Raw genomic sequence first — 57,671 nt, 5'->3', positions numbered from 1 at the left:
AGTGATAGGAAAACCTGTTTCAGCCACTAATTCACGCAAAACTTTAGAGGCTTTTGGCCCGGAATTGATAACCCCACCACCAGTATAGAAAATTGGCTTAGATGCAGTTTTCATTAGTTCTAAAGCTTGCTCGATACGCTTTTCTTTAGGCTCTGTACGCGGTTGATATGTACGGTGTTCTACAGCTTCAGGTCCACAATATTCTCCCGATGCAAACTGAACATCCTTAGGAATATCAATAACAACGGGGCCCGGACGCCCACTTGTCGCAACATAAAATGCCTCATGCATAATACGCGCAAGATCATTCACGTCTTTAACAAGATAATTATGCTTACAACATGCCCGCGTCACACCAACTGTGTCACACTCTTGGAATGCATCTGTTCCAATAAGGTGAGTTGGAACTTGTCCCGTAAGAACAACCATGGGGATAGAATCAAGCATTGCGTCTGCAATCGGTGTCACCATATTGGTTGCACCTGGTCCAGACGTTACAAGCGCAACACCACACTTGCCCGTTGAACGCGCATATCCTTCCGCAGCATGGCCTGCCCCTTGCTCATGACGCACTAAGACATGCTCGACAGCATTTTGATTATAAATTGCATCATAAATTGGAAGTACTGCACCACCAGGATAACCAAATATCGTATCAACGCCCTGCTCTTTCAGAGCGCGCAACACCATCTCTGCACCCGTCAAAGTTATCGGAGCATTTGATTTCGAGTTTTTATTTTTTGGAGCCATGGGGTCTCTCCGGAATCTATTTATAAAAGTATGATCGACTGGGGCAACGCGAAACTACGAAAAAGGGCTCCATGTTGGAGCCCCAATTTCAAAAACCCGACATCCCCTTCCGCGTTAAGCGAGGGATGCCGGGCTAATAACGAGTAGTACGATAGATGCGTTGAGCATGATCTTTCCCAAAAAACTGTGAGAATGGCTTTAGCCCCTCAAAACTCTTTCGTCAATCTCACTATGAATAGAACATATCACCTTTTTGCGAACTTCCAGACTATTTGAAGGAATACGCGCCCAAAACGGAAATTGATGGGCTATCCATGTAAACTGCCTTTTAGCGTAACGGCGAGTATCTCGTTTTCCTCGCTCAATAGAGTCTTCCAAACGAATTGCCCCATCAAAATAATCACAAAAACCGGGCATTCCATGCGCTCGCATGATTGGTAAATCCTTGGAAAGACCCCGTTCGTACAGAATTCGGGCTTCATCTGGCGCGCCAGTTTCCAGCATTTTATCGTAACGCGCATTAATACGCGCATATAATTCTGCGCGTATCGGCGTTAGCGCAAAACCGACCCATTCGTTTTGTTTTAAAAATGGCGGCTCAGGAGTTTGAAACGAGGTAATTGACCTACCTGTATGGTAATACACTTCAAGCGCGCGAGTTAGCCTTTGAATATCTAACGGCCGAATGCGCATTGCAGCCTCTGGATCAACCAAAGCAAGCACCTCATGCGCAGCTTCTCGATCTTCTTCAACTTGATCCAATGCTTTGCGTTTTACACTTTCAGGGACATCTGGCACCTTAGAAAGGCCGTGCACAAGCGCTGACAGATACAGTCCTGTCCCACCAGCGAGAATAGGCACTTTTCCGCGCGCCCGAATATCTTCAATGCGCTCACATGCGTCTTTAAGCCATAATCCCGTAGAATAACGCTGAGAACCATCAACATGACCAAACATGTGATGAGGTGCTTGTGCAATCTCTTCTATTGAAGGTCTTGCAGACAAAACCGATAGGTCCTTATACACCTGCATAGCATCAGCATTGATGATTTCACCATCCAACTCTTTTGCAAGTGCGATAGATAAATCTGTTTTTCCGCTTGCAGTTGGCCCGTGGATCAGTATTGCTGGCGCGGTTCGCACTATGAGCTTATCCTTTTTAAGCTTACCGCCCACTTCTAACTATAAGGGTACGGGTTTTATGAAACTTGTTATCGCCGCAAAAAAATCCGACAATTTGTCTTCTGCAATAGACCGTATTCTAGAAGGCGCACATGGTGCTATTGGTGACATTACCGACCTTGGCGGCGAAACATGGAATTGCAAAGAACGCAGCATAGAACAAGATGCATGGGAAGAGCTAGCCGAAGATGTCGCTATCCAACTAAAAGATAGCCGTGGTGAATTTGCTTTCGTTCCCGAAGAAAACCGCAAGAAAAAACTACTCATATCCGACATGGACTCCACAATTATCGGTCAGGAATGTATTGATGAACTTGCAGACTTTGCTGGCAAAAAAGACGAAGTTTCTGAAATAACAGAACGTGCGATGCGTGGTGAACTGGATTTTGAAGGCGCATTGAAAACACGCGTTGAAATGCTCAAAGGCCTATCAGTGTCAGTTCTCGAAGATTGTTTTAAAGAACGTATCACCTTAAATGAAGGCGCACGCACTGTTGTCAAAACAATGGAAGCATATGGCGCACGCTGTGTACTCGTCTCTGGCGGTTTCACATTTTTCACTTCCAAAGTTCAAGAACTAGCTGGCTTTCACCACAACCGCGCCAACACACTCATAATTGAAAACAATCTCATGACTGGTGAAGTCGGCATGCCAATCCTTGGTCGCGAAGCAAAACTAATTGCACTGAATGAGGAAGCAGCTATTGCGGGCGTTACTGCTGCTAATGCTTTAGCCATGGGAGATGGCGCAAACGATTTAGCGATGATTGAAGCAGCAGGCATGGGCCTCGCCTATTGCGCCAAGCCTGTTGTTTCTGCTCAGGCAGACGTGGCCATCAAAGGCAAAAGCCTAATCCCCGCTCTATTCTTTCAAGGTTATCACGAATCTGAATTCGTCACTGACTAATTTAAGCGCGCATTACGGTTCCAAACGAGTTAGCCGCTGGTTTGGAAGTATTTATCTATTTGGCTTCACTGCCCCAAACCTGCATTGCCCTCAAAACAGGCTCCAACTTCTTACCTTTTTCGGTGAGTACATATTCTGCCCTCGGGGGATGCTTCTCATAATATCGCCGCTCCAATACCCCATGGTCTTCAAATAATTTCAACCGATTTGAAAGTGTATTCGGCGCAATACCTTTGAGAGTGTCCTGAAGGTCTTGAAAACGTCGCGTTCCATGTAAGACAAACTCTCTAATAATCTCAGAAGACCAGCGTGACCCTAAAATAACAGCAGCACGAGAAACCGGGCATGAAGGAAGTTTGAATTTTGTCATACATCAAACATAACTTGGTTTACTTCCAGAACAAGAAGTGACCGCATAAAATCTAATGGCTGGATAAATTTCACCAATAAAAAACCTTAGATTTTATAAAAATTTTTGTCGCGAGGCTTCTTAGCTTTTTCACGCTTCATTTCTCTATGCGCATTGTAATGAAATTAGCTGTCCTGCCGAGTCCGGATAGATCTAAATGTGGTGTCTCCATCGCGATAAAATTGAAGCAAGACAGGTTCACCCCGCGCTGCCACAATTTCAGCTTCAGCAATCGCTTCATCTGGTGTGCGGACTGTCAAAAAATTGACCTCTACGATCACATCACCTTTTGATAACTTGCCAATGGCATCCGAACCAGGCTCAACGCGCACAACCACCACCCCCTCAACTGAGGCAGGAATACGATAGCGGCGACGATCTTCATCTGAAATGACAGATAATTCTACGCCCAATAAATTCGAAAATGATGGTGCACCGGAATAATCTACTGGCTCATCAGAACGGACATCAGATTCCATAAGATCCAACGTCACGACAATTTCTGTTTCTTTCTTTTTGCGAAGCACCGACATTGCAACTCCCTCACCAATAGGCGCACTTGCAACAATGCTAGATAAATCTCTTGTTTCTTTAATTTCTTGTCCGTGGAACGCGTAAATCAAATCTCCGATTTCAAGTCCAGCACGTGAGGCCGGACTATTCTCTGTCACATGCGTTACAATCGCGCCAACGGCTCGTTTGCGCCCGTAACTGCGCGCTAATTCAGGCGTAACGCCTTGAACACGCACCCCCAGCCAACCACGCTCTACAAAGCCCTTGTCTTTGAGTTGCTGCACGATTTGTGTTGTGAGATTTGACGGTACAGAAAAGCCAACCCCCACAGACCCTCCGCCACCGCTAGGAGAATAAATTGCCGTATTCACGCCAATGACTTCACCATTTAAATTAAACAATGGTCCACCAGAGTTTCCTTTATTAATGGCAGCATCCGTTTGTATAAAATCATCATATTGACCAGCATTGATATTACGATCACGCGCGGAGACGATACCCGCAGTCACGGTGCCACCCAGCCCAAACGGGTTCCCAATCGCAACAACCCAATCGCCCACCAATGCTGAATCAGAATCGCCAAAATCCACAGAGATGAGAGGCGCTTCTGGAACAACTTTTAGCAAAGCCAAGTCCGTAGCAGCATCTCGTCCAACGAGTTCAGCCGCAAGAATAGTCCCATCTGATAAAACAACATCAATCTCGTCAGCTGATTCAATCACGTGATTATTGGTAACAACATAACCTTCAACATCAATAATAAAGCCAGAGCCAAGTGAAGACACCCGTTTCAGACCATCACCATCGCGATTGAAAAACTCATTAAACTCTTCAAGCGGCGAATCCTCACCAAATGCCCCTATGCCAGAGCCAGCGCTCATCGTCTGACGAGTTGAGATATTCACAACTGACGGCATAAGGCGTGCTGCCAGCTTTGAAAAACTGTCAGGCGCATTTTGTGGAGCTTGAGCAGGTGTTTCAATGGCAGTTTGAGCAGCAGCAACACTGAAACAACCCAAAACAAGACCTACGCACAATGTCAGTGCGACACTCCAACTAGCTTGCAAGTGTGATTGTCTCATTTCTTGTTTCCTCAATTCCTGCATGAATCGACTTACGCTTTAGTTTATACAAACTCAATTCTCTGTAGCAAATTTATCCAACTAAAATGCAAAACAGGCTTCATCACAATAAAAAGCCGCGCCAACCATCTATGGCTGACACGGCAAAATAATGGCAAAGCCAAACTCTCAATTTATTCTGATCAATCAACCAGAAACCAAAAAGTTAGTTTCCACCGTCTTTGTTAGCGAAATAACCAAAGAAATCGCTATCAGGTGACAACACCATTGGAGTGCCAGCTTTTACACCGTTTTTATAGGCATCCATTGAACGGTAGAAAGAAAAGAATTCAGGATCCAAATTATATGCATTAGCGTAAATAGCGTTACGTTGTGCATCTCCATCACCTTTGATCTTTTCACTTTCTTCATTTGCTTTTGCAAGAAGAACAGTCGCATTTTTATCTGCTTCCGCACGGATTCTCAAAGCTTGCTCTTCACCTTCGGCGCGGATCTCTGCAGCTTGCTGCTGACGTTCTGTCTGCATTCTCACAAACACACGCTCAGAGTTGGCGCGTGGCAAATCTGCACGTGTGATACGCACATCAACAATTTCAATACCGTATTTTTCAGCACCATCATTTAAGATGTCACGGATAGACATCATCAATTCAGCACGCTGTCCGGAAATAATATCAGGTGTTTCAACTTCACCCAAAACTTTACGAAGCGCACCAATCATAATGCCGTTCAACTGAGCGCGCGCACCGCGTTCATTGTTTGCAGATCGGAAAAACTGCAATGGATCAACAATTTTCCAACGCGCAAACGCATCAACATTCAAACGTTCTTGATCAGCCGCAATGATTTCAAGAGCGGGCAAGTCAAAGCCGAGATTCTTTTTATCAAAAATGGCGACATTCTGAACGAATGGAACTTTAAAATGCAGACCTGCTTCTGAATTCTCTTTGTTAAGATTATCATATTCAGGAACGCCAGCTTCGCCCTCTTCAACTGATACAATTGGCGTTGGCGCATTGATAACACTTTGTGCTTCACCAAACTGGATCAAAATGGCCTGTTCATCCACACGCACAATGTAAAACGAATTAAACGCGACTATTGCTGCCAAACCGACAAGAATAAGCGCAAATGGTCCTAATATTTTAGCCATTCTTATTTCTCCCCACGACGAAGTTGATCAAGCGGAAGATACGGAACTGCGCCAGCATCATTGTCCAGAATGATTGTCTCTGAACGACCAAGCACTTCTTCCATAGTTTCAAGATACATACGTTCACGCGTTACACGCGGTGCTTTACGATATTCTTCAAATACAAGACGGAAACGTTCTGCCTCACCGGTAGCTGCTGCAATCACTTTTGAGCGATACGCATCTGCCTCTTGAAGAATTTTTTCTGCCTCACCACGCGCCCTTGGTACAACATTGTTGGCGTAAGCTGTCGCTTGGTTGATCGTAGATACTTTATCTTGAGCTGCGTTGTTCACATCAAGGAATGCATCATTCACAACGGCAGGCGGTTGAGATTTATCAAGCTGAACGACTGTAATCTCGATACCAGCACCATAACTATCTAAAGTGCTCTGAATAAGCTCACGCGTAGACGTTTGCACTTCATCACGACCTTTTGAAATAATACTTTGGAAATCCATTTTACCAACAACTTCACGCATGGAGCTTTCAGCAATAGATTTCAGTGTATTTTCCGGACCGTTCACATTGAACAAGAAATCTTGTGGGTTATTCACCTTCCAGTGAACCACAAAATCAATATCCACAATGTTTTCATCACCTGTCAGCATTTGGCCTTCAGAAGCACCCGTACCGATGTGAAGTTTCTGAATTTCGTTCACAAGTACGATTTCATGTGTTTCGATTGGGTCAGGGAAACGAACATGGAAACCCGGTCCACGTGTCGAGTGGAACTCACCAAAGCGCAGAACTACTGCCTGCTCTTGTTCATTCACCTGAAACACACCAGTGGCTAACCAACCGATAAGACCCACGACAGCAAACATAGCAAAGCCAGCGCCGCTGAAACCGCCGCCACCTTTTGAACCTTTGCCACCACGTCCACCGCCGCCCTTGCGACGATTTGCAAATTTCTCTTGCATCTTTTTTAGACTATCCTCTAGGTCTGGTCCTTGTTGGCCATTATCGCCCGGACGCCCCCAAGGACTTTTATCATCACCGCCAGATCCTTTAGGACCATCGCCCCACGGACCTTTGCCGCCCTTATTATCGTTCCAAGGCATTTACGCCACTCCTTTCGGATTTAAAAGTCTACACTATATCAACTATCTAATATCGTTTAACTTTGGAAAGCTTCAACCGTGACAAACACGAATTCTGACCTCAAACAGGCTGTTCTTGACGTTCTTGACGTAATTATTCACCCAGATACAGCAAAAAGCCTCGTTAAGTCCCAAAGAGTTCAAGGTCTTTCCATACAAAATGGGGGCCAAGTGGGCTTCATTATCGAAATTGATGGAGGCCCATCTCCTCAAGCTGATTCTCTCCAAAAAACTATTGAAGAGGCCGTAAGTCAGATTAATGGCGTTTCTAAGGTCACAGTCGTCATGACTTCACATTCAGAAATGCCGCAATCTCGTCCCTCGTCTCAGCCAGCTATGGCTCCCGGTGCCACTCATCGGATGCAAAAAGGTGACGGTACGGCGACTAAAGATGCCAAACGTCCCGCAAAAGCCAGTTCGACACCTGCAGAACGCACAAGCCTTCCCGGCGTGAATGCAATGATCGCCATTGCAAGTGCCAAAGGCGGCGTTGGCAAATCTTCAGTCACTGCAAATCTCGCTGTCGCCTGCGCGCAACTGGGCCTCAAAGTCGGCATTCTCGATACAGATGTTTATGGCCCTTCTATTCCCACAATGTTTGGATCCAGCGAAATAGAGCCGCAACAAAACAAAGAAGGTAAGCTCATTCCGATTGAAGCACATGGCATCAAAACCATGTCGATTGGCTATCTGGCAGACACGGATGCACCAATGATTTGGCGCGGTCCAGTTGTTGTTTCAGCAATCAACCAAATGATGAAAGATGTAGAATGGGGCAATCTGGATATTTTGTTTGTCGATACACCGCCCGGAACAGGTGATATCCAACTATCACTCGCCCAACGCGCACCGCTTACGGGTGCGGTCATTGTTTCTACACCGCAAGAAATCGCGCTCGCCGATGTTCGTCGAGGCGTCGCAATGTTCCACAAAACGCATACACCCGTTCTTGGTATCATTGAAAACATGGCTTGGTTTGATGATCCAGTCAGCAATAACCGTACTTATATCTTTGGTGAGGGCGGCGCAAAGAAAACAGCTGAAGCGCTAGACATTCCATTTTTGGGAGAACTTCCAATAGTGCCTAAAATACGCAAAGATGCAGATAATGGCACACCTGCTGTTCTAACAAATGGCCCAGTTCAAGACAGCTTTCGCCTAATAGCCGAACAGATAATCGCCTCATTAGATGCGCCTCAAGGCAAGGCTCCACCACGCATAATTTTCGAGTAAATTTTTAGCAAATTTTACCTACCGCAAGAAAACCAAGAAATTACATATAGAACAGCTACTTTCTTACAATTTGTTGCTCCTCCCCTATTTATTTTAACCTTTTTTTAGGGTTTCCTAGACGCATGGCCTCCTCATTGCAGGGAGCACCAGTCTAGCAGAAAGCTATGTGCGTTTTCTTATCGTCTTGACGGAGCTTTATCTATGTCCTTCTCATATCCTATCCGCGGTGTTTTCTGGCCGCAGGATGAATTTGGACGCGTCCTAAATATTGCGGTCAAGCGAGAAGAGCTTTCTCCGCTCTGGTCAAACCTAAGCGAAAGCGCCGTTGATTATGCGCATGAACGCTTTGAGCAAGATCTACACAGCGTTTACCTTACTGGTCCAGCAGCACGCAACCGCCCTGGTGGTGGTTCAATTTTTATCGTCCTCCACAAAAACGCAAAAAGTTCAAATGCGCCTAGTTGGTGTGTATCTGCTGCTGAAGCTTTACGACGTGATCACAATTGTAAATTTGGACTAAATATTCACGTTCTCAAATGGCATCAGGTTTTCTCGCCTATGGGACGTTATTCACAAGCAAAATTCCGTTTGAGTGTAAATTCAGTGTGTGTGGGCGGACGTCCCGTCACGCGCTTGATCACGCCCCAGTGCGTGAACGAAGCTGTCGCAAACCCTATGCTTGTCACGTTTGAAAACAGGCTCAAACAAGCAAAACAAAAAACACTCACCTCAGACAGTCGCCGCATTATTCGTTCAGTTTCAGCCAATGTCGGACACGCCATTGTATCTGCAGGCTATGCAAGCGTGATAGCAGCAGAACAAACCTACACTGAGGATCTGGATATTCGCCGCGATATCTTTTCACTGTATCACCCAGAGCGCGCAGAAGACATTCAACGCGCATATGATATGTCCGCGCTTCCTTCTTATGATCCAGTTCAAGTACGTTCATTCATCAATGAAGCAAGTGAATGGGTTTTGCCGCTCGTAGATGAATGGTTAAACACCAATAATCCCAAACGTGTGGAATTGCTTTCAGTCTAGTTTGGAGAACTCCTACTACTGATCAAAAGCGCAAAACTCGGTATGGACTCGACAAGCATTCCCGATGCCGCGCTTTTGATTGCAATCACGCACAGCATTTACCCGTGCAGCAACTGGATCTTGGGCACTGGCAACTGCCCAATAACGCCAATCAAAAGCAGACCCAGAATTGCCAACCTCCTCTTTCGCCATTGCGTAGACAAAACACCCATTAAACGGCTCCACCGACACACAAGCCCCAGATGTGGCGCTACAATTTTTTTGCGCTAACAGTAAAGCATCATTCCTTGTGTCTTGTCCTTTACTCAAGCCAATACTGCCATTTTCAGAACGAGAAAAACCGCCCCATAACTGACTAAAGCGCGGTAAATTCTCAATGTCGCAATTTGGATAGAGCGCATCACGCCCAGCAACATCATCATTAGACAAGCCGCGCTTCCATATCCCCGGTGCCTGCACATTTCTGCGCACCATAGCGGCACTTCCCGCAACTTTTATCGAGGGTTTCAACCCCTCTGTAGAGGCCATGCAATTTATGGGTATTTCATTATAGGGAATGTCATCACTATCAATATTTAGAGATGGTCGCTCTGTGGGGTGGCCTAACCCTAAAGCATGGCCAACTTCATGCAAAATAAGTGTTGGAAAATGCACACAGCTAGGATGCGTTTTCTCCAAATTCTCATCAACATAAAAACAACGCTCTTTATTGACCCGCACATCGGCGCTTTCAATTCGATCTTTTACATCTGTTGACCGCACCCCATTGGCAAGCGTGACATAATTGGTCGGTCGGTCATAAAAAATCGTATAGCCATTCATCAGTGCATTTCGAAAATTTGGAAATTCCAATGCACTAGAAGCATAAAAATCTATTTCAGCGCCCTGATCAGTTTCACCAAACACAGCAAGCGGGAAACTTGGTTTAATTTGACCTGTCACATCTGTGAATTTTAAAACCGGATGCCCTGAAGACCAGCGATCCAAAGCTTGTGCAATAACATTTTTAGCTTGGTCACAATTTGTATCATCAACAAAATTCAGCTCACATATGCTGACATCGACAGAATATTCCAAACCACCGCCCAACCCGCGCTGCTGCGTCTCTACAAGAGACCCATCGGTCATTGCCCAGCGAGAAGCACGTCTTAAATCCTCAATCGGATTACCTGTTGATTTACGTGGCCCCTCCACAACAAAAGCTGCAGCTGATTGCACGATTAGCAATCCCGCAAGTATGCTTGTAGCAAAAAAACGGACCATATTTTCTCTTTTACAAAACCGCTAATCACACTCAAACTAGCGCTATAAAACTGAAACGCAGATGAACACTTTCAACTCGCTTAATTGTTAAAGCTTCCGTTTATACAGGTTTGCGTACTAATTTGCGCATCACAAATGCATGATCATTATCTTCATCGGCAGCATGATTAGTTTCTTCAACACATGTCCAAACGTCATCATCTATCTCTGGAAAGAAAGTATCGCCTTCTGGCTCTGTATTGACTTCAGTCACATAGAGCACGTCGACATTATCAAATGCTGCAGTATAGATCGCTCCACCGCCGATAATCATAACCTCTTCAACATCGGTTTGATCTGCGATTGCACGCCCCGCCGCAATGGCAACACCAAGACTTGGGAATACGCGCGCACCTTGAGCATCAAAATCATGTCGACGAGACACCACAAGATTTGCCCGCCCTTTTAAAGGCTTAAAAGGTAAACTCTCCCACGTTTTGCGTCCCATAATAACCGGCTTACCGAGTGTGACGGATTTAAAAAACTTCAAATCCCCCTTCAAACGCCAGGGTAAATCACCATCCACACCGATGACGCCATTTTTTGCACGCGCCACAATCATAGCGAGTTTAGGCAGATGAAGTGATGTATTGGAATTTTTAGAAGACACTATTTTTCTCTTTTGTTGGGGAATTTCCATTCCCTAGCCGATCGCCAATATATTATTGCCAACCTGACTTAACAGCACGCAAAGAATACATAATAAAGGATAACCTACAGCCTCTTTAGTATTTTGCCCAAAGGCCGACAATATGGAATCCACACCAAATTCAGATTTCAGCCTTTTAAATGCATTTGTGGATGCAATTGCGTATCGCTCAAGTGAACATCTTCCCATTGTATTATGTGGATATGTGCTGACCGGTATTATTCTATGGCTGCTCAACGGGCGCGCTTGGGCTTTTCTCTATGTCGCGATAATTCCCTTTGTAAATTGGAGTTTTGGCTGGGCACCCAATATCGCACTCCCTTTTGCACCTGAATTTGGATTTAATCCTGTCACCATCGTCACTGGGCTAGTGCTTGTAGTGAGAGATTTCACCCAGCAGGAAATGAAGCACAAAGTTTTGCTTGCTATGCTCATAGGCGTGGGTTGGTCTTTTTATTATGCCAGCCCTGAGATTGCCTTGGCATCCGCCGCAGCATTCGCAATCGCGGAATTGGTTGATTGGGCTTTATTTACATTCACAAAATTCAGGCTCTCAACGCGCATCATGCTGTCCAGCGCAATAGCCGCCCCAATAGACACAACAGTTTTCTTATTGGGTGCAAAATTTCTAACATTCCCCAATTGGATAATGTCCATCATTGGAAAACTCTTTGGCGCTGCTGTCGTTTCAGGTATTGTCCGCTCTCGTGAAACACCACCTGCAAAGCCGACATCAAGCTTAACATAAAAAAAGGGTGGCCCATTTGGCACCACCCTTTTTCTAATCTCAAGAGACTAAGTCAGAAAAGCCTAGTGGCCGTCTGTGTGCTCTTCAACTTCAGCTTCTGCAGCATCTTCTAGCTCTGATGCTTTATCAGCTGCATCGCTTTTCATGCCGTCCAAAGCAGAAGCTGCTTTGTCTTTAGCTTCGCCAACCATTTCACCAGCTTTTTCAGCAGCACCTTCAACAGCGTCACCAGCATCGGAAGCTAGTTCTGAAGCGCCTTCAACTGTTGCATCAACAGCGTCGCCTGTTGCTGCTGCAGCGTCTGAAGCAGCTTCACCCACAGCATCTGCTGCATCACCAGCAGCGTCGACAGTTGCATCAACTGCTTCACCAGCAGCTTCAGCAGCACCATTTGCAGCTTCTTCAGCTTTTTGACAAGCAGACAAGCCAAGAACAGCAGCAGCTGATACGAGTAGCAATTTAGATTTCATGTTCATCGGTATAGACCCCCTTCGGTCAATCAAGTGTTTTAGGAACCCCCAAAAACAATTCGGCTCCTTCGCACGAATAATAGTTTCGGCCCTGTTTTTAAGAAAAAATCAACCCTTTATTACATTTTAACTTTTGTCAGCTTCACGCCAAACAAACTGCTATTGCACATATTTTTGTACAATCAGATGCGCGAATTACTATTCAACAAAAAGTATATTTATTTGTTTTATATAGCTTTTTTACAAAAACAAACACAAATAAAAATGATAGGAGTTTAAACTGCAATGGGAGCTTTTATCGTAGGGTGAGCTTCGTATCCATGGAGGGTGAAATCTTCGTAATCCCAGCCAAAAAGGTCAGTTTTATCAGGGTTTAGTGTCATTATAGGGAGCTGCTTCGTATCACGAGTCAGTTGTAATTTCGCCTGCTCAATGTGATTCATATACAGATGAGCATCACCAAAGGAATGCACAAATTCACCGGCCTCAAGACCCGTTGCCCGCGCCATCATCATCGTAAGCAAGGCATAGGAAGCAATATTGAAAGGCACTCCAAGAAAGACATCCGCTGATCTTTGGTACAACTGACAACTCAATTTTCCATCCGCAACAAAAAATTGGAACAGACAATGACAAGGCGGCAAAGCCATATCATTCACATCAGCGGGATTCCACGCAGATACAATTAAGCGACGTGAATTTGGGTTGGTTTTAATCTCGTTCAATACCCAAGAAATCTGATCAATCACACGCCCATCCGGTGCGGCCCACGAACGCCATTGCTTTCCATAAACCGGCCCAAGATCCCCATTTTCATCAGCCCATTCATCCCAGATAGAAACTTTGTTGTCCGTAAGGTATTTGATATTTGTATCACCCTTCAGGAACCAAAGAAGCTCAATAATAATGGATCGAAGATGTAATTTTTTCGTGGTTAAGATTGGAAATGTCTCGGACAGATCAAACCGCATCTGACGCCCGAAAACACCCTTGGTTCCCGTTCCAGTCCGGTCTCCCCGCTCAACACCATTGTCTAAAACATCTTGAAGCAAATCGAGGTATTGGCGCATTGAGGTACTTTCAGCTCACATCTTAACAGGCAAAATTCAGTAAGAATCAGTTATTTTAAATTCAGTCTATGCTCCATAGCAGAAACTATACAGCCACCCACATTTATTGGTGCACTTTAAGAACATCAACCATAAAACTCGATAAAATTAACCAAATACGTCGCCAAGTAATTGGGTAGCCGCTAGCCATGCCCGTTTTTCAGCAATGGGAGAGTATTGAAGGCCATTTTCCGGCGCATTTGCTTTGGGATTCATGAATGAATGCATCGTTTGGCCATATGCATGTATTTGCCAATCGCACCGAGCGCGCGTTAATTCCTCTCCGAGCGTCAAAACGCTCTCAGGATTTGCTTTAGGATCGTCATATCCGTGCAATGCAAGAACGCTCGCTTTAATTTCATTTTCTGGCAGGCCATTGGGTATAAACAAGCCATGAAAACTAATCGCCGCTTTAATATCCTCGCCCGCGCGGGCAAGATCTAGAGCACACAGACCACCAAAGCAAAAACCAAGAATACTCATTTTGTCGGCTTCAACTTCTTCAAACTCTCGCGCAGCTCCCAAAGTTGCCAATAAACGCCGCTTCAATTTTGCCCGGTCTTCCATAAACGGATTCATCAATGCTGCATTTTCATCTGCATTTTTCCCAGACCGCCCTTCGCCATACACATCAATTGCAAACCCGACATAACCAAGCTTAGCCAACTCAATCGCTTTATCTTCGCTAAACTGAGTACGCCCTCGCCAATCCGGAGCGACTAACACGCAAGGTCGTTTGCCTGCTTGATCATCCCATGCCAGCAAGCCTATGCAATTTGTATCTCCATCGCGATATTCTACTTGTTTGGATTGGATGCTCATGACTTATCTCGTTCCTGAATAATACAATCATAGAGTTTGGATTTTTGTTGGCCATTCTGATCAAAATTGTCTGGTGAGAACCAGACTTCAAACCCTTTTTTCGTCGCGGGCCATTCTGTGTCGATGAGAGAGAACCAAGCCGTATCTCTGTTCTTGCCAAATCGAACCATGTGATTACGAAATATGCCCTCAAACTTCATTCCAAAGCGCTCAGCCGCAGCCCAGGACGGCGCGTTCAAGCTATCGCATTTCCACTCAAATCTGCGATACCCCAGATCTTCAAATACATATTTTGCCATTAGATAGAAAGCTTCGGTCGATTTGGGGCTGCGTGCCATTAAAGGCGACCAGTGAACATAGCCCATTTCCACACTTCCATTTGCTGTATCAATGCGCAGGAATGCCTGTTTCCCTATCGCCTTGCCTGTTGCCGGATCTATAACAGCGTAAAATTCATCAACGGAATTATGTTCACAACGATCAATCCATTTTTGGAACCCATCAAATGTCTCGCCGCCTTCCACCTTTAAAAAGTGCGCGCGTTCTCTTTCATCTAGCGTCGCAAGGGTCTCAAACAAGCCTTTTGCATGTTTCTTAGAGCTAAGCTTGTCCAAACGCACAAAGCGTCCTTCGATTGCCGCAATATCCGGCCTCTTTCTTGGAGACCAATCCTCAATGACCATAATTTCCTCGGAGTCTAGCAACCCATTCCTAAACAGAAGCTCACCACACCACAGCTTTTCTTGCTAGGGGAAACAATGTGTCCATATCAATAAAAAACGTGACAACAGCAGAGCCAACAGCAGGCAAGAAACCGCTGACTCGCTATCGTCACGTTACATTTACAAATCTAAATCTGGTTGTCGGCGCTTTAATTCGCGCGGGATAAATCTACTTTTCCACTTCGCTTAGGCACAACACCACTTGCAAAGCTTCCTCCTTCCGCGTGGAGATAGTCATCAACCGCTTGATTGGCTTGGCCTTCATCAAGGCCAGAACGCTCAACGAGCCGGCGTGCAAGCGCATTCGTCTCGGTCTCATCCGTTCGTGTCTTAGAATATCTGTTCATGCGTGTTCCTCCATTTTTAGCAACAACACACCCGGCGCCCCGATTATTATTTATTGCACACCTGCATCCACCAAAGGAAAACAGCAATTCCTTCAACGATATAGGCTAGCAATTGGGGCGTCCCGCTATGCTGGTAAAAAGAACCTTACTATAGAATCAGTAATTTGGGAAATCATGTTAGCTATTCATTCAGAAAACAAATTTCCCCAATGAACAGATCGTACAAATTCCACTATTGTAACAATTCATCATTTAAGTGCTTTAAGATCTAGTTTCTGGATACTTCAAAACATCCCCAAATATGCTTATCACTTCTTATATTACTGATATTTCAGGTAAAAACCGTTTTTTTAGCGGCTTTTCGGATTTTTATCACCTTCAGCGCTTTTCCTGTTAAGCATTCGCGCCTATATTAGATCTGTTCTTCGGAACTATAACGATAAACCCTTGTGTAATAAACGGCTCGGACCCGGGGGCGGTACCCGGCGGCTCCACCATATTAACCAGCTCATTTGGCTGTTGGATTTGGGGCCGAAATAGGATCGACGGACGTGTAAAGACTTGTATTTCGTTCGAATGGGCCCCGTTAGAAGCCCAATCGCAAATAGTTGCAAATGACAACTTTGCTGAAGGTGAGCTTCTCGCAGCGTAAGCTGTGCGAACAAACCGCATAAACTCCTAGGGACTTTTAGCACTCTAGGCGGGGTTCGGAAGCACCTGGCAACAGAAGCTTCCACTTATCTTCATTGCCAGATAGAATCCAATTCAGAGGCTCTTGCGCTTCCTCTTTTTCGTTTAAAACGAACAAGCTTTATTTGCTCTTCCCTCTTCACACAAATCCCGCATGTTTATGTATATGTTGATCTATCTGAGAGACGGATTCATCGACAGCACCGTCCAAACCGCCAGTCCGCTTCCAAATACGCTCATGTATTGTATAAGCAAAAGTCTGCACAAATGGCTCGATCACACCTACGCTTAATGCAATTCGCCAATCTTGAGTCAGCGCAAAGGCAACAGCGATAGCAACAGTAAAATGCATCACCCCATAAGATATAGTCTTTAGAACAGCGCGATTCATAACCAACTCCCGTTAACTGCCATATGGCAAAAGAACCAATTCTAACCATTTAGTGAGAATGATTCTCATTACTAGGGGTGGGCGATTATTTTTTGTAAAGAGCTCGCACCCGCTGATTGCCAGATTTTCGGCAACCAGCGAGATCACAAATTTTATTCTTTAGGACTTGCTTCTAACAATAAGACCCAATCTTCCCCTTTCCCTGAGGTAGGTGGAACAAATGATTGAATACCGTGACTTTGCTCGTTGCGAAACTCATAAGACACGCCATAGCGCGGATCAAACCAAACTTGCTTATGCATAGCTGAGCTTAGATTGTTGAGACCTAAAGTCAGCGCCTCTCCACGCGGCGAATACGCAATAATACGCGCCCCATCTTCACTCCGGGCGGCACGTATTTTACCAGCCCCATGCACAGGACCATCTAGAATCAAAGACTGATCTGGAACAAGCGTTTCAAAGTGGTGCTCTTCCATAAAGCGGCGCATATATCCCATTTGACGCGCTCCCGGATGCTCAATGGCCTCTGACCATGGGATATTTGCCCCAATCGCAGGTTCGTGTTTGGGCGACCACATTTGCCAAACATTATTGTTTCCATATGTATGCCCTGCAGCCCCTGCCAATACAGACCACCAAGCCGCTTGCCTCGCATCATCATCATTGAACCTTATACGGGGATCATGGCCTTTATTGTAAAACCCGACAGGAATACCTTCATAGCGCGGCTCACCATCAAGAGTCGGTTTAACGACATCCAGCGACCGATCATATTCAGCGTATAAGCCGGTGTCATGATTTGGTGCCGCATGGGATGATTGGTTCATATAAAAATCAAGCCATTCAGCATCTTTAAACTGCACGGATGATTGCCCCGGTCCACGCGGATGAAAAGTGATAAGATGTTTGCCCTTATCTCCAGCCCCTAACCCCATTGCCATCGCTTCAATGTTTGCACGCTCAGCGTCAGACCGTGCATTGGAATCGCCGCCCAATATCCAGATAACATCATTTTCCTGATAGCGTGTACCTAGAAACTTTCCAAATGTCTTAGCATTCTCTGGCGTAAAGATAAGCCTGTCCCCATCGCGCCAATAATGCCCCCATGATGGAAGCATCCCGACGGTCATGCCCAATGAATTGGCTTTCTCCACGACATAATCAACGTGCTTAAAATAAGCTTCATTTGGTTGAGCTAGATCTAAATCGGTCAGCGGCATATCACCGTTTGCATTTGGTGTGTAAATGCCGTTCAGCTCGGATAGAACAACCGCTTGGATAACAGTGAATCCTTTTTCTGCACGATCGGTTAAATACTGATCCACTTCGTCTTTGTTTAAGCGATGAAAAATGGCCCAAGCTGTGTCTCCCATATAAAAGAACGGCTCCCCCGTCTCTCGCTGCAGATATCGCCCATTATCAGACACCTCGAGCTGATTTTGTGCATATGCCGCGACAAAGGGTGCCCCACTTAAAATAGTGCAAGCAATTAGTGCCGATAGTATTTTCACAGATTCTTCCTCCCAATCTATTTTAATCAAAACTGGCGACTGGCAATAAAATCGGACCATCACATAGCCTCTTTATATTTATGCCCGCACCAGCATCTACTGATCTTTATTTACAAAATTAAGGTAACCGGTGTCATTTCTGTGCGCAACAGGCAAAACGACCCGCTATTTAAATAATCAAATGCTTGATTGGCTTCTACATCACGCAAGGCCGATGCTGTGAAAGCATAAGGTGAGAAGCTTCATTCAATCACCCAAGAAGCTCACTCTTTCAAAAATAATTCGCTCGCAAATCCACCCACTCCAAAACTTCCAATTTGCTCGATTCGTTGATTGACAATGTTATGTTATAACATTACATTATTGATTTTGCTCAATGGGGACATAACGTGAATTTACTTTGGAAAAATTTAGTACTCAGCACTGCAATTTCGATGATTGGGAGCGGTGTTGCTTGCGCCGATACAGTCGAAATAAAATCAGAGGGGTCTGAAACGAGTGAGACGCAACGCATCGATACTGTCGTTGTGACAAGTACACTTGCAGGCCAAAACGCGATCACTTCTTTGCCGGTAATGGTGCTATCGGGTGAGGAATTAGCAAACAGACGTCTGGGCGGACTAGGTGAAACTCTAGCAGGATTACCGGGTGTTCACTTAGACAATTTTGGCGGTGGTGCATCACGTCCAGTTATTCGTGGACAAACCGTACCGCGTATCGAAATATTATCTGATGGCGCAAACCTGTTTGACGTGTCATCCGTCGCGCCTGACCATGCAATCACCAGCGAGCCATTATTGCTGGATGGAATTGAAGTCCTACGCGGTTCTGCAGCTGCCCGTTATGGCGGAAATGCACTCAATGGCGCAGTCAATTTAATTGACAGCAAAATCCCTAAATCACTGCCGGAAGGTGGTTTTTCTGGCGGCGCAGAAGCGCGCTATGGCATGGGCGATCAAGAAGCTTCCATGGCCGCGCGCGCAACTGCGTCTGTAGGACAATTTGCTTTTCACCTTGAAGGCTTTAACCGTTCCAGCGAAAACTATTCCGTCCCCAAAGATTTTGGCAGCGATGAACTTCGCGACTCTTTCTCCAAAGGCGATGGCTATAGCATTGGTGGGTCTTGGATTGTCCCTAAAGGCTATATCGGCGCAGCCTATTCTCGATTAGATAGTGAATACGGTCTGCCTGGTCACTCTCATAAAAATGCGGTCTGTCACACCCACGGAACAGACCTACACTGTGCCTCCCATGGTGGATATGAAGACCCTTTTGGCTCTTCTGACGAACACACTGCAAAAATCAACCTGCGTGCAGACCGCTATGACGTTCGCGCAGATTATGAAAAACTAATCCCAGATATTGATCACACACGTATACGCCTATCCTACACAGATTATATACATATCGAGGTCGATGGGCCGTTTATTTTTACCAATTATACCAATGAAGTATATGACGCCCGCCTTGAGCTAACGCATGCGGCAATTGCAGGTTTCTCGGGCACTTTTGGCGTGCAATACACAGACGGTGAATTTAACGGAATTAACGTCAACGACTTACATAAGGAGTTTCCTGAAAACGGCTTTGGTTTTGACGGGCCATCTTATCATCTAACCAAAAATTTCGGCGTATTTCTCAACGAAACGCGTTCATTTGGTGCAGTCGGCCTTGATTTTGCGATCCGTAAAGATTGGCGTGAGATCAATGTGACGATACCTGAATATCGCATACAAATATCACCAGAATTATCGGAGTTGTATGAGAACTTTTTTAGTTCATGGTATGGAGAAAATTGGCGCGAAGCTATCAAAAACGAAAACATTGAATTGTTCAAAGAGAGACAACCAGCCGCAAAACATGAACCTCTCTCAGCCTCTCTTGGAGCGACATGGAGTATTAGCGAAAGCTATTCTATAGCGGGCTCTATTGCTCATTCTGAACGCGCGCCAAATATCCGCGAATTATACGCATATGGAAATAACCTAGCGACCAATAGTTATGAAGTTGGGCTATCCCAATCGCGCCGAGCCTCTTCCAGATTCCCTGAAAGCACAACAGATGTAATGGAGTCGACAGATTCTATCAATCTAACTTTCCGTAAAACTCAGGGATCAATTCAGTATGAAATTGGCCTTTTCCACCAAGACATAGAAGACTACATTTTTGCGCGCCTAATCGAAACAGACAGCGAAACAGGCACGCCCCATAATTATCTGCTTTATGTCGCAGCCGATGCCAAATTTACCGGTATTGATGGACAAATCAGCTACGAGCTTTCTTCAAATGGCCGCGCAACACTATTTGGTGATTATGTTGATGCTGAATTGAGCAAAGAGGATGATAATTTACCTCGTATTCCACCCGGTCGATTAGGTGGGCGCTATGAATGGAACCAAGGTCCAATTGTTGCCGATGTCGAGTTCTACCACACTTTCGAACAAGACAGTGTCGCGTCATATGAGACACAAACAGATGGCTATAACATGCTGAATGCCACAGCATCCTACAAGTTCAACGCAGATTCAGATCAATCAACAGAATTGTTCATTCGCGCAACAAACTTGCTAGATGAACTGGCCTTTGTTCACACGTCCTTTGTAAAAAACCAATCTCCACTACGCGGACGCAATGTCGTGTTTGGCTTGCGCACTCAATTCTAAACAAAATCCTCAAGGCCGAATGATTTTCTCCCTCGGCCTTGAGGCCTCTCCCCATTGTTTTCGCTATTCCCATCTCCCAACAGCAATAGACATTAAATAACGAACGTCTTATCCTTTTGAGCATTCAAACTGTCAGGCACCACCCATGCTCAAATCCATTCATCATGCAGCGATAATCTGTTCAGATTACCAGCGCTCAAAACATTTCTATATTGATATGTTAGGGCTTGAGGTCGTCGCGGAAAACTACCGTGAAGCTCGCAATTCCTACAAACTCGACCTTCGCCTGCCCGATGGTGGACAAATCGAACTTTTCTCTTTTCCCGATGCGCCGCCCCGCCCAAGCTATCCAGAAGCCCAAGGGCTTCGTCATTTAGCCTTCTGCGTGGATAAATTAGAGCCATTTATCGCTCATCTTACAGCCCACAATATCAGTGTAGAGCCCATCCGAATTGATGAATTCACGGGCAAACGCTTCACATTTTTTGCAGACCCTGACGGTTTACCACTGGAATTATATGAAAGCTAAAGCAGCCAATTCCAGATCAGGATAAAAAGCTGAAAACTATCAAAAAAAAACGCGATGGACTTATCCTTAACCACGCAATATCCTCACCCAAAATTACTTCATTTAATAGGGCTATTTGATATGACTGATGCAGCAAAACACGGCTTTACCACCAAACAACTCCATGCTGGTGCAGCTCCTGATCCAGCCACAGGTGCCCGCAACACGCCAATCTATCAATCAACTGCTTATGTCTTCAAAAGCCCCGAGCACGCGGCCAACCTGTTTGCGCTAAAAGAAGTTGGCTATATTTATTCCCGCCTCACCAACCCAACTGTCGGTGCTCTGCAAGAACGTATCGCAGCTCTCGAAGGCGGCGCAGGTGCTGTCTGTTGTTCATCTGGTCACGCTGCGCAAATCTTGGCGCTTTTCCCGCTCATGGGACCGGGCAAAAACATCGTCGCTTCAACACGCCTATATGGCGGCACGCTTACTCAATTTTCTCAAACGATTAAACGCTTTGGCTGGTCTGCAAAATTTGTAGACTTTGACGACACTCAAGCTGTCGCTGACGCCATTGATGATGATACACGCGCAATCTTCTGTGAGAGCATCGCAAACCCAGGTGGTTATATCACTGACTTAGATGCAATCTCTGCGGTATCAGATAAAGCTGGCATTCCGCTTATCGTTGATAACACCACTGCTACACCATATTTGTGTAACCCAATTGACCATGGCGCAACATTAGTTGTGCACTCCACAACCAAATACCTCACAGGAAATGGCTCTGTGACAGGTGGCTGTGTTGTTGATTCTGGAAAATTTGACTGGATGGCATCCGATAAATTCCCATCTCTTTCTCAACCAGAACCAGCTTATCATGGCTTGGTCTTCGCAGAAGCCCTTGGCCCTATGGCATTCACATTCCACGGCATCGCCATTGGATTGCGTGATCTTGGCATGACGATGAACCCTCAAGGCGCTCATTATACGCTTATGGGTATAGAAACACTATCTCTGCGAATGCGCGAACACGTCAAAAACGCTCAAATCATCTCTGCATGGCTTGAAAATCATGATGCTGTCGAGGCTGTCACCTATGCAGGCCTGCCATCCTCCCCCTATCACAGCCGTGTTGCAAAAATCTGTCCCAAAGGCGCTGGTGGATTATTCACTGTTCAGCTGAAAGGCGGACACGACGCGTGTGTAAAATTGATCGAAAACTTGGAGCTGTTCAGCCATGTGGCTAATCTTGGTGACGCAAAATCCTTGATAATCCACCCAGCCTCAACAACACATAGTCAGCTATCTGATGCTGAAAAAATAGCCGCCGGTGCTGCACCAAACCTTGTGCGAATTTCTATCGGTATTGAAGACTCAGACGATTTGATTGCTGACCTAGAACAAGCGCTAAGCAAATAACCAACTTACATGCGTCTGAGGCGCTACTGCACCTCAGACGTAACTTAAATATCCAACAAATTTCATTTTTTTACAAAGACAATACACCATTGTAATTTATGACAATACAATACGCTATTTAACACCGGATCATGCGCCTAGATTGACAAAAAATCTAACCCGACACTACCAAATCAACAAAAAATAAAAACTCGTTTTGATAAGAATATGTCTTAAAAAACATATGCTTGATGACCATCCAGTCATCTTTCCTTCAACCTTGAAGAACTCTCGTTTTATCTAAGTTAGAAATTCATTCATTTCGTGCTAAGATGGGCTTTTGTGGTTGTAAAGTTCATCCTCTTAAAAGAGCGAACCAATTAAAAACCGCTCGCCCATGAAAAGAACGGGATTGACGTAGCCGCTAAGCTGCTTAATCCCTGCTATCTAATTCTGCTGGAGAATGGTTTATGACTAAAGATGGAATGGGTTCAGGCAACTCTGAAGACCTTATTGGCTACAAAGCTCTTTCTGAAGCCGCGTTAAAAGGCGTGATGCGCGAAGCGCTAAGATTTGCAGCCAAAGGTGAGTCTCTTCCCGGCGGACACCATTTCTACATTACGTTCAAAACAGCGGCTCCGGGCATAAGCATGGCTGATGCCATCAAAGACCGTTTCCCTGAAGAGATGACAATCGTTGTTCAGCACCAATATTGGGATCTAGAAGTGAATGACGACAATTTCGAAATCGTCTTGAAATTTGGCGGCGTCCCTCAGCACCTTGTTATTCCGTATGCAGCCGTCACTCGCTTCTTTGATCCATCCGTCAATTATGGACTGGTATTCGAGATGGGCACAACAGCCTTGATCGAAGGGGGGCAACAAATCGAATTTGGTGACGACACAACGCAAATTGCCGAAGCTGTTTCAGAAGACAAAAGCGACAAAGACAAAAGCGAGGGCGAAGCTGAAGGCACTGTCGTGTCACTTGATGCTTTCCGCCGCAAATAAACACACGCAATTAACGACACATAAAAGGCGGCTTGATACTCCAGATCAGGTCGCCTTTTTTATTCCTCCATTATGAGGCACAGATATGAGTATCCAATCCCTTTTCATCACCCAGCTTCTGCGCGATAGCCTCACGCAAGATAAAGACTGGGCCGAGCTGAACCAAGACCTAGAAACAGCCTGTTTGCAAATTGCCGAAGATGATGAAGCCGGCCAAAAATGGTGCGATGAAAACGGCTATGATGGATACACATCCTATGCATCCCTCAACGACCTGCCAGACCGTGCTAGCGCCTTCGCAACCTTAAAAGCAAAACTAGACGCCAAAGCGGATGAATTTGCTAAGGCAAGCCATATGGATATTGGTTGCGCCAAATGGGAAATGGATAGTTTCTGGATTAATATCCTCAATCCACTCGCGGCACATTCTGGCCACATCCATCCCCACTCAGTGATCTCCGGCACGTATTATGTCAAAACCCCGGAGGGGGCTGGCGCACTAAAATTAGAAGATCCACGCCTTGCAATGATGATGAATGCCCCTGCTATCGCTAAAGATGCGCCCTTATCTGCCAAACGTTTCGTCTATGAAAAACCCGAACCGGGCACAGTGATGATGTGGGAAAGCTGGCTACGTCATGAAGTGACTGCCAATATGGGAGAAGATCTTCGCATTTCGATCTCATTCAATTATTCTCTGGTCTAAACTTAAATATTGATATTATCCTTGGCGGTAACAGGTACGAAACTTGCTGAAGGTAAAGTGGTTAAATGTCACACTTATCCCTTAGCCATATTGGAATATTTGAAAGCCAGCCTATATTAATATCATGGTAGATGAAAAATCCCCTTCAGAGCCACTTCAAGCTCATGCCGCTAAGGCAGACAAAACAGCCAAATATTTGCGCATGTTAGCAGGGAAAGCTTTGTCAGGTTTTGCTTTCAGCATCTTCTTTGTTGCCATGCTTTTAGCTTTCGATATTGCAAACCTGAGAACACTCATATTTGCTTCTCAAGACAAATGGGTTGCTTTGTTTATATTGACATTTTTCCTTGGCCTAACCTTCGGATCTGTCCAAATGGGCATCGCCATTATGAGCAAATTTGGCAAAGATGACGATGATGATGACAAACCTGGGCGCGGCCCTAAAATGCCTGATCTCGCAGCTTTCCTCGAAGGCCTGCTCACACCGCCACCAGAACCCCAACCTATACGGGTCAAAGCGCGCCGCCTTTACTAGCACAACCCTGCGTCCTATTGGCCTATCCCTGATTGACATTACGACTGCATCAGAGAGTTGCCAATTGCTTCAAATTCATTGAAAGTCTTGGTTAATCGCAATTTGATTCCACTTTGGAGGGGAAAATTATGAGCAAACGCGACGATCTCATTGCCAAATATGCCGCTGACCTTAAAGAAAAATGCGGTGAAACACCTGACATGGATTTCCTAACAAAGGTGACAATCGGTTGTGGTCCTTCAATCTACAACAAAGACTCTTCAACTGTGTCAGCCACTGACAAAAAAGAGCTTGAAACTGTAAAGAACAACTTCTTGATTAAGAAGCTTGGCCTAAAAGACAGCCCAGAGCTAGACACAGCGATTGACGCAGTCATCGAAAAATACGGCAAATCAGAGCGCAACAAATTCCGCGCCGTGGTTTACTACCTTCTTGCCAAACACTTCAAAAAAGAAGCGATTTACGACAAGAAATAAGCGCTATTCTATCGCTAAAATTTTAAAGCAGGTATTGATACACATTCGATACCTGCTTTTTTATTGGAGAACTGACAATGGCAAAGCATTTCGCAACAATCACATGGTCCCGTGACAACGCTGACTTCAAAGCCAACAAGCATTCACGTGCCCATGAATGGGAATTTGATGGCGGCCTGAAAGTGCCTGCTTCTGCATCTCCTCATATCGTGCCTTTGCCCTATTCCGTAGAAGAAAATATAGACCCTGAAGAAGGCTTCATTGCCTCTCTATCCAGCTGCCATATGCTCTTTTATCTCCACATGGCTCGCGATGCTGGCTTTGTGGTCAACAGCTACACCGACAAAGCCGTTGGTGAATTGGGTAAAAATGCAGCGGGCCGCATGGCTGTGACGAAGGTCACGCTCAATCCTGTCGTCACCTATGAGGGCGAAAAACCATCTCCTGCACAGATAGATCAGCTCCACCACGCCGCACATGAGCATTGCTTTATCGCAAATTCAGTCACCACAGACATCATCACCAACACAGAACATTCCTGACATAAGTTAAGCTCTTAGCTTCACCCAGTGCACAAACACGAAACGACTATGCCTTCTAAGTCTCAGCTGTCTGGCCAATGCGGGTCAGCATAGCTTCGCGAAATTGCGTTTTGGCATCTTGGCCTAATTCACCGACGCGATCATAGGTAAATAGCTGAACGTCCTTGCGCCATTCATAGGCCTGAATAGACGCTAATGCTTTTTCCCGCGTATCTTCATGGGCAATAAAAACAGACCGTTGCCACATATGGGTTGCGTCTAATCTTTCCAATTCCCATTCCGTACCCGCAGTCACATTCGATAAATCTACGACGATGACATCCGATGAATTCATGATCATTTTGATCACTTCCTGCCACCAATTATCATGCGTGCGCACCATGAAAGCTTCTTTATTGGACGAACAGGAAACAATGAAATTCAATGGAATTCGATCCCGCAAACGCTTTGCCAAACATCGATAATTGCGTGCTGAACCCACCCAAACTGGCCCCCATTTGGCGCGGTTAAACTGACGAAAGAATATGCGAATAATCATCCAGACCGGCGTGATCGGTATCAATGCCCAATGGCGCGGTATGATATCCAACAGCCAAGACCATGCAGATTTCTTGAAGAATTTATCAGATAAAGTTGTCGTATGCCCAAAGGGCGTAATGTGACTGGAAATAACGTGAGACAATGATTTTGAAACCTTCTTATCATTGAATTTGCGCAGCAATAAAATCCGCGCCGGTTGCCCCCGAAACACAACAAATACAAACCAAACCAATGTTGAGATTGTCAGGACGGTGATAGCCGCATACCCCACTCTCTCACCCCACATCATTTTTTGTCCGGCTGGTGTCGTTTCTGCTTTAATCAACAAATAATCACGCAGAGAATTTTGCGATTGAAACGCATCAATCCGCATGGAACCAAGCGCGCGCGCCGCCTCAAATTCTTCATCTGTTAAGTCACGATCAGCGTTATAAAATTCTTCCGCCGTTATAAGGCCGGCCTCTTTTGCTTGTTGCAAAGCTGTATCTTCATGTTCAACGCTATAAATAATCGCCCCAAATGCACAGATAATGCTAAGCAACATCATCCAGCCCGCCCACAAACGGATTGCGCGCTTCATTCCAAAAAACACTTTTTTCAGCTTGGATAATTTTGTCGTTTTCACAAAACCGGGGACAATGATATCCGCATCAGAAATCTGTCCGCCCATCGCCAGCAACCGATCCGCTGCAGCTTTACGGCCTTGTTCGGAATGGTCGTTATTGCGCGCCGCCGCTGCCAATTCAACATTGGAAAAGCTATGCAACTTCTCACGATCTTTGTTGGAAAAAGGCTCACGCGATTTTAAGAAACCATGCGTGCGCCATGCTTTTAATCGGGACTTATACTCAGCTTTTGCCATTCATCCCTCCACATCCATATTCGTTTAAGTCGCTTATCGCATAGCGAATATTTTAGCACATGCTTAGATATTGAGTACCACCTAAAACCAAAGAACAATATCTGGCTTGGTCTTGCTAGTTGATCCTTTACGCGCATTGGCTTAATCCATATCGCATAAAACAGCCACGCACTCCCCGTGCGCAAAATATACATTCGAGGACAGCCCCAAATGAGCGATAAAACAACACGCAGCGAAACAGATACTTTTGGCCCAATCGACGTTGATGCGTCAAAATATTGGGGTGCTCAGGCACAACGCTCATTGGGTAATTTCAAAATCGGTTGGGAACAACAACCTCAACCCATCATCACAGCGCTTGGTGTTGTTAAACGCGGCTGTGCAGAAGCAAACATGGCGCTTGGAAAAATGGACAAAGACTTGGGTAAAGTCATCGTTCAAGCCGCTAATGAAGTGATTGAAGGCAAACTCAACGATCACTTCCCGCTTGTCGTCTGGCAAACTGGATCTGGTACACAGTCCAACATGAACGCCAATGAAGTGATCTCAAACCGCGCCATTGAAATTCTTGGCGGCGAAATGGGTTCAAAAACACCCGTTCACCCAAATGATCACTGCAACATGTCTCAGTCGTCAAACGACACATTCCCAACAGCCATGCACATTGCTTGCTCTGTAGAGATTGAACACACATTACTTCCGGCGCTAACAAAACTCTACAACGCGCTAAACGATAAAGCCCAAGAATATAAAGACATTATCAAAATCGGTCGCACACACACACAAGACGCGACACCAATCACATTGGGCCAAGAGTTTTCTGGTTACGCCAAACAAGTTGAAAACGGCATTGAGCGCATCAAGCAAACTCAACCTGCACTCCTAGAGCTTGCACAAGGTGGAACAGCCGTGGGAACTGGACTAGCCTGTCCTGAAGGCTTTGCAGAATTAGTCGCTGACAAAATCGCACAAATCACAGGCTTGCCGTTTAAAACAGCGCCAAACAAATTTGAAAGCCTTGCAGCGCATGACGCAATGGTGTTTGCCCATGGCGCAATCACAACTGTGGCCATGTCTTGCTTTAAAATCGCCAACGACATTCGCTTCTTAGGTTCTGGGCCGCGTTCTGGTTTGGGTGAATTAGCCTTGCCAGAAAACGAGCCAGGTTCTTCCATCATGCCGGGTAAAGTGAACCCAACACAGTGTGAAGCGCTCACGCAAGTATGTGCACACATTCACGGCAACAACTCAGCAATTTCTTTTGCAGGCTCTCAAGGCCATTTTGAGCTAAACGTGTTTAACCCGATGATGGCATACAACTTCTTGCAATCAGTGAAATTGCTATCAGACGCGGCTATCTCCTTCACAGACAATTGTGTAGTCGGCATTGAGCCGCGTTTGGACAACATCAAAAAAGGTCTCGAAAACTCTCTCATGTTGGTGACACCACTAAAAGAGAAATACGGTTACGACCTTGCTGCGAAAGTTGCCAAAAACGCGCACAAAAACGGCACGACTTTGAAAATCGAAGCACTTGCTTTGGGTATCTCCGAAGAAGACTTCGATGCCATCGTCGTCCCAGCCAAAATGATTGGCCCGACACCGAAATAACTAAGCCTTTAGCACTTAAAGTCAAAGCCGCTTCTCTTTTCCAGAGGAGCGGCTTTTGTTATTTTTACGCCATGCATTGGAACAAAACGCCCCCTTAATCGTTTAAAACATGAAACGACACCTAATTTTCAAGGGGAAAACATGTCCAGAATTTCAATGCCCGTGCTTGCCAGTGCAAGCGTCCTAATCGCTATGCCTGCGATAGCTCAAGAGGCTGAAACTTCTCCCGCGAAAGACAATCGAGGCACATTTAATTTCGTTCTGGAAAATGACTGGTTTGGTGATCAAGACCGAAACTACACAAATGGTTTCCGCCTTGGATATTTATCAGCCCCCAAAGATGCCCAATGGGTGGATAGTGCGCTTGCAAACTTATTCACCAAAGAAGGCGAAGAAGCCACCATACGCCGTGGGTTTGCTGTGGGACATTCTGTTTTCACACCCCGTGATATCAGCGAAACGCAGTTCATTCCCGACCAACATCCCTATGCAGGATATTTATATCTTGAAGCGACCTCACTCATCGAGACTGAAAACGCAATTGATCAGGTATCAATTCGTTTAGGCCAAGTTGGAAAATCAGCCGGTGGTGAATGGCTTCAAGAAGAATTTCACAGCCTCATCAGCGACGACCTTCCTCTGGGCTGGGAAAACCAAGTCGGCGAACAATTTGGAGCTGACCTAGTTTATGATCGCAGATATCGTGCGCTCGCAAACTTTGGAAATTCTGACTATGGCGTCGACCTTGTCCCCAATGCAGGTTTCACTCTGGGAACACTCAACACCAATGCGCGCGCTGGATTAACTGCGCGTTTTGGGAATGACCTAAAAAACGACTATGGCCCGCCCCGTATCCGCCCTTCACTTGCCGGTGCTGGATATTTCGAACCGGATGATGATTTTAGCTGGTATGTTTTTGGAGGCGCAGAGGCACGCTATGTCGCCCATGATTACATCCTAGATGGCAGCCTGTTTGACGACACTGACACGCGCTCCATCCACACGGAACGCCTCGTCCATGATTTACAAGCTGGCCTCGTCCTGCAATGGGGCAGAAACCAGATCAGCCTCACCTATGTTGAACGCTCAAAGCAATTTGAAGAACAAACCACCCCGCAAAGATTTGGTGCAATCGGCTGGTCAGTCAAGCTTTAGTTTTGGCAATCTAAAACCGTCAAACCCCAATTAAATCCCCCCGCATGGATCTCCCAATCCATGACGAAAAAGCCGTTTCTCCGCCCCAGAGGAACGGCTTTTTTATGCCATGCATTTCACAAAACACCTTCCTCCATCGCGTCAAAACCAGTTTAAACTCATCAATTGTTATGTTATAACATATCTAAATTGATTTCTATTAGCTGTAGATTTTTCTGTTTCACGAAAGACATAACATGACGGACAACGCACAATCGCCCCCAATCACAGACTTTTTCAATGCTGACATGGCGCAGGCATATGATGAAAGAAACAGTAAGCTCAAGATAATACAACAGGACATCCATTTCCTCATCAATCTTGTGTTGAACAAGCTTCCTGACCAAGCGCGTATTCTTTGCGTGGGTGCAGGCACGGGCGCTGAAATTCTGGCTCTATCTCGCATCCATCCTCAATGGCGATTTGTTGCGCTTGATCCTTCCAAATCCATGCTGGATGTCTGCCGCAAAAGATTAGAGCAAGAAAACTTGTTGGATAGATGTGAGTTCATCCATGGATATGTCGAAGACATAGAAGATGTAAATGCATTCGATGCCGTGCTCAGCATTATGGTCGCCCACTTTATCCCGCCAGATGCGCGCACATCATATTATAAAAAAATCTACAACTTATTGAAACCAGATGCATATTTCATCTCCACCGAGATCAGCTATGATCTAGAATCTGAACAATTTCCTGCCATGCTTGAAAATTGGGGGCAAATACAAAAACTTATGGGTGCCACCCCTGAATCGCTGGAAAATTTGCCAAATACCTTGCGCAATATCCTCAGTGTTATTTCACCTCAAGCAACAGAAAGTATGATCAAACAAGCAGGGTTTAATCTGCCCGTACAATTTTTCCAGAATTTCATGGCCTATGGCTGGTATGCAAAAAAATAGGTGAGCAACCGGCTCGCTAAATGACCTCAAAACTGTTGGATAAGAATAATTAATCACAGCATGAGGATTGCAGTTCTGGTCTGATTTTGTTTGAACATCACAAATTCAATAAAAGTCGAGCAATCCTCATGCCCACCATCCCCTCACTTGAAGCTGATTGTTCCAAATGCGCGGCGCTTTGCTGCGTGGTATTTGCATTTGATAAATCAGATGAATTCGCCATCGACAAAGAGGCTGGGGAAACATGCGTAAATCTGGAAACAGCGGGCAGCAATTGCGGCAAATGCAAAATCCACACAACGCTCAAACAAGACGGTTTTGGCGGGTGCGCCGCTTATGATTGCCACGGTGCGGGTCAACGTTTGATGCAGGAAATCTACAAGGGTAAATCATGGATAGATGACCCAGCGCTTTTGCCTGACATTATGGATTCTTTTCGCGGCATGCTCATCGTGCATGAATTAATACTGCTATTGCAAACAGCCAGTCGCCTACCGCTTACCGCACTGGAAACTGAAAAATACAATAAATACATGGACCGCCTCTGCCCAGAAAATGGCTGGACTGAGCGCAGCTTGCTCAAGCTTGAAACGAGCGAGTTTAGGTTAGAAGTTGGTGAATTCTTAGTGAGCTTACGCCACCACGCCAATGAAATTCAGCGCCTAATGCGCAAAAACTAAAACCTAATCAATCGGCTAAACTCGACCATAAATACTGCGTGGCATAGGCGCGCCAAGGTCGCCATTTTTGCGCAATGTCTTGCAATTGTTTTGGCTTCACGCGCTCACCTGTCAGTTTTTCATAAGCGTTGATAAGTGCCGCATCCGCTGTGGGAAAAGCATCAGCTTCTTGCATCGCCCGCATGGCAATATATTGCGCGGTCCAATCACCAATACCTTTTAGCGCCGTGAGTGATTTGATCGTTTCCTCCAAGCTGGCTCGAATTGAAAACAGGTCTGGATCATTCACAACAGCTTGCGCCATTGCCATCAATGCACCAGAACGCGCACGCGGCATTTTAAGATGGGATAAATCAGTCTCACTTAATTTTTTAGCTGTAGGAAAAACATGGGTTAGTTGGCTATATCCGCCATTATTTTCTATACGCTCACCATAATCACGCACCAACATACTCCCCAGTCTGCGGGCAGCCTCAATCGTAATCTGTTGACCAAGAATTGCACGCATCGCCAGCTCAAATCCATCCCATGCCCCCGGTGCGCGCAGTCCCGCCCTTTTCGCAATAATGGGAGCCAGCAATTTATCTTTTGAAAGGTGCTCAGCCACTAATTCAGGATCAATGGCAAGATCAAGCAAACGCCTGATACGGGCAATAATTTGCGGCAAATCAGATAGCACCGGATAATTAATCCTTGCCTCAATCTTGCCGCCCAATTTGCCTTCAAAATGGGATATCACCACAATGCCAACATTATCGCCCACCGAAATCGTGCGCGCATATTTACCATCAACAACCACCTCCATGCCATCAATGGCACGCGCTGAAAAATATCCCAGCATGGCAGGCCAGTCATAGGGCGCGCGGTAATTTAGCTGCACAACCACATCACCCGCCGCCGCGTCTTGCACAGCTTGAGCTTTTTCATTACGGCGCATTTCACTAGGCGGGCGATCATAAAGCGCGGCAAAAGTTTCGTTAAAGCGGCGAATACTCCCAAAGCCAGACGCCAGCGCCACTTGCGCGAGGGATAAATTCGTATCTCGTATCAATTGCTTTGCCAGCAAAACCCGCCGCGTCTGCGCCACGGAAATAGGAGATGCCCCTAAATGCTGGGAGAATAACCGGCGCAAATGCCGATCGCCAACGCCCAATCTATCCGCAAGATCTTCAACACTACCCTCATCTAAAACACCAAGCTCAATCATACTCAGCGCACGCGAAACAGTATTTGATGTCCCCTTCCATGCGCCAAGGTCAGGTGCTGTTTCAGGACGACACCTTAAACATGGCCGAAACCCTGCCTCCTGCGCGGCTGCTGCGCTGGGATAAAAGTCGACATTATCCGCCAATGGCGTGCGCGCCGGACAAACAGGCCGACAATAAATTCCTGTCGTCTTAACAGCAGTAAAAAACCTACCGTCAAAACGTGTGTCGCGCATAGAGACCGCACGATAGCAAGCTGAGTGATCTAATTCCATAAACTGACCATGACGTTTGGGCTTAAAATCGTCTAGCGGTTTTCGGCCCTCAATGACAAAACATCAACCACGTCCGAAAACCGCGAGTGAAAATTCACAGACTCGCGATAAGCTAGAGCCAGATTCCAAAATGGTGAAACATGATGCTGACGCTTTTTAAAGAAATTATAGACGGTCCTTTTGGGCACCTTTCTCTCATCATTGATGAAGCCGAAAATCTGCGCGCAGTTGAATGGGAAGATTTTGACGCGAGATGCCAAAAACTTCTCGTGCGTCATTATGGTGAAAATGGCTTCACACTTAATTTAGCACAGAATGACCAGCCATCTACGACAGCTTCGGCACTGATTGACTATTTTGCTGGCAATTTGTCAGCACTAAATCATATCAAAACCGCAACTGGCGGCACATTATTTCAACAGAAAGTATGGACTGCCTTGCGCACAATTCCACACGGCCAAACCCTTACCTATGGTGATCTTGCCAAACAGATAGGAAACCCTAAAGCTGTGCGTGCTGTTGGTTTGGCCAATGGTGCAAATCCTATTGGTATTGTCGTGCCCTGTCACCGCGTCATTGGCACAAACGGAAAACTGACAGGATATGCTGGAGGCGTAGATAAAAAGCGCTGGCTATTAGAACATGAAGGCGCAATTCCTGCCTCTCTTTCTCTAAGTGTTTAGCCGGTGTATTGTCTACTAAATTGATGTAAAATCTTCGGATTTTAAGTTAATATCGTAATTAGAGATAAGCACAAAAGTGCGCATCTATTGTGGAGAATTGAATGCCGTATTCCGCCCCGTTGGGAGCAATCAAAAATGCCTTAAAATTCAACGCAGACATTGATGCTGCAGGCGCAACTGGTGCATTTGAAAACTATGATAGCGACCTGATTGCACCCGTTCTGGAAGAAGCCAACAAACTCGCTTCTGGTATTCTCTCACCCCTAAATCCAACAGGTCACCAAAATGGTGCCTCCCTAAAAGACGGTGTTGTCACCTCAGCCCCTGGATTTGCTGATGCCTATAAAACCTTCGCTGAAGGCGGTTGGATTGGCCTTCCTTTCCCTGAAGAATTTGGCGGGCAAGCCCTTCCTAAATCTCTTGCGATCGCTGTGATGGAAATGATCCAAGGTGCCAACCCAGCTTTTGGCCTAAATCCAATGCTGACATTTGGCTCCATCGAAGCCCTCTTGGTCAAAGGCACAGACGAGCAGAAATCCACCTATCTTGAAAAGCTAATTTCAGGGGAATGGACAGGTGCTATGAACCTGACCGAAGCCTCAGCAGGATCGGATGTTGGTGCATTAAAATCCAAAGCTATTCCCAATGATGACGGTTCATTTTCGATTACAGGCCAGAAGATTTTCATCACATGGGGTGAGCATGATGTCACCGATAATATCATCCAGCTAGTTCTTGCTCGCACACCCGATTCACCAGAAGGCTCACGCGGTATCTCACTGTTTCTTGTGCCAAAATTCTTCGTCAACGACGATGGTTCATTGGGCGATCGCAACACTTATCAATGTATTGGACTGGAAGAAAAAATCGGAATTCATGCCTCTCCAACATGTGTCATGGAATATAATGGCGCAAAAGGTTGGCTGATTGGCGAAGAAAACAAAGGCCTCGCCGCTATGTTCATCATGATGAATGCAGCCCGCCTGCAAGTTGGCCTTCAAGGTGTTGCCGTTTGTGAATCCGCCATGCAAGCAGCCAATGCTTATGCACGTGATCGCAAGCAAGGTTCAGCGCCAGGTGTTCAGGGCGATGCAGCCATCATCCACCATCCTGACATTAAACGCACGCTCGTCTCTATGGCCGCGACAACCCAAGCTGCACGAGCAATTGTATACGCCGCAGCAGGCGCATCTGATCTCGCCGAACATTCCACAGATGACGCGAGCAAAGCTAAATTTAAACAACGTGAAGACTTACTTGTCCCCATCGCAAAAGCATGGGCCACAGATCGCGGATGTGAAATGGCAAACCAAGCTGTGCAAGTCTATGGCGGCATGGGCTTTATGAATGAAACAGACGCTGCTCAAATCATGCTGGATGCACGTATTAATCCCATTTATGAAGGCACAAATGGTATTCAAGCGATGGACCTTGTTGGCCGCAAACTCGCATCTGACAAAGGTGCAGGCATGACAGCCATGATTGCCGAAATCCGCAAGACAATTGCAGATGCCTCCACCACTGGAAATGGCCATTTAGCTATCGTTGCAAACCGCCTCTACACAGCTGCTGGAGCGTTAGAAGAAGCCACAGAATGGATGCTCACCAATATGGCTTCCAACCGCTCCACAGCCCTTGCTGGTGCTACGGCCTATTTGCGCCTGGCCGGCGATGTTATAGGCGGTCATCTGCTCGCTCAGGCAGCTATAGGTTCAATCGAAGCAGACGATAGCTTCAAAGAAAAAGCCGTCATTTTGGCGCGTATTTTCGCTGATGAAACCCTCACTCAAGCCCAAGGGCGTATGGAAGCGGTTTCAGCACCCGCAAATCTTGTGGATGACGCTATGACAACCCTATTTGAAGCTATAGAAGCTTAATTTTTGCACTGAACATTTTGCGGGTTTCAGCCTAGACTGATCTCAAACCGATTCCTTTTGGAAAAGAGAGACCAACATGACTGAAGCCCCTATCGGCTCAAAAGCCAATAAATCACAATTTGACTGCTATGATGATCTTGCACAAGACGAACCCTATTTCGTCATTCGTGCCCACGATACACTTTCGGATGCTCTAGTAGAATTGCACGCTTATATTGGTGCAGGCCAATCTGGCGCTGCGCACAACAAGCTCGCAGACATCATGGCACTCGTTTCTGAAGGCGCACCACGTCCCTCGGGAAGCCCAAAATACCGCGAAACATTCGCGATTTCGGCTGCAATGGAGCGTTGGCGTCAGAAAAACGGCTAAGAAAGTAGCAAGCTAAATAAAAACGAACGCGCAAATCATTCTTGGTTTGCGCGTTTTTTGTTACGCACGAAGCGCCGCCAGCAAAACTCTGCAGCGCCAAACAATGTCATAATTACCAACGCAGCAAACCAAAGAAAATCGGCCTGCTCTTCGCTCACATTTGGGTAGCGCTTTGCGATTTCATAGCCGTATTTTGTAAACATAATAGCAATAAATATCTGTACAAAAAAAGTACGCCCTTCAACAAACTTTTGGCCGAACCATGGTTTTTTGATTTTATCTCGCACTTCATCCGTCATATGCGGACTATTCATAACCGCGCCATTGGGTCCAAACTCAGGAACAAAATTATTTTTTGATTTTTCACTTGGCATTCCCCAACTCCGCTTGCACACTGCAAGTGCAAATCACACCAAATATATTCAGAGTTGTAAATGGTCGAACCAATCAGCCTTAATAAATACCGCAAAGAAAAAGCTAAAGCCGCTCAAAAACAGCAAGCTAAAGAGAATCGTGTTCTATTTGGCGCGACGAAAGCCGAGAAAAACCTATCAAAAGCAAGCGATGAAAAGTCTAAAAAAGAGCTAGAAAACAAACGGCTTGACGACTAACAATACAATCTAAGGGTTTATACTCAACCCGCTGGCAGGCCATCTTCTAGCCTTTCCATGCCATCCTGTTCTGATTCTACAGGTGCAATCTCACCGCTTTCGATCAACTGCTGTGTGAGATAGGCCTGACTATTGCGCAATTCATTCAATCTTTGAAATGCGCCTTGTGATAATTTCAAAAAGTCTTCGTTTGGCATTGGCCCAGCCAAATCTTCAGCGCGTTGATAAAGCTCGCTTGCTTCTGCGAGTTCTCCAAACATTTCCGCACAAGCACCAAGATTAAAATTCAAAGCTGGCTCATCTGGAAATTGGCTCACCATATCTTCAAATTGGCGACATGAGGCCATGTTATTTCCAGCTTTGGCCGCAGACAAAGCGCTCTCAAACCCGTTGACGAGTTCAGTGTATGGCAATGTCGGTGTATCCATTAAGCGAGCTTTGGCTGTACGCTCAAACGGCGCGATCACCCGCCGCAAACGCGATGCTTGCTGCGCAACAAGACGACGCTCCATACGCCGGCCTCTATCTTCATGCTCCCAATAATCAAAGCCAAATGCACCTAATCCAGAATGACGCGGTCCCATATGGCGACGATCTATAGGCGCGCCGTCTCTCCGGTTCCCAGACTTGTTTCCCAGCTTGTCATAATAATATGTTTCGCGGCAAACGCGATCACTATCCTGATCACTCAAACGCTCATCAGCGACGATATTTCCGTTTTCTACATTCGCTAAAAGCGCATGAACATGAATTTCAGCGCGGATATCAAAACACTCAACTTCATAGGTCACACGCGCTTCGCAATCGAAGGGACCATCCCATTCCACACATTTTGATCTTTGCTCATAGTATGGCGGCGAGAATGAACTATATGCGTCGACATCTCCAAACCAGACACCTGTAACACCAAGATCTTCACCCATGCGCACGGCCTGCCCAACTGTGCCACCCCATCCATTATCGTAGCTGCTATAAGGAGAGACCGAAAACCAAGGATAACCTTCAAAACTTGTATTTCTCAGCAAGCCGTCCAGACTGGTCGTAAAAGCGTGACCATGAGGGCCAGAAAAACCCATAATCGCGACATCACGTAATTTGGCAGCTTCTGTATTGTATGCGGGTTCTGAAACAACATATTCAAGGCCGGGTGAGGCACAATTGCTCAAGAATGCGGTGGAGAGAATCACGCCAACATATTTCATCGAAAATCTCTGCATAACCAACACCTTAAAAATATGTTTCTATCACCTTATTGCAATTCCCTAGCGGCAACAATCTAAGCATGGAATCAAATTGGGTCGAGATTATGCCACGCTATAAGTATGAATAATAAAGTCTATTCACTGAATGAAACTTGAACGCTTTCTCTACAGCCCCAGCTAAGAACAAACATTGCAAGGAAATTTTTGTATGACTGATACTTCTTCGCTATTTCGTCCGATCAAAATTAAAGGGCTGGACCTTCCCAACCGGATCGTAATGGCACCAATGACTCGGGCATTCAGTCCCAAGGGTATTCCAGGTCAAAATGTGGCTGATTATTATGCCCGTCGTGCTGCGGCAGATGTTGGATTAATCGTCACAGAAGGCACGCTTATCCGCCGTGAATCCGCAGGCGAAAACGAGAACTACCCGCTTTTCTGGGGAGATAAACCTCTGGCGGGCTGGAAAACAGTAGTTGACGATGTGCATGCTGCTGGCGGAAAAATCGCACCTCAAATCTGGCATCAGGGTGCAGCTCGCGCTGAAGGTAGCGGACACTTTCCAGACGCAAACACCGACAGTCCATCAGGTGTCACTTTCGATGGTAAAGATCTAAATTACACACCAACAGAAGAAGACATCGCCGATATGGTTGCCGCCTATGCAGATGCGGCCCGTGATGCCATGAAACTTGGCTTTGACACTGTCGAAATTCACGGTGCACACGGTTATCTCATCGATGATTTCTTCTGGGATAAGACAAACAAACGTACTGATAAATATGGCGGAGACCTTGTTGGCCGCACGCAATTTGCTAAAGAAGTTATCCAGCAAGTGCGCGCAGCTGTGGGCGATGATACACCAATCATCTTCCGCTGGTCTCAATTTAAACCCTATGCCTATAAAGACAAACTTGCTCACAATCCAACCGAATTAGAGCCATTCCTTGGTGCTTTGGTGGATGCAGGTGTTGACGTTCTTCACGCAAGTCAACGTCGCTTCTGGGAACCAGAATTTGCTGATATTGATGGAGAAAAAGGCCTCAACTTAGCAGGTTGGTGTAAGAAACTGACAGGGATACCTTCCATCACTGTTGGCTCTGTTTGTCTCGATAATGACTTCCTTTCAACGTTTGGTGGACAGGAAGCAACGGGTGAAAGCAACATAGAAAATCTGATCGAACGGTTAGAACGCGAAGAGTTTGACATGGTTGCAGTTGGCCGCGCTCTACTTACCGACCCTGAATGGGCAACCAAGGTCAAAGAAGGCCGTCTGGAAGACTTTAAGCCTTTCGATAAAGACTCTCTAAAAACATTGGCTTAGCACAAAAATTCTTCAGCTCGCTTAGGCATTGTCATAAGCGAGCTGAAGCCATTTTTCTACTTCCTCATCAATGTCGTCTACTGACATCAATTTGATATTATGGCTCACCATGCCAGCAGGGTTTTTAGCAGCTTCCAATTTACCTTCCCCAGCTTGTCCCTTTAAAGATATCCCTAGATCAACACGTGATTTTGTACTTGGCTGGACCAATGCAAACTGTTTGGATCGACGCAAACTCACATACGCCTTCTTAGGTGCAATTTCGACATCATCTCCATATTTTTGAACTATTGAAATGATAGTCTCGTAAATTGGAAAAAGTGCCGCTTTAGCACCTCCATATTGGGCGGAAATTGGGTCTTCTTCCTGTGGTTCGGATTTTTGACGGAATAGATGCACAATCGTGTTTGCAAAACCATGAGTCACCCCATGGTCTGCCTTCAGAATTTTCATCAACTCGCCATGTTTGGATAGATTTGATTGAGCTAAAACGGAAAACCATTCTTCCAATGACTTACCTGTTTTATCAGGCATATTCTGTATCATTGTTTCTAAGTATTGATCTTGTGATGCCATAATTTCTATCCCACATTTTAACCACGACCCGATCAGTATTACATATTAATCGCCAAATATAATGCTCTATAACTAAATTTCCCGATCTCACTCTCTACAAGCGGTTGACGCAACGCCATTTGGGTGTGTCTAACAAGAAGCATGAAACGTTTATTCTCACCCGCCAGAAAACTCCTAAATAAACAAACATCGACGGCATCAAAGCTGTGGCCGATCGCGCTTGAAATGTGGGTTGTCGCTGCCGTTATCGGCATTGTGGTAGGGCTTGCGGTGATCGGTTTGCGCCGAGTGATCATGGCAGGAGAATTCTTTTTCTTCAGTGCAAAACATGAAAATCTAGCGACAGCTGCTGCTAGTCTTCCCCTATGGCAAATTATTGCTGCGCCGGTGACAGGTGGTTGTTTAGTTGGGATTTTATTGTGGATTGGTAGCAAGCTAGGGTGGGGAGATGACCCGCGAGCCTATGGCATTGCAGATGTCATCAAAGCCCGCCGTTTTCCCAAACGTATCGAAAAAACCGGCTTAAATTTTAAAGAAGGTCTGCTTTCGGTTGCGATCTCTGCCATTGCGCTAGGCTCTGGTGCATCAGCAGGTCGAGAAGGCCCTGCCGTGCATATGGGGGCCATGCTTGCACGCGCTGGAACAGTTTGGTTAAACCTAGATATGCGCAATGTTCGCACACTGATTGGGTGTGGGGCAGCAGCTGCGGTTTCGGCTTCTTTTCATGCGCCTTTAGCGGGTGTTTTGTTTGCGCGGGAAGTCATTTTACAACGCTATAGAACTGTGGATATCGGCCCTGTTTCTGTGGCATCTGTAGTTGCTGCATTGCTAGCCAGAGACAGCTTTGGAAACGAGCCAATTTTCGTTGCAAACATCATAGAAAACCCAGATGCGGCTCTCTTTTTAGGGACGCCTTTCATGGGATTACTTGCTGCTGGTCTTGCCCTAATTATGATCTGGCTGTGGTCAAAAGCACCAGAAACTGGCGAACAATTTGCCAAACACTTACGACTTCCTGTGTGGTTACTGCCGCCTTTGGGTGGACTTGCTATAGGTTTATTTGCGACTGCCTTCCCACAAATTTTGGGGGTTGGGTATGAAAGTACAGCCGCCGCGCTCGCCGGAAGTTATGGTGCACTATTTATGCTAATTCTGGTGTTTGCCAAAATGGCCGCGACGGCAATTTGTCTAGGTGCCAGATTTGGTAGCGGTGTTTTCTCGCCGTCGATTTATGTGGGCGCAATGCTGGGCGGAGCCTTTGGGGCTTTTTATGGCTGGATCACAGGTGACACTGAAACGGGTATGGCCTTTTTCACAATTGTGGGTATGGGCGCAGTTTCGGGCGCGGTCTTGGGTGCCCCTGTTTCAACCACCCTGATTGTGTTTGAATTAACCTCTTCCTACGAAACCGCTGCCGCCTGTCTGATATCTGTGTCTTTGGCCACAGTGCTGGTGCAATCTCGTGGCGGCGGTATCTTTGAGCGTCAGGTTAAAATGCGGATGCGCCAGAGTTATTGATCTGAGTTTTGAAACGGAGCCAATATGCCAGACTCATCCCTCAATATTGCAGATGCAAGCTTTGATCTGATCGGTATAGATGGAGATGACACGCTTTGGCATGATATCGGCAATTACAATCTTACCGAAGAAAAATACCGCACCATTCTGAGCGCTTATTGCGACTTGGAAAACATGGGTGACATTCTTCTAAAAACAGAACGCAAGAACCTAAAAATATTTGGTTTTGGTGTAAAGGGCTACACGCTTTCCCTGATTGAAACTGCAATTGAAATCACCAATGGCCAGATCAAAGCCGAGGGTATTCAGCAAATCATTGATCTTGGCAAGGAGATGATGTCTGGCTCAATCGACATTCTCGATTCTGTGATTGAAGCATTAGAATTACTGCGCCCAAGTTATAAAATCATCGTTATTACAAAAGGTGATCTCTTCCATCAGGAAGCCAAATTTGCACGCTCTGGATTGACCCATTTCTTTGATGGATTGGAAGTTGTCAGCAATAAGGATGTGCAGACATATGGTGCGCTTTTATCTCGGTATAAAGTTGCGCCAGAGAATTTCTTGATGGTGGGTAACTCTCTGCCATCTGATATTCTGCCTGTGCTAGAATTGGGCGGCTGGGGCGCTCACATCCCCTATCATACCGTGTGGGAAATGGAGCATTCAGACAAGGATATCAGCGATATCTCACGTGCTGTGACGTTAGATAGTTTGGTGGATGTTCCCAATCTCTTATTGGCGGATAAATAAGCTTTAAGCCGACTGCCCCTTTCCTCATTCCTGCCACTTGTTTACTATAGAACAAAATGCGAATCGTTGGGCCACAGAGATGCGCGCTAAACGGTTGACCGCATACTAGTTTTCCCAGACGTGAAGAGCCGATAATGAGCCATTCAGACGATTTTGATAATCTACCCATTTCCCAGCGCGCAATGGCGAGACCGCCGAGTGCGCCTGCGCGAGATGCCGATTATCTGGACGGGCTAAATGCCGAACAACGCGATGCTGTGGAAACAACCGACGGTGCGTTATTGGTGTTGGCGGGTGCAGGAACAGGAAAAACCCGTGTATTAACAACACGCTTGGCGCATATTCTGAACCAACGCAAAGCATGGGCCAGCCAAACACTGACCGTGACCTTCACCAACAAAGCCGCACGCGAAATGCGCGAACGGGCTGAAAAGCTGATTGGTGATGAAGCCCAATCTTTAAGCTGGTTGGGGACATTTCACTCTGTTTCGTCGAAGATTTTGCGCCGCCATGCAGAGATTGTGGGGCTGGAAAGCAATTTCACCATTATCGACACGGATGACCAATTACGCCTTTTAAAACAAATCATTGAAGCGGAAAACATCGATACGAAACGTTGGACTCCGCGCTTTATGGCGGGGCTAATTGATGGCTGGAAAAACCGCGCTGTAACGCCGGATAAAGTGCCTGCTGGTGAGGGACACGAATTTGCCAATGGGCGCGGCATAGAAATTTATAAGACATATCAACACCGTTTGCGGGTTTTGAATGCATGTGATTTTGGCGATTTGCTGATGCATTGTATCGCGATTTTCCAGAAAAGCCCCGATATTTTGGCCGATTATCACAAGCGTTTTAAGTATATTCTGGTCGATGAGTATCAAGATACTAACGTGGCGCAGTACCTTTGGTTACGACTTCTTGCGCAAGGAACGGGTAATATCTGTTGTGTTGGTGACGATGATCAGTCGATTTACGGTTGGCGCGGCGCGGAAGTGGACAACATATTGCGATTTGAGAAAGATTTCCCCGGCGCAAAAGTGATCCGGCTTGAGCGCAATTATAGATCGACCGCAAAAATCCTCGCTTGTGCCTCGCATTTGATTACCGCCAACCAAGACCGGCTTGGCAAAACATTGCACACCGAAGACGAAGACGGCGACGCGGTGAAAGTGCGCGGGCTTTGGGATGGCGAAGCTGAGGCGCGCTTGATTGGGGAAGATATTGAAAGCTGGCGCTCATCTGGCCGCAAATATGCGGAATGTGCGGTTATGGTGCGGGCCTCATGGCAGATGCGTCTGTTTGAGGAACGCTTCATCATGTTGGGCATTCCTTACAAGGTGATTGGTGGGCCCCGCTTTTTCGAGCGGGCTGAAATTCGCGATGCGATGGCGTATCTGCGGCTGATCCGATCTGAAAATGATGATTTAGCATTTGAGCGCGTGGTCAACCAGCCCAAACGCGGCGTTGGGGCAACCTCAATCCAGAAAATCCAAGTTGTGGCGCGGGAGATGGAACGCCCCCTCACCGTGACCGCCGAGATTATGCTGCGCGGCAATGAGATACGCGGCAAGGCGCAAACGGGTATTCGCGCTTTCCTGAATGATTTGGAACGCTGGCGGGCGCAGGCGCGCGAAATGGAGCATCCGCGCATTATGGAAATCATCCTTGATGAGAGCGGCTATACCGCCATGCTGAAGGCCGACAAAACACCCCAAGCGCAAACTCGCCTAGAAAACCTCAAAGAGCTTGTGCGGGCTATGGGTGAATTTGAAAGCCTGAATGCATTTATGGAGCATGTTGAGCTGGTGATGGATGCATCACAGGGCAATGAATCCGATGATCAGGTGCAAATCCTGACACTGCACGGGGCCAAAGGGCTGGAATGGCCGCAAGTGTTTTTGCCGGGTTGGGAGGAAGAGGTTTTTCCTTCCAAACGGGCCATTGATGAAGGCGGGATAAAATCTCTGGAAGAAGAGCGCCGCCTTGCCTATGTGGGCATTACGCGCGCGCGGGAGCGTTGCTATATATCCTTTGTGGCCAACCGCATGATTTTTGGCCGCTGGCAATCTGTGATGCCATCTCGTTTTGTGGATGAATTGCCGCCTGAACATGTGGATGCCGTCTCGGAAACGGGATATTCGGCTGCGCCCGATGGCATGAATAGCGCAGGATTTGGCGGTGTGAGCCGATTTGATAGCGATGAAAGCTTTGGTGGCTCTACCTATGAAAGCCCCGGCTGGAAACGCGCCCAAGCAGCCCGCAACACCACCGATGGCAGAGCCCAATATGGCAATTGGCCCCAGAAAAAACGCCCGCCGGATATCAACCCATCAGGCCGCCTCACCGCCACATCTGACCCCGCCGCAGCCTCTGGCCTAAAGCTGGGCCAACGCGTCTTCCACATCAAATTTGGCTATGGGAAAATCAAACAAATCGACGGCACCAAACTCACCGTCGACTTTGAAAAAGCCGGCGTGAAAAAGGTGGTCGAAAAGTTTGTTGAGGCGGCTTAGGTGATATTTGCCTATTTGAGTTCATCATAAAATTTTACTTGTTTATTTAATTTCGATCCAACCGCGAAATGCATCCAATCTCTATCGCCATTATTGGTGCTTTTAATAAGGTCGTTATCGAAACCAACATTCACATATTCTGGAGACGCAAAACTTCCAAACACTTCAGTTTGTTCAAATTCACTCCGAAAATATATCGCATATGGTGAATCTGGGCCGATAATCAGAATATTTTTATTCAACCCACTTTTAAACAGGCTCTCATTGATTAATTCTAAATCTGAAGGGGCTCCATCGGGTAAATCAAGCAATTCAACGATACGATCTTCCTCAAAAATCGCGACTTTATGATCGCCTTTGTAAGATCCAGTCGACAAAAGCATTGCTCCAATATTTGCATAGTCAATTTCGGTCGGAACTTCAAAAAATTCAATATCAATCAAACTGTAATGATGTTCCGGCGAAATTGAAATTGGAGAGCTACGCACAAAACCTAATGAAGTGCCTGCTTCGTTTAAACGATAAACATCAATTGATTGCGTTTCCTCATTGAAAAAACGGAAAACCATCGCCTGTACGCCACCAAATTCTTCACTTCCACCGCCCAGAAAGCCATCACAAAAATTACCATCTTCATTCAAAACAATTTTCGAGCTAAAACGGCCGCGTTTGTCCAAATCCTCGTTGGAGGAAGGCAAAGGGTTTGCATCATTTAAAACCGCTTCGAGTCCGCCTTGCGACCTCCCAACCAATATCGTGGTTGCAGCATAACTTCCGCTAGTCGTTATATCATTAAATTTGAGATTGGATGCAAAAGCTAAGCACGGCTTTGCGATCGATAAATTACCAGTTTCGACGTAAATCTCGTCCTGATCCAGCTGGGAATTAAAATAACTTTTCCTTCTAAATACCTGTAATTTATCTTTTTCTTCTGAAAGAAGCACTAGATCTAGATCGGATGCTGACAACCCACTCAAACTTATCTCAAGAACAAAACTAATGGGTGATACTGATGCTAATTTTTCAGAAATATACTCTGTAAATTGATATAATGGAGTGACACCATATCGGTAGCCATCACGATAGGTAATTAGGTCTAAAAAATTATCGTTTGTTCCGCTGGAAACATTTGGCACCATTACATCAACGTAGAACCCGTTTTGCCAACCTTGCTCGTAAATACGACTCTCTAACGCAAACTGTATATCACTAAAGTTATCTGGTAAAATCATCGTGTTGACTTCAGTGCCCCACTCTGTCGCCAGAGGAGTCAGCACAATTTTGCGGCCGATGATTTCGATTGTTTGGGTTGTTGAAGTTTTGCCATCAGAGACAGTAAGCTCGATTGTGTAGGTTTCATCGGCTGTGAGTTTTGGGACTTGAGCGGTGAAAGTGTCTCCGGTTTGCGTGCCTGCGCCAAGGTCGGGTCCGGCGATTTGCGACCAGCTATAAGTGAGGCTATCTCCGTCAGCATCGCTTGATCCTGCGGCGGAAAGGGAAATCTCTTGACGTTCATCCGTGACCACATTGGTCGTGGATATATCAGCATTTGGAGGCGTGTTCACTGCGGGTGCGCTTGGTGAAGGAGGCGTCGGGCTGGAAGATCCACCGCCGCCGCCGCATGCGCTAAGTGTTGTTGCAAGCGCGAATGCTCCAAGTGCTATGCACGATTTTAATTTCATCGGATTTCCCCCAACTCCTAATTTTTTATTTTCATCTTCGATAACAGCTATTTAGCCATTTTAGAATACAAATTCGTGACAGAAAAACGGATAAAGTCATGAATAACAACGCTGTTAGTTCACACATCACCCCTCACCGCCCCCAGAAGCAAATCAGATGCAGGAGATTTCTCGGGACGAATTGAACACAGGAGCCAAACTAAATTGGCAAGTGGAGCCTGACTTTCGTCAGGGTGACAGGTTGAATGTCCGGTTGGCAGTGTGCGTCAGGGTGACGGCGTCGGTTAGGCTGGCAGGTTGAGCGTGTTGGGTGAGTGGTCGGCAAATATCTAAATGTCATCCCAAACTTGATTTGGGAGCCACGCCGCAACAAGACTGGCCCTTCTATTCCATGACAAATCTTGGCGTGTCTTTGCTGGTTCAGCAATCTGTACGCTTAATTTAATCTCCGTCTTGATCATGGCTGAAAATTGCAGAATATAGATTTTCGTTTAGGTATTTTTTTGGGGAGATGCATCTAAATGCGAATGAAATTTTTAGCGCTTGGTGTCGCCGCATTATTTGTCTGCAACGCAGCGATGGGTCAGACGAAATCGGTTGATGAATATAAATCTATGAGCACATTCTGCTCGCTGGAGGCCAGTCAGCTTGATTGGCGAAAGTCGACTGAAGAAGCCAATCAGGTGAAGAATCTAAACCGGTGTAAAATGTCTTGTAAGACAGCTGCCGACATGATGCAGCAGGGTTTAAATCATCCACAATTGAAAAATAATGCGTTGGTTTGCGATCAATCTTTTTCAGAATTACCCGCCTCTATTTCATCCAAATACAATGGGCAGGCAACGCCCAAAGCCGAAACCCTGTTTACGGAGACAGAATTGTTGGCTTTTTCAGATGAATGCACCGCACTTGCGCAGCAATATCCGCAAATGTCAGCTAATAATAGAGAACCTAATTTCCTGAAATGCGCGCGTTTTTGTAAAAGCGCAGCACAGGAAGTTGCGAAAAATAGTCCGCGGCAAGGGTCGAAAATTCTTGCGTGTGAGCGTGAATATACTGGCTCGAAAGCCCGCCTCAATCCATAGATCGGGAAGGCGTTGAAAGCTTAAAACGAGCGGGCTAAATAAAGAAAAGCCCGCTCGTTTTACTTTATGGATTAATCGATTTGGAGCGCAGTTTGAATGCTTTCCCAATCTACGATTTTGAAGTTCTGGTCGACACCGCTTTTTGGGTTTCCATCATCTTGAACAACCAATATGCCCGCTGGATAGCCCGGCAATGATGCGGATGACACATCAAGGCCATCTGTGTGCGTGACAGCGTCAATTGCACCATCTGCACTGGCTGTGATTGTGATAATGCCGCGTGGTGCGTGCGGCGCTTTGCGGTCATAGACGACGAAACGGTCGGAAGCTTGCGCAGAAGCGACAAGATAGCCCTCGCCGTTTTCACCGCGCCAAAGAGAGAGACCTTCTGTGTCTGCGACAAGGCCGTTACCATCTTCGATGAAGTCAACTTTTTGGGGTGCAGAATCCGCATTGGCCAGATCAAGCGACCAGATGCCTTTTGTTTCTTCACCGATGAACAGCAGGCTTTGCTCTTCATCAAACACGCAGCCTTCAAGCTGAGTTTCGAGCTTGGCTGAACGCTCAAATTTCGCGCTGACTGTGCCATCCTCTTGGAGCGTGCCTGTCCAGATTTGAACAGTCCCATCTTTATAGGTCACGCCGGCTTGGTAGCTATTATTAAGATTGCCCATGCAAATGCCGTATGGCTCGACGATGTCGACAGGTGTGTCGTTTAGGTGTTGGACATTGCTTGTGGCCGGATCGATAGAGAACCAGCTAATACCGCCGGTTTCATCATTGGAAGCAACAGCAAGATTACCGCGCACATCAACATTATTGACAGCACCCACATCAAGAAACTGAAGTTCTTTACCTGCAAGCGAATAGACATGCAGGCCTTCGTCTTTGTTTGTGCCTAGAATGAGTGAATTCGCGACATCATTTGGCGATACCCATATGGCTGGATCATCAGCGCGATCACCAACGCCGACCATTGGGTCTGTTTCAGTTTGAGCGGGAATGCTCTTGATTTCAAAAGGAAGAACTTCTGGAGTTGTACAAGCAAAAGCAGCAAGCATTAGCGGAGCAAGACAGATTGAGCGCAACATAGGATTATCCGATCTATAAAATATATAAACGAAGGCTGGAAACAGTATAACCTGCTTCCAGCCCTCATTGTTTTGAACTTTACTAATAAGTGAAGCGTGCACCTATAATGAATGTACGTCCAAATTCGTCATATTGTGACAGACGACGTTGGTTTCCAAAATAGTAATATTCTGGCGCGTCAGTGAGGTTTTTACCCTCAACATAGAGCTGAATATTGTCATTTACAGTGTATTTGGCAGACGCTTCAACCAATGTGCGATCATCTGTGTAACGATCGAGATCTTCATCCACCAATTCATCAATTTGGTTGCCACGGAAATTGGCAGATACGCGCAGATCCCAAGGACCTTTGTCGTAGCCAAGCGCCATGTTCCAAACTGTGTTGGATTGTTGAAGGAAGGACACTTTGCGACCATCTGGCAATGTGCTTTCAGAGTCGCTTAGTGTCAGGTTGGCGGACAGAAGGAAGCCATTTAATGCTTCAGATAAATCGCCAAGGTTTTGAACATAGTTGAACTCAACCCCGTAAATCTCACTGTCACCGACATTGATAAAGGTGGCAACTTCTTCGATTTCGCCTGTGTCTACAACACCTGGAGAAATTTCATCACCCTCTTCGATACCATTTAGGAATTCTCCCGGGATAGCTGACAGGTCGATACTGTCTGGCAGGTCTTCAATGTCATATGTGGTTGGGAAAATCGCGTTGGAGATATCCTTGTAGAACACACCGACTGACATGACAGAAAGCTCTGTTGGGTAGAATTCTAAACCAAGGTCGAAATTGTTTGCTTCAAGTGGGTCAAGATTTGGGTTTCCGATTTCAGCTTCATCACGATCATCATTGATGAAGAAGAATGGTGCCATCTCGCCAAATGCAGGACGCACAACAGCCGCGTAATAAGCACCACGTGCAATCAACGTGTCCGAGAATGCATATTTCGCATTTATGCTCGGTAGAACATGCGTGTAGTCATTGGAGAAATTAGTGGTGACGGCCTCTAATTCATCTTCAAGGACGACGCGCCCTTCCAAATCAACATTTGTTTGCTCAACACGAACACCCGCAACAAGGGTTAGGTCACCAATATTGAAAGTACCCATACCGTAACCGGCAAAGATCTGCTCATCAATTTTGTAATCTTCACCATTGGAGTCAAAGAAGCTGCCTTCAACATCAAGATCATCATCGGTGAACGCATTGCGCAGTGAACGGGTCAGGTTTGCATCTGGCCATGTAGGTTGCTCATTCCCGATGCGCCAGTCTGGGATAAGGTTACCAGTGGAATAATCTGCGAGGTTGATAGAATCGTCTTCATAGACAAGCACATTTACATCGCGGATTTTTTCACGATCGCGGATTTTTAGTCCACCCTTCCAAGTGACAGGAATCTGACCGAGCAGTCCATCTTTGGAAATGTTAAACTTTGCTGCGACTTCAGTATCTTCATTCGCAGTGAACTCACGCTCAAACGCATCTAGATTGTAATTGGCAGGATCGTAAATCGCATCCAGAATTGCACCTTCGCTTAAGCGCAGAATTTTCGGGTCTGAATAATCTAGTGTGATGTTGCCCGGAACAACGTCTTGGATGTCTTCAAACCGGAAAGCTGCGTCGTGATTGTCGCTGTCGTCTTCTTCTGCATATGCATAGGAGATTTCATAATCTGTTTTCCAGTCATTCAAGACTGTCTCACCACCGATGGCGATTGTTTGGATTTGACGAACTTCGCGGCGAACACGAACTTCTGCTTGTGTCTCATTCAATGGGAAACTGGCTGAAGTGTCTGTCAGAGTTGAACCATCTGCAACAACTTCATTTTCATCATCATCCTCTTCGACCACATCCCCAAGATCACGGAAGGCAAGAACATTACGCACTTCATCATCTTCATAATTGTTGAAGAGCGTACGAAGGTAAAGGTCTGTGCTGTTGTTGACGCGCCAGTCAAAATTCCCAACAAAGCCAAGACGCTCACGGTTTAGGCCATACCAACGGTGTTCAGCACCATCAGAAAGGTAGAATGTGCCATCGTCTAGCTGGCTCCACTCATCGGCTTCGTTATTGTGTGCTTCGATACGCAAATCTTGGTAATTCGCGGACAAAGCAACACCGAATTTATCAGCAAAAACTTCAGAATATGTGAGTGCGGCTTTAGGAGAAATCTCTTCCGAAATTTCGTTGTATGCACCTTCAACTTTTGCGCGGATAATACGCCCGTCACGGTCAAAAGCGGAAATCGTTTTAAGGTTGATCACCCCACCGAGTGTATCTGCATCGACATCTGGGGTCAGAGATTTTTGAACTTCAATACCGTCAAGCAAATCAGAGGGAACACCATCAAGCAACACACCGCGACGATCTTCCGGTGAAGGTGTACGCACACCATTGATAGAGGCAGAGATTAGGTCTGGGTTGATCCCACGCACTGATACATAGCGGCCTTCACCTTGGTCTGTTTTGATGGAGAGACCTGGCAGGCGTTGAAGTGAGTCTGCCACAGTTGTGTCAGGGAAACTTCCAAGGCCATCAGAGTCGATGACTGAAAGAAAAGAGTTGGATGCACGCTGTTGGTTCAAAGCCCCCGCTTGAGCCGCCGCACTACCCACAATAATTGTGTTTTCCATATAGCGAACATCGTCACCAAGCTTTACATCAAGCGTAGCGCGATCTGTATCGATAACCACTGGCATAGTCGCGTTCGGCGCACCGATATATGAAACAGTTAAGTTGTATGTGCCTTCAGGAACGCCGCCAAAACGGTATTTACCAAAGCGGTCTGTTGTCGTTGTGCGGTTCAGCTCTTCGAGAACGACGCGTGCGCCTTCAAGAGGTGCTGCACCTGTTTGGTCTGTTACACGCCCATCAAGCACTTGTGCACTCGCAGCGCTTGCTAACCCAAGCCCCAAAAATGTTGCCGACAATAATTTTGATCGAGATAATGCCATGATTTTCCCCTCTTGGCTGAAGCCAGTGGGTTATCATCTGCAAAGCGACACTTTCGTGATATTTGTTAGACAGTTTTACGACAAAAACGCCGCCTAATAGCTTGCACTCGATCAAACTATTCAAATTGATGTATTGAAAGAAACAAAACAAACAGAAACATCCGCATAGGGACATTATGCGGGTATATTATATAAAGCCGGAAGCAGGGGCACGAGGTGCGCGCTTGGCGGATGTGATGTCAGCGCTTGGCTGACGGATATTATGTGCTGGTCCTGACCAATTATTCAGGATACCAGCGGCCTAAATGCCTCACGGCACCTCGCATGATGCGTTTAAGCATCACTCCAATCACACTAGCGTTCGCGAGCCGCCCCAATGAATGGATAGCCATAATATGGGGCGAAATGCGATCGCGTTGGAAAACTTTGCAGATATCCCCCACTCACTCAGGAGGATATGACGCTATTTCACAGCAGAGGCGGCGTCTTTTTTAGCTTGTTCTGCTTTAAAGGCTTTGTATTTTTCTTCAGCGAGCAACAATAGTCTATGCGCTTTTTGCTGGTCTTCACTTAGAGGCCCGACATAAAGCGGCATACCATCGGCTTGAAAGCCAAAATCATTTTTATTTTGACGAATATATTCGTGATAGGCTTTGGAAGACTTTACCTGAACCTGCGCAACAGACTGGTCGCCTGGGGGCAACGTATATTGCACACCCAATTGCATACGCTGTATTGGATTCAGATTTCCCACCCAATCACGAAAATGCTCTTCACTTTGCTCTAGCACATAGAACAAACCATCTTCGATATAGAGCACACCGTAATCATGCTTGACTTCCATGCCTTTATCAAAACATCCATCTCGATTTGCAGAATAAAGATGGAAAGGCCCTGTGACATGCTCAACGATGAAAAAATGGTTCTCGTCTTCGGATTCAACTTTGTAACAATGACCAACACGTTCAAGTGTGGGATGGTTGAGATTATCCAGAGGTAACGCGATCCATTCTTGGGATTTTATAAATTTTTGTTCTGGCAAAGAAAGAAAATCCATGCCTGAAAGTTCTTCTTTGGCGATTGATTGTTTCAATTTACTTTGGGTGACAACTCCGTAGATTTCACCTTCAGGAAAGCTGGTAATTGCATCCTTACTTGAAATGACATGCACATCATTTCTGTGGAAGGAGGCATCACACGCCGCAACAAGCAGCACAGAACACGATAGAAATACGGATTTAACTAGATTTGAAAATTGAAACATCTTTTCCCTCAACCAGAAACTTACCTAAGCGTATGATTTTAGGAAAGGACTGCCAACCGCTAATGCTGAGATTATCTCAAAACAATCAGACAAGAATATCCAATAATCGTTCTTGCATGTCATCGGCCACCTTCAAAACTGCCGTATTGGCTTTAAGTGCATGTTCTGCCTGTTTTTGATCCACGATCGCACCGACGAGATCACCCTGCTCATTGGCAGCTTTCACCGTGTTGGTGGCTGCTCTGTTGAACATTTGGCTGGCGTGTAGCACGCCGCTAGTGGCTGAAGAAATTGCGCTCATAGGGCATGTATCGCGCATCGCATTTAAAGCTGGATTTAAAAATAGAAAAACTTTTATCCTAAATGCAGCGTTCACCATAACGGCAATAAAGCCTTGCAAACTGAGACTTCCCCAAATGCTGAGTTTGTTCTATCAACGCTGGCATGAACCCATCCCCTGATTTAAGGCTGATTTGAATGTATAAAGTGAGCGCCATTTGCGACCGCGCAACTGCTGAACGTATTTCTGATGTATTGGCAGACATGGACCCATCTCCTGCTGGCGCAGTTTCAACAGAAGAAGCCACGCGCGTATCTTGGCGCATTGATGCATTTTGCCATGATGAAGAGAGCGTCCAAGCCTGTATCTCCATCATTGAAAGCGAAGGCGAAGGTTTATCCGCCGCACATGAAAAACTAGATGATAAAGACTGGGTTGCTGAAAGCTTGAAAGGTTTGCCTGCAGTAGAGGCTGGCCCTTATTATGTGGCGGGTGCCCATGAATTAACACGCCTTGCTGGTGGCCGTATTCCTGTATGGATTGAAGCAGGTCCAGCTTTTGGAACAGGCCATCACGGCACAACGAAGGGCTGCCTTGAAGCGCTAGCCGATGTCGCCAAGAAGCGTAAATTGGGCAAAGTGCTGGATATTGGGACCGGATCTGCTGTTTTGGCGATTGCCGCGATGAAATCGGGGGCGAGCATGGCTGTCGCGTCCGACATTGACCCTGAATCAATTCGCATTGCCAAAATTAACGCAGAAAACAACAAAATGGGCCGCAATCTGCATTTGTTAGTCGCAACAGGCGCAAACAATGCATTTATTCGCAATCAAGGTAAATACGATACGGTAATGGCCAACATTTTGGCGCGCCCGCTTGTTTCGCTTTCATCTGATATCAACAAACTGACTAAAGATGGTGGCTATATCATTCTATCTGGTTTGCTAAACCATCAAGAGCCACAAGTGAAAGCAGCTTTTGCTGGTCGCAATCTAGCGCTTGTGGACCGCCGCAGATTGGGCGCGTGGTCGACTTTGGTTTTCAAAAAGCCGTTAAAACAAAAAACCAAGAAACGTCCTGCACGTGACCCATGGATGGACGATAATCTATTTGATCCAGCAGAATATTTTGGCATATAGATAATCGTTAGAAGGATCTGGCTTGAATAATAGCTTACGAGTCTAGATATATAAGCTAGACAAATAGACCCTGAATTTACGGATAGGTATGATATGCGACAGACATTTGAAGTCACTGGCGGACCAGCACTCGGGCAAAGCAATCTGCCTTTGCTTCGCGGACAGATGAAAGCGCAAAATCTGGATGCTTATTATATTCCGCATGAAGATGCCTATCAAAATGAATATCTGCCCAGCGCATTTGATAGACTGACATGGGCAACTGGCTTCACCGGCTCTGCTGGCGCGGCCATGATATTGATGAATTCAGCCGTGCTATTCGTTGATGGGCGCTACACACTTCAAGCAGCCAAACAGGTGGATTCAAAGCTTTTCACGCGGGAAAGTTTGGACAAATTAGGCCCGTTCAATTGGCTGACCAAACAAAAGCTACACGGAAAACGTCTTGGTGTTGATCTTGAACTTGTCAGCCAAAATGCTTTTGAACAATTAGCTGATGCAGCGAGCCTTGCGGGCGTTGAAATTGTGCCGGTTGAGACAAACCCGATTGATGCCGCATGGCATGATCAACCGCCTGAACCTAAAGAATTAGTGGTGCCGCATGATGTTGTTTATGCAGGTGAAACACACGCTTCCAAACTAAAACGTGTTGGCGCATCGCTTTTAGATATTGCGGCTGACGCTGTGATTATCACATCGCCAGCTTCTCTAGCTTGGCTATTTAATATTCGCGGCGGAGATGTGAAATGTTCGCCGCTTCCGCTAGGTCGCGCCATTGTTTATGCCACTGGAAACGCTGATTTATTCTTACACCCAGTGAAGGTGAATGATGCACTGACAACCCATCTTAGCGATGTCACTGTGATGCCAATGTCCCAGCTTGAGGGGCGCATTGCCAAATTAAAAGGCAAAACAGTTTCCCTTGATCCAGCTTTAGCATCGGCTTGGTTTTTCAAAACAGTGACTGAAGCTGGCGCGAAAATAGCTGTGCAGGCCGATCCGTCAGCTCTGCCACGCGCGATAAAAAATGATGTTGAAATTTCTGGTTCTAAACAGGCACATTTACGAGATGGTGCTGCCATTACCCGCTTTTTGTGCTGGCTAGATTCTGAAGAGGTCCAATCTGGTCAGATCAATGAAATTCAAGCCGCTCAACGCCTAGAACAACACCGTGAAGAGCTACAAGGTTTAAAAGATTTATCATTTGAGACAATCTCTGGCGCTGGCTCTAATGGTGCGCATTGTCACTACCGCGTCAATGAAGCGACTGTTCAAGTTCTAGAAAAGAACTCACTCTATCTTGTTGATTCAGGCGGCCAATATCTAGATGGCACAACGGATATCACCCGTACTGTTGCGATTGGTGAGCCGACCCAAGAAATGAAAGAGCGCTATACTACCGTTCTTAAAGGGCATATTGCGCTAGCGCGATTGCGTTTTCCTGCCGGAACAACAGGATCAGCCATTGATGCGATCGCACGCCAACCTATGTGGGCGCTGGGATTGGATTATGAACACGGCACGGGGCATGGTGTTGGGTCTTATCTTGGTGTGCATGAAGGCCCGCAGCGCATTTCGAAAATGCCTAACTTTACCGCGCTTGAGCCTGGCATGATCGTATCGAATGAGCCGGGATATTATAAAGAAAATGAGTACGGCATTCGCATAGAAAACCTTCAATATGTTACGCAACCAAGAGATATTGTTGGCGGCGATATTCCTATGATGGAATTTGAGGCACTCACACTTGCGCCGCTTTGCTCGCGCCTGATTGAGCGCGGTATGCTGACGCCAGATGAATGGATCTGGGTCGATCGTTATCATCAGCGTGTGCTAAAAGAGCTAACACCGCTGCTTTCTGGCGAAGATTTGGAATGGCTAAAACAAGCCTGTAAAGATTTATAAAATTGTAAAGGGAGCCAATCGGCTCCCTTTTTTATGCGCTGATCATATCCAGCCAAGCTTGTTCTGTGAGTACAGTCACACCTAAATCCTGTGCTTTTTTCAGCTTGCTTCCAGCCCCTGGACCAGCCACAACATAATCTGTTTTTTTCGAAACAGATGACGCCACTTTCGCGCCCAAGGATTGCGCCTTAGATTTCGCTTCATCGCGAGACATAAGCTCTAGGCTTCCTGTAAAAACAACAGTTTTCCCAGCCACTGCGCCGTCTGTTTGGATCGCTTGAGCAGCTTCTATCTCAATTTCAGCAAGTAATTGGGTCAGCATGTCCTGATTATGAGGTTCCATAAAGAAATCAATCAGCGCTTCAGCTGAGACATCGCCCATGCCATCAATATTGGAAATGGCTTTAAAGGCAGATGCGGGTTTGGTGTCATTGGCTTTTAAAAGCTCATTTCGAAACTCTTCCCAATTGTCATAACGTCTAGCCATGGCTTCACATGCTGCTGAATTGACGCCTTTCATTTGCAAAGCAGGGATCTGGCCCGATAGATTTGGCTCTAAGCTTGCGGGCGGCGTTTCGGGTAGGCCATTTTCTTCCACAAAGTTTAGGATATTTTCTAGCGTCGTGTCACCGATGCGATCAATGCTGCTCAATTTAAGATAAGCTGGCCCCGGACGCGCATCTATGGCGGCGTGCATGGCTGTTTGAAAAGCATCAAAAGATAAGAAATTTTGTGCGAGCAAACCAGAATTTGTTTGGCCGACATGCTGAATACCCAAGCCAATCAAAAAACGCGCAAATGGGATTTGGCGTTTTGCATTGATGGCTGCGAAGATATTTTCAGAACTGGTTTTACCAAAACCTTCCCACTCTTCGAGCGGCGGAAGGTTTAGTTCATAGATACGTTGTTCAAGCTGAAAAATATGCTGTGGGGCAGTCACCACGCCTTTATCAAAGAATAATTCGATTTGCTTGGCACCAAGACCGTCAATATCGAGCGCTTTGCGGGATACAAAATGCTTGAGGCGTTCTTTTGCCTGAGCTGGACAAATTAACCCACCCGTACACCGCCGACGCGCATCCTCCTCACCTTTTTCATCCATTTCTCGCACAGCATGCGATCCACAAGCGGGGCATGTGGTTGGAAATTCATATGGTTTTGAATGGTTTGGGCGATCCTCTTCGATAACACGAACAATCTGCGGGATCACATCGCCAGCCCGCTGGATGACAACTTTATCGCCCACACGAATATCTTTGCGCGCGATTTCATCTTCATTATGCAGGGTGGCATTGGAGACAACAACGCCGCCAACTGTAACAGGCTCTAATTTGGCAACAGGTGTGAGGGACCCTGTGCGCCCGACTTGAATTTCAATTTCACGCAATATGGTTGTGGCTTGTTCAGCCGGAAATTTATGCGCGATAGCCCAGCGCGGAAAACGCGAGACAAAACCAAGACGCGCCTGCCAATCTAGCCTGTCGACCTTATAAACCACGCCATCTATATCATAGCCAAGGCTGGCGCGATCATTGGCAATTTGATTATAAATCTCG

General features: G+C 46.2%; 53 protein-coding genes and 1 other RNA gene (2 of these 54 running past the window's edge). 28 read left to right on the top strand and 26 right to left on the bottom strand.

Annotated features, from left to right (window positions below):
- Together AC5EF3_RS03890 and miaA are read right to left on the bottom strand one after the other, a co-directional pair.
- Nucleotides 1-750, bottom strand: the 5' end (the start) of a protein-coding gene (locus tag AC5EF3_RS03890) for an acetolactate synthase 3 large subunit (protein ID WP_493547090.1). It extends 1,032 nt beyond the left edge of the window; only the first 750 of its 1,782 coding nucleotides appear in the window; it begins with the start codon at nucleotides 748-750; its stop codon lies beyond the left edge, outside the window.
- A 198-nt stretch (nucleotides 751-948) separates the two neighbouring features.
- Nucleotides 949-1,893 (bottom strand): tRNA (adenosine(37)-N6)-dimethylallyltransferase MiaA, encoded by a 945-nt coding sequence (miaA, locus tag AC5EF3_RS03885; protein ID WP_493547089.1) that lies wholly within the window; start codon nucleotides 1,891-1,893, stop codon nucleotides 949-951.
- Nucleotides 1,894-1,951: 58 nt separating this feature from the next.
- Between miaA and serB the strand changes: the two genes are divergently transcribed.
- The gene (serB, locus tag AC5EF3_RS03880; protein ID WP_493547088.1) at nucleotides 1,952-2,839 is read left to right on the top strand and encodes a phosphoserine phosphatase SerB; all 888 of its coding nucleotides are present in this window, start codon (nucleotides 1,952-1,954) and stop codon (nucleotides 2,837-2,839) included.
- A 55-nt stretch (nucleotides 2,840-2,894) separates the two neighbouring features.
- On the opposite strand, the gene AC5EF3_RS03875 is transcribed toward serB, so the two are convergent.
- The 4 genes from AC5EF3_RS03875 to hflK all read right to left on the bottom strand — a co-directional run bounded on the left by AC5EF3_RS03875 (nucleotide 2,895) and on the right by hflK (nucleotide 7,099).
- Nucleotides 2,895-3,209: a winged helix-turn-helix transcriptional regulator gene (locus AC5EF3_RS03875; protein ID WP_015826316.1), complete on the bottom strand. Its 315-nt coding sequence runs from the start codon at nucleotides 3,207-3,209 to the stop codon at nucleotides 2,895-2,897.
- Nucleotides 3,210-3,373: 164 nt separating this feature from the next.
- Nucleotides 3,374-4,843 (bottom strand): Do family serine endopeptidase, encoded by a 1,470-nt coding sequence (locus AC5EF3_RS03870; protein WP_493547087.1) that lies wholly within the window; start codon nucleotides 4,841-4,843, stop codon nucleotides 3,374-3,376.
- 205 nt (nucleotides 4,844-5,048) lie between these two features.
- Entirely contained in the window at nucleotides 5,049-5,996 is a 948-nt protein-coding gene (gene hflC, locus AC5EF3_RS03865) for a protease modulator HflC (protein WP_015826314.1), read from the bottom strand.
- Between the two features lie 2 nt (nucleotides 5,997-5,998).
- Entirely contained in the window at nucleotides 5,999-7,099 is a 1,101-nt protein-coding gene (gene hflK / locus AC5EF3_RS03860; RefSeq protein ID WP_015826313.1) for an FtsH protease activity modulator HflK, read from the bottom strand.
- A 78-nt stretch (nucleotides 7,100-7,177) separates the two neighbouring features.
- Here hflK and AC5EF3_RS03855 point away from each other — a divergent pair, with 78 nt between their 5' ends.
- Nucleotides 7,178-8,371 (top strand): Mrp/NBP35 family ATP-binding protein, encoded by a 1,194-nt coding sequence (locus tag AC5EF3_RS03855; RefSeq protein WP_493547086.1) that lies wholly within the window; start codon nucleotides 7,178-7,180, stop codon nucleotides 8,369-8,371.
- A gap of 201 nt (nucleotides 8,372-8,572) precedes the next feature.
- Nucleotides 8,573-9,415, top strand: a complete 843-nt coding sequence (locus AC5EF3_RS03850; RefSeq protein WP_015826311.1) for a hypothetical protein — start codon at nucleotides 8,573-8,575, stop codon at nucleotides 9,413-9,415.
- A gap of 15 nt (nucleotides 9,416-9,430) precedes the next feature.
- Here the strand turns inward: AC5EF3_RS03850 and AC5EF3_RS03845 are convergent, their stop codons facing one another.
- Together AC5EF3_RS03845 and AC5EF3_RS03840 are read right to left on the bottom strand one after the other, a co-directional pair.
- Nucleotides 9,431-10,678, bottom strand: coding sequence for a DUF4189 domain-containing protein (locus tag AC5EF3_RS03845; RefSeq protein ID WP_493547085.1), 1,248 nt, complete (start codon nucleotides 10,676-10,678; stop codon nucleotides 9,431-9,433).
- A gap of 100 nt (nucleotides 10,679-10,778) precedes the next feature.
- The gene (locus AC5EF3_RS03840) at nucleotides 10,779-11,327 is read right to left on the bottom strand and encodes a dihydrofolate reductase (RefSeq protein ID WP_493547084.1); all 549 of its coding nucleotides are present in this window, start codon (nucleotides 11,325-11,327) and stop codon (nucleotides 10,779-10,781) included.
- 142 nt (nucleotides 11,328-11,469) lie between these two features.
- Here AC5EF3_RS03840 and AC5EF3_RS03835 point away from each other — a divergent pair, with 142 nt between their 5' ends.
- On the top strand, nucleotides 11,470-12,114 hold the full coding sequence (locus tag AC5EF3_RS03835) for a VUT family protein (protein WP_015826308.1): 645 nt from the start codon (nucleotides 11,470-11,472) through the stop codon (nucleotides 12,112-12,114).
- 62 nt (nucleotides 12,115-12,176) lie between these two features.
- Here the strand turns inward: AC5EF3_RS03835 and AC5EF3_RS03830 are convergent, their stop codons facing one another.
- The 5 genes from AC5EF3_RS03830 to AC5EF3_RS03810 form a co-directional block, all read right to left on the bottom strand.
- A complete protein-coding gene (locus AC5EF3_RS03830; protein WP_015826307.1) occupies nucleotides 12,177-12,590 on the bottom strand; it encodes a hypothetical protein in 414 nt (137 codons plus the stop codon).
- Nucleotides 12,591-12,859: 269 nt separating this feature from the next.
- Complete coding sequence (locus AC5EF3_RS03825) at nucleotides 12,860-13,654, bottom strand: thymidylate synthase (RefSeq protein WP_015826306.1); 795 nt, start codon at nucleotides 13,652-13,654, stop codon at nucleotides 12,860-12,862.
- Between the two features lie 147 nt (nucleotides 13,655-13,801).
- Nucleotides 13,802-14,515 (bottom strand): dienelactone hydrolase family protein, encoded by a 714-nt coding sequence (locus AC5EF3_RS03820; RefSeq protein ID WP_015826305.1) that lies wholly within the window; start codon nucleotides 14,513-14,515, stop codon nucleotides 13,802-13,804.
- A complete protein-coding gene (locus tag AC5EF3_RS03815; protein WP_493547083.1) occupies nucleotides 14,512-15,198 on the bottom strand; it encodes a GNAT family N-acetyltransferase in 687 nt (228 codons plus the stop codon). The genes AC5EF3_RS03820 and AC5EF3_RS03815 overlap by 4 nt, the downstream gene beginning before the upstream one ends.
- Nucleotides 15,199-15,386: 188 nt before the next feature.
- On the bottom strand, nucleotides 15,387-15,584 hold the full coding sequence (locus AC5EF3_RS03810; RefSeq protein ID WP_015826303.1) for a hypothetical protein: 198 nt from the start codon (nucleotides 15,582-15,584) through the stop codon (nucleotides 15,387-15,389).
- 381 nt (nucleotides 15,585-15,965) lie between these two features.
- On the opposite strand from AC5EF3_RS03810, the gene ssrA reads away from it, so the two are divergent.
- Nucleotides 15,966-16,322: a transfer-messenger RNA gene (gene ssrA, locus AC5EF3_RS03805) on the top strand.
- 91 nt (nucleotides 16,323-16,413) lie between these two features.
- Here ssrA and AC5EF3_RS03800 read toward each other — a convergent pair.
- Nucleotides 16,414-16,665 carry a DUF2061 domain-containing protein gene (locus tag AC5EF3_RS03800; RefSeq protein ID WP_493547082.1) on the bottom strand — a complete coding sequence of 84 codons (252 nt, stop codon included), beginning with the start codon at nucleotides 16,663-16,665 and terminating at the stop codon, nucleotides 16,414-16,416.
- 152 nt (nucleotides 16,666-16,817) lie between these two features.
- Nucleotides 16,818-18,176 (bottom strand): glycoside hydrolase family 140 protein, encoded by a 1,359-nt coding sequence (locus AC5EF3_RS03795; RefSeq protein ID WP_493547081.1) that lies wholly within the window; start codon nucleotides 18,174-18,176, stop codon nucleotides 16,818-16,820.
- 389 nt (nucleotides 18,177-18,565) lie between these two features.
- On the opposite strand from AC5EF3_RS03795, the gene AC5EF3_RS03790 reads away from it, so the two are divergent.
- The 8 genes from AC5EF3_RS03790 (at nucleotide 18,566) to AC5EF3_RS03755 (ending at nucleotide 26,020) form a co-directional block, all read left to right on the top strand.
- A complete protein-coding gene (locus tag AC5EF3_RS03790; protein ID WP_493547080.1) occupies nucleotides 18,566-20,839 on the top strand; it encodes a TonB-dependent receptor domain-containing protein in 2,274 nt (757 codons plus the stop codon).
- Nucleotides 20,840-20,984: 145 nt separating this feature from the next.
- On the top strand, nucleotides 20,985-21,368 hold the full coding sequence (gene gloA2, locus AC5EF3_RS03785) for an SMU1112c/YaeR family gloxylase I-like metalloprotein (RefSeq protein WP_493547079.1): 384 nt from the start codon (nucleotides 20,985-20,987) through the stop codon (nucleotides 21,366-21,368).
- Between the two features lie 120 nt (nucleotides 21,369-21,488).
- The gene (locus tag AC5EF3_RS03780; protein ID WP_493547078.1) at nucleotides 21,489-22,772 is read left to right on the top strand and encodes an O-acetylhomoserine aminocarboxypropyltransferase/cysteine synthase family protein; all 1,284 of its coding nucleotides are present in this window, start codon (nucleotides 21,489-21,491) and stop codon (nucleotides 22,770-22,772) included.
- Nucleotides 22,773-23,221: 449 nt separating this feature from the next.
- Entirely contained in the window at nucleotides 23,222-23,761 is a 540-nt protein-coding gene (locus tag AC5EF3_RS03775; protein ID WP_493547077.1) for an SspB family protein, read from the top strand.
- 85 nt (nucleotides 23,762-23,846) lie between these two features.
- Complete coding sequence (locus AC5EF3_RS03770; RefSeq protein ID WP_015826295.1) at nucleotides 23,847-24,467, top strand: TIGR02466 family protein; 621 nt, start codon at nucleotides 23,847-23,849, stop codon at nucleotides 24,465-24,467.
- Nucleotides 24,468-24,591: 124 nt separating this feature from the next.
- Nucleotides 24,592-25,002 (top strand): hypothetical protein, encoded by a 411-nt coding sequence (locus AC5EF3_RS03765; protein WP_493547076.1) that lies wholly within the window; start codon nucleotides 24,592-24,594, stop codon nucleotides 25,000-25,002.
- Between the two features lie 128 nt (nucleotides 25,003-25,130).
- Nucleotides 25,131-25,478: a DUF2853 family protein gene (locus AC5EF3_RS03760; RefSeq protein WP_015826293.1), complete on the top strand. Its 348-nt coding sequence runs from the start codon at nucleotides 25,131-25,133 to the stop codon at nucleotides 25,476-25,478.
- Between the two features lie 77 nt (nucleotides 25,479-25,555).
- The gene (locus AC5EF3_RS03755) at nucleotides 25,556-26,020 is read left to right on the top strand and encodes an OsmC family protein (protein WP_493547075.1); all 465 of its coding nucleotides are present in this window, start codon (nucleotides 25,556-25,558) and stop codon (nucleotides 26,018-26,020) included.
- 55 nt (nucleotides 26,021-26,075) lie between these two features.
- Here the strand turns inward: AC5EF3_RS03755 and AC5EF3_RS03750 are convergent, their stop codons facing one another.
- A complete protein-coding gene (locus tag AC5EF3_RS03750; protein WP_493547074.1) occupies nucleotides 26,076-27,422 on the bottom strand; it encodes a hypothetical protein in 1,347 nt (448 codons plus the stop codon).
- A gap of 210 nt (nucleotides 27,423-27,632) precedes the next feature.
- Between AC5EF3_RS03750 and fumC the strand changes: the two genes are divergently transcribed.
- From fumC to AC5EF3_RS03730, 4 genes are all read left to right on the top strand, one after another.
- On the top strand, nucleotides 27,633-29,033 hold the full coding sequence (fumC, locus tag AC5EF3_RS03745) for a class II fumarate hydratase (RefSeq protein WP_015826289.1): 1,401 nt from the start codon (nucleotides 27,633-27,635) through the stop codon (nucleotides 29,031-29,033).
- Between the two features lie 141 nt (nucleotides 29,034-29,174).
- Nucleotides 29,175-30,188, top strand: a complete 1,014-nt coding sequence (locus tag AC5EF3_RS03740) for a lipid A deacylase LpxR family protein (protein WP_493547073.1) — start codon at nucleotides 29,175-29,177, stop codon at nucleotides 30,186-30,188.
- A gap of 236 nt (nucleotides 30,189-30,424) precedes the next feature.
- Nucleotides 30,425-31,129 (top strand): class I SAM-dependent methyltransferase, encoded by a 705-nt coding sequence (locus AC5EF3_RS03735; protein ID WP_493547072.1) that lies wholly within the window; start codon nucleotides 30,425-30,427, stop codon nucleotides 31,127-31,129.
- Nucleotides 31,130-31,257: 128 nt separating this feature from the next.
- Nucleotides 31,258-31,809: a hypothetical protein gene (locus AC5EF3_RS03730; protein WP_493547071.1), complete on the top strand. Its 552-nt coding sequence runs from the start codon at nucleotides 31,258-31,260 to the stop codon at nucleotides 31,807-31,809.
- 7 nt (nucleotides 31,810-31,816) lie between these two features.
- Here the strand turns inward: AC5EF3_RS03730 and AC5EF3_RS03725 are convergent, their stop codons facing one another.
- Nucleotides 31,817-33,289 (bottom strand): DNA-3-methyladenine glycosylase 2 family protein, encoded by a 1,473-nt coding sequence (locus AC5EF3_RS03725; protein WP_493547070.1) that lies wholly within the window; start codon nucleotides 33,287-33,289, stop codon nucleotides 31,817-31,819.
- A 143-nt stretch (nucleotides 33,290-33,432) separates the two neighbouring features.
- On the opposite strand from AC5EF3_RS03725, the gene ogt reads away from it, so the two are divergent.
- The 3 genes from ogt to AC5EF3_RS03710 all read left to right on the top strand — a co-directional run bounded on the left by ogt (nucleotide 33,433) and on the right by AC5EF3_RS03710 (nucleotide 36,219).
- Nucleotides 33,433-33,972: a methylated-DNA--[protein]-cysteine S-methyltransferase gene (ogt, locus tag AC5EF3_RS03720; RefSeq protein ID WP_493547069.1), complete on the top strand. Its 540-nt coding sequence runs from the start codon at nucleotides 33,433-33,435 to the stop codon at nucleotides 33,970-33,972.
- Between the two features lie 101 nt (nucleotides 33,973-34,073).
- Complete coding sequence (locus tag AC5EF3_RS03715; RefSeq protein WP_493547068.1) at nucleotides 34,074-35,849, top strand: acyl-CoA dehydrogenase family protein; 1,776 nt, start codon at nucleotides 34,074-34,076, stop codon at nucleotides 35,847-35,849.
- Between the two features lie 76 nt (nucleotides 35,850-35,925).
- On the top strand, nucleotides 35,926-36,219 hold the full coding sequence (locus AC5EF3_RS03710) for a hypothetical protein (protein ID WP_015826282.1): 294 nt from the start codon (nucleotides 35,926-35,928) through the stop codon (nucleotides 36,217-36,219).
- A gap of 35 nt (nucleotides 36,220-36,254) precedes the next feature.
- Here AC5EF3_RS03710 and AC5EF3_RS03705 read toward each other — a convergent pair whose 3' ends face one another.
- Nucleotides 36,255-36,593 (bottom strand): hypothetical protein, encoded by a 339-nt coding sequence (locus AC5EF3_RS03705; RefSeq protein WP_015826281.1) that lies wholly within the window; start codon nucleotides 36,591-36,593, stop codon nucleotides 36,255-36,257.
- Nucleotides 36,594-36,653: 60 nt separating this feature from the next.
- Between AC5EF3_RS03705 and AC5EF3_RS03700 the strand changes: the two genes are divergently transcribed.
- The gene (locus tag AC5EF3_RS03700) at nucleotides 36,654-36,830 is read left to right on the top strand and encodes a DUF4169 family protein (protein ID WP_493547067.1); all 177 of its coding nucleotides are present in this window, start codon (nucleotides 36,654-36,656) and stop codon (nucleotides 36,828-36,830) included.
- Nucleotides 36,831-36,853: 23 nt separating this feature from the next.
- Here AC5EF3_RS03700 and AC5EF3_RS03695 read toward each other — a convergent pair whose 3' ends face one another.
- Entirely contained in the window at nucleotides 36,854-38,047 is a 1,194-nt protein-coding gene (locus AC5EF3_RS03695; protein WP_493547066.1) for a tetratricopeptide repeat protein, read from the bottom strand.
- Nucleotides 38,048-38,240: 193 nt separating this feature from the next.
- Here AC5EF3_RS03695 and AC5EF3_RS03690 point away from each other — a divergent pair, with 193 nt between their 5' ends.
- The gene (locus AC5EF3_RS03690; protein ID WP_493547065.1) at nucleotides 38,241-39,356 is read left to right on the top strand and encodes an NADH:flavin oxidoreductase; all 1,116 of its coding nucleotides are present in this window, start codon (nucleotides 38,241-38,243) and stop codon (nucleotides 39,354-39,356) included.
- Between the two features lie 21 nt (nucleotides 39,357-39,377).
- Here the strand turns inward: AC5EF3_RS03690 and AC5EF3_RS03685 are convergent, their stop codons facing one another.
- Entirely contained in the window at nucleotides 39,378-39,932 is a 555-nt protein-coding gene (locus AC5EF3_RS03685; RefSeq protein ID WP_493547064.1) for a DUF4287 domain-containing protein, read from the bottom strand.
- 141 nt (nucleotides 39,933-40,073) lie between these two features.
- Between AC5EF3_RS03685 and AC5EF3_RS03680 the strand changes: the two genes are divergently transcribed.
- The 3 genes from AC5EF3_RS03680 to AC5EF3_RS03670 all read left to right on the top strand — a co-directional run bounded on the left by AC5EF3_RS03680 (nucleotide 40,074) and on the right by AC5EF3_RS03670 (nucleotide 44,719).
- Entirely contained in the window at nucleotides 40,074-41,450 is a 1,377-nt protein-coding gene (locus tag AC5EF3_RS03680; protein WP_493547063.1) for a chloride channel protein, read from the top strand.
- Nucleotides 41,451-41,474: 24 nt separating this feature from the next.
- Nucleotides 41,475-42,203: an HAD family hydrolase gene (locus AC5EF3_RS03675; RefSeq protein WP_493547062.1), complete on the top strand. Its 729-nt coding sequence runs from the start codon at nucleotides 41,475-41,477 to the stop codon at nucleotides 42,201-42,203.
- Between the two features lie 134 nt (nucleotides 42,204-42,337).
- On the top strand, nucleotides 42,338-44,719 hold the full coding sequence (locus tag AC5EF3_RS03670) for an ATP-dependent helicase (protein WP_493547061.1): 2,382 nt from the start codon (nucleotides 42,338-42,340) through the stop codon (nucleotides 44,717-44,719).
- An 11-nt stretch (nucleotides 44,720-44,730) separates the two neighbouring features.
- Here the strand turns inward: AC5EF3_RS03670 and AC5EF3_RS03665 are convergent, their stop codons facing one another.
- A complete protein-coding gene (locus AC5EF3_RS03665; protein WP_493547060.1) occupies nucleotides 44,731-46,401 on the bottom strand; it encodes a PKD domain-containing protein in 1,671 nt (556 codons plus the stop codon).
- Between the two features lie 521 nt (nucleotides 46,402-46,922).
- On the opposite strand from AC5EF3_RS03665, the gene AC5EF3_RS03660 reads away from it, so the two are divergent.
- A complete protein-coding gene (locus AC5EF3_RS03660; protein ID WP_493547059.1) occupies nucleotides 46,923-47,486 on the top strand; it encodes a hypothetical protein in 564 nt (187 codons plus the stop codon).
- A 71-nt stretch (nucleotides 47,487-47,557) separates the two neighbouring features.
- Here the strand turns inward: AC5EF3_RS03660 and AC5EF3_RS03655 are convergent, their stop codons facing one another.
- The 4 genes from AC5EF3_RS03655 to AC5EF3_RS03640 all read right to left on the bottom strand — a co-directional run bounded on the left by AC5EF3_RS03655 (nucleotide 47,558) and on the right by AC5EF3_RS03640 (nucleotide 53,191).
- Complete coding sequence (locus tag AC5EF3_RS03655) at nucleotides 47,558-48,577, bottom strand: phytase (RefSeq protein ID WP_493547058.1); 1,020 nt, start codon at nucleotides 48,575-48,577, stop codon at nucleotides 47,558-47,560.
- Nucleotides 48,578-48,659: 82 nt separating this feature from the next.
- On the bottom strand, nucleotides 48,660-51,527 hold the full coding sequence (locus AC5EF3_RS03650; protein ID WP_493547057.1) for a TonB-dependent receptor: 2,868 nt from the start codon (nucleotides 51,525-51,527) through the stop codon (nucleotides 48,660-48,662).
- Nucleotides 51,528-51,990: 463 nt separating this feature from the next.
- Nucleotides 51,991-52,791, bottom strand: coding sequence for a hypothetical protein (locus AC5EF3_RS03645; RefSeq protein WP_015826266.1), 801 nt, complete (start codon nucleotides 52,789-52,791; stop codon nucleotides 51,991-51,993).
- A gap of 85 nt (nucleotides 52,792-52,876) precedes the next feature.
- On the bottom strand, nucleotides 52,877-53,191 hold the full coding sequence (locus AC5EF3_RS03640; RefSeq protein ID WP_493547056.1) for a hypothetical protein: 315 nt from the start codon (nucleotides 53,189-53,191) through the stop codon (nucleotides 52,877-52,879).
- Nucleotides 53,192-53,268: 77 nt separating this feature from the next.
- Here AC5EF3_RS03640 and AC5EF3_RS03635 point away from each other — a divergent pair, with 77 nt between their 5' ends.
- Both AC5EF3_RS03635 and AC5EF3_RS03630 read left to right on the top strand, forming a co-directional pair.
- The gene (locus AC5EF3_RS03635) at nucleotides 53,269-54,210 is read left to right on the top strand and encodes a 50S ribosomal protein L11 methyltransferase (RefSeq protein ID WP_015826264.1); all 942 of its coding nucleotides are present in this window, start codon (nucleotides 53,269-53,271) and stop codon (nucleotides 54,208-54,210) included.
- A gap of 93 nt (nucleotides 54,211-54,303) precedes the next feature.
- Nucleotides 54,304-56,115 (top strand): aminopeptidase P family protein, encoded by a 1,812-nt coding sequence (locus AC5EF3_RS03630; RefSeq protein WP_493547055.1) that lies wholly within the window; start codon nucleotides 54,304-54,306, stop codon nucleotides 56,113-56,115.
- Nucleotides 56,116-56,146: 31 nt separating this feature from the next.
- Here the strand turns inward: AC5EF3_RS03630 and ligA are convergent, their stop codons facing one another.
- Nucleotides 56,147-57,671 carry the 3' portion of an NAD-dependent DNA ligase LigA gene (gene ligA / locus AC5EF3_RS03625; protein ID WP_493547054.1) on the bottom strand. It continues 845 nt past the right edge of the window, so the window shows 1,525 of its 2,370 coding nt (coding positions 846-2,370); the start codon falls outside the window, past its right edge; it ends in the stop codon at nucleotides 56,147-56,149.

The organism is Hirschia sp., assembly GCF_058892565.1.
This window is presented reverse-complemented; position numbering and strand designations above follow the sequence as displayed.

Coding starts and splice junctions, on each gene's coding strand:
- serB (WP_493547088.1), top strand. CDS start 1,952: ATGAAACTTGTTATCGCCGCAAAAAAATCCGACAATTTGTCTTCTGCA.
- AC5EF3_RS03875 (WP_015826316.1), bottom strand. CDS start 3,209: ATGACAAAATTCAAACTTCCTTCATGCCCGGTTTCTCGTGCTGCTGTT.
- AC5EF3_RS03870 (WP_493547087.1), bottom strand. CDS start 4,843: ATGAGACAATCACACTTGCAAGCTAGTTGGAGTGTCGCACTGACATTG.
- hflC (WP_015826314.1), bottom strand. CDS start 5,996: ATGGCTAAAATATTAGGACCATTTGCGCTTATTCTTGTCGGTTTGGCA.
- hflK (WP_015826313.1), bottom strand. CDS start 7,099: ATGCCTTGGAACGATAATAAGGGCGGCAAAGGTCCGTGGGGCGATGGT.
- AC5EF3_RS03850 (WP_015826311.1), top strand. CDS start 8,573: ATGTCCTTCTCATATCCTATCCGCGGTGTTTTCTGGCCGCAGGATGAA.
- AC5EF3_RS03845 (WP_493547085.1), bottom strand. CDS start 10,678: ATGGTCCGTTTTTTTGCTACAAGCATACTTGCGGGATTGCTAATCGTG.
- AC5EF3_RS03835 (WP_015826308.1), top strand. CDS start 11,470: ATGGAATCCACACCAAATTCAGATTTCAGCCTTTTAAATGCATTTGTG.
- AC5EF3_RS03830 (WP_015826307.1), bottom strand. CDS start 12,590: ATGAACATGAAATCTAAATTGCTACTCGTATCAGCTGCTGCTGTTCTT.
- AC5EF3_RS03825 (WP_015826306.1), bottom strand. CDS start 13,654: ATGCGCCAATACCTCGATTTGCTTCAAGATGTTTTAGACAATGGTGTT.
- AC5EF3_RS03820 (WP_015826305.1), bottom strand. CDS start 14,515: ATGAGCATCCAATCCAAACAAGTAGAATATCGCGATGGAGATACAAAT.
- AC5EF3_RS03815 (WP_493547083.1), bottom strand. CDS start 15,198: ATGGTCATTGAGGATTGGTCTCCAAGAAAGAGGCCGGATATTGCGGCA.
- AC5EF3_RS03810 (WP_015826303.1), bottom strand. CDS start 15,584: ATGAACAGATATTCTAAGACACGAACGGATGAGACCGAGACGAATGCG.
- AC5EF3_RS03800 (WP_493547082.1), bottom strand. CDS start 16,665: ATGAATCGCGCTGTTCTAAAGACTATATCTTATGGGGTGATGCATTTT.
- gloA2 (WP_493547079.1), top strand. CDS start 20,985: ATGCTCAAATCCATTCATCATGCAGCGATAATCTGTTCAGATTACCAG.
- AC5EF3_RS03780 (WP_493547078.1), top strand. CDS start 21,489: ATGACTGATGCAGCAAAACACGGCTTTACCACCAAACAACTCCATGCT.
- AC5EF3_RS03775 (WP_493547077.1), top strand. CDS start 23,222: ATGACTAAAGATGGAATGGGTTCAGGCAACTCTGAAGACCTTATTGGC.
- AC5EF3_RS03770 (WP_015826295.1), top strand. CDS start 23,847: ATGAGTATCCAATCCCTTTTCATCACCCAGCTTCTGCGCGATAGCCTC.
- AC5EF3_RS03765 (WP_493547076.1), top strand. CDS start 24,592: ATGGTAGATGAAAAATCCCCTTCAGAGCCACTTCAAGCTCATGCCGCT.
- AC5EF3_RS03760 (WP_015826293.1), top strand. CDS start 25,131: ATGAGCAAACGCGACGATCTCATTGCCAAATATGCCGCTGACCTTAAA.
- AC5EF3_RS03755 (WP_493547075.1), top strand. CDS start 25,556: ATGGCAAAGCATTTCGCAACAATCACATGGTCCCGTGACAACGCTGAC.
- AC5EF3_RS03750 (WP_493547074.1), bottom strand. CDS start 27,422: ATGGCAAAAGCTGAGTATAAGTCCCGATTAAAAGCATGGCGCACGCAT.
- fumC (WP_015826289.1), top strand. CDS start 27,633: ATGAGCGATAAAACAACACGCAGCGAAACAGATACTTTTGGCCCAATC.
- AC5EF3_RS03740 (WP_493547073.1), top strand. CDS start 29,175: ATGTCCAGAATTTCAATGCCCGTGCTTGCCAGTGCAAGCGTCCTAATC.
- AC5EF3_RS03735 (WP_493547072.1), top strand. CDS start 30,425: ATGACGGACAACGCACAATCGCCCCCAATCACAGACTTTTTCAATGCT.
- AC5EF3_RS03730 (WP_493547071.1), top strand. CDS start 31,258: ATGCCCACCATCCCCTCACTTGAAGCTGATTGTTCCAAATGCGCGGCG.
- AC5EF3_RS03725 (WP_493547070.1), bottom strand. CDS start 33,289: ATGGAATTAGATCACTCAGCTTGCTATCGTGCGGTCTCTATGCGCGAC.
- ogt (WP_493547069.1), top strand. CDS start 33,433: ATGCTGACGCTTTTTAAAGAAATTATAGACGGTCCTTTTGGGCACCTT.
- AC5EF3_RS03715 (WP_493547068.1), top strand. CDS start 34,074: ATGCCGTATTCCGCCCCGTTGGGAGCAATCAAAAATGCCTTAAAATTC.
- AC5EF3_RS03710 (WP_015826282.1), top strand. CDS start 35,926: ATGACTGAAGCCCCTATCGGCTCAAAAGCCAATAAATCACAATTTGAC.
- AC5EF3_RS03705 (WP_015826281.1), bottom strand. CDS start 36,593: ATGCCAAGTGAAAAATCAAAAAATAATTTTGTTCCTGAGTTTGGACCC.
- AC5EF3_RS03700 (WP_493547067.1), top strand. CDS start 36,654: ATGGTCGAACCAATCAGCCTTAATAAATACCGCAAAGAAAAAGCTAAA.
- AC5EF3_RS03695 (WP_493547066.1), bottom strand. CDS start 38,047: ATGCAGAGATTTTCGATGAAATATGTTGGCGTGATTCTCTCCACCGCA.
- AC5EF3_RS03690 (WP_493547065.1), top strand. CDS start 38,241: ATGACTGATACTTCTTCGCTATTTCGTCCGATCAAAATTAAAGGGCTG.
- AC5EF3_RS03685 (WP_493547064.1), bottom strand. CDS start 39,932: ATGGCATCACAAGATCAATACTTAGAAACAATGATACAGAATATGCCT.
- AC5EF3_RS03680 (WP_493547063.1), top strand. CDS start 40,074: ATGAAACGTTTATTCTCACCCGCCAGAAAACTCCTAAATAAACAAACA.
- AC5EF3_RS03675 (WP_493547062.1), top strand. CDS start 41,475: ATGCCAGACTCATCCCTCAATATTGCAGATGCAAGCTTTGATCTGATC.
- AC5EF3_RS03670 (WP_493547061.1), top strand. CDS start 42,338: ATGAGCCATTCAGACGATTTTGATAATCTACCCATTTCCCAGCGCGCA.
- AC5EF3_RS03665 (WP_493547060.1), bottom strand. CDS start 46,401: ATGAAATTAAAATCGTGCATAGCACTTGGAGCATTCGCGCTTGCAACA.
- AC5EF3_RS03660 (WP_493547059.1), top strand. CDS start 46,923: ATGCGAATGAAATTTTTAGCGCTTGGTGTCGCCGCATTATTTGTCTGC.
- AC5EF3_RS03655 (WP_493547058.1), bottom strand. CDS start 48,577: ATGTTGCGCTCAATCTGTCTTGCTCCGCTAATGCTTGCTGCTTTTGCT.
- AC5EF3_RS03650 (WP_493547057.1), bottom strand. CDS start 51,527: ATGGCATTATCTCGATCAAAATTATTGTCGGCAACATTTTTGGGGCTT.
- AC5EF3_RS03645 (WP_015826266.1), bottom strand. CDS start 52,791: ATGTTTCAATTTTCAAATCTAGTTAAATCCGTATTTCTATCGTGTTCT.
- AC5EF3_RS03635 (WP_015826264.1), top strand. CDS start 53,269: ATGTATAAAGTGAGCGCCATTTGCGACCGCGCAACTGCTGAACGTATT.
- AC5EF3_RS03630 (WP_493547055.1), top strand. CDS start 54,304: ATGCGACAGACATTTGAAGTCACTGGCGGACCAGCACTCGGGCAAAGC.